The 57671-nt window shown below is 59.5% G+C and carries 43 protein-coding genes and 11 pseudogenes (1 of these 54 running past the window's edge); 28 read left to right on the top strand and 26 right to left on the bottom strand.

What is annotated here, in order from left to right; genetic code table 11:
• Positions 1 to 438, top strand: partial view of a hypothetical protein gene (locus tag AC0ZZU_RS14200; protein ID WP_476341533.1) — the end only. 489 nt of this gene lie to the left of the window's left edge; the window shows 438 of its 927 coding nt (coding positions 490-927); its start codon lies off the left edge, out of view; its stop codon occupies positions 436 to 438.
• Complete coding sequence (gene cysC, locus AC0ZZU_RS14195) at positions 435 to 1019, top strand: adenylyl-sulfate kinase (RefSeq protein ID WP_476341532.1); 585 nt, start codon at positions 435 to 437, stop codon at positions 1017 to 1019. Before AC0ZZU_RS14200 ends, cysC begins: the two co-directional genes overlap by 4 nt.
• Before the next feature lie 82 nt (positions 1020 to 1101).
• Here the strand turns inward: cysC and AC0ZZU_RS14190 are convergent, their stop codons facing one another.
• Positions 1102 to 1200: a small membrane protein YohP gene (locus AC0ZZU_RS14190; protein WP_476341530.1), complete on the bottom strand. Its 99-nt coding sequence runs from the start codon at positions 1198 to 1200 to the stop codon at positions 1102 to 1104.
• Between the two features lie 171 nt (positions 1201 to 1371).
• Here AC0ZZU_RS14190 and AC0ZZU_RS14185 point away from each other — a divergent pair, with 171 nt between their 5' ends.
• Complete coding sequence (locus AC0ZZU_RS14185; RefSeq protein ID WP_476341529.1) at positions 1372 to 1761, top strand: hypothetical protein; 390 nt, start codon at positions 1372 to 1374, stop codon at positions 1759 to 1761.
• Complete coding sequence (locus AC0ZZU_RS14180) at positions 1745 to 1933, top strand: DUF1289 domain-containing protein (protein ID WP_476341527.1); 189 nt, start codon at positions 1745 to 1747, stop codon at positions 1931 to 1933. Before AC0ZZU_RS14185 ends, AC0ZZU_RS14180 begins: the two co-directional genes overlap by 17 nt.
• A gap of 59 nt (positions 1934 to 1992) precedes the next feature.
• On the opposite strand, the gene AC0ZZU_RS14175 is transcribed toward AC0ZZU_RS14180, so the two are convergent.
• Together AC0ZZU_RS14175 and AC0ZZU_RS14170 are read right to left on the bottom strand one after the other, a co-directional pair.
• A complete protein-coding gene (locus tag AC0ZZU_RS14175; protein ID WP_476341525.1) occupies positions 1993 to 4128 on the bottom strand; it encodes a TonB-dependent siderophore receptor in 2136 nt (711 codons plus the stop codon).
• 182 nt (positions 4129 to 4310) lie between these two features.
• Positions 4311 to 5276 carry an endonuclease gene (locus AC0ZZU_RS14170; RefSeq protein WP_476341523.1) on the bottom strand — a complete coding sequence of 322 codons (966 nt, stop codon included), beginning with the start codon at positions 5274 to 5276 and terminating at the stop codon, positions 4311 to 4313.
• A gap of 180 nt (positions 5277 to 5456) precedes the next feature.
• Here AC0ZZU_RS14170 and AC0ZZU_RS14165 point away from each other — a divergent pair, with 180 nt between their 5' ends.
• Together AC0ZZU_RS14165 and AC0ZZU_RS14160 are read left to right on the top strand one after the other, a co-directional pair.
• Positions 5457 to 5825 (top strand): histone-like nucleoid-structuring protein, MvaT/MvaU family, encoded by a 369-nt coding sequence (locus AC0ZZU_RS14165; protein ID WP_158460264.1) that lies wholly within the window; start codon positions 5457 to 5459, stop codon positions 5823 to 5825.
• A gap of 182 nt (positions 5826 to 6007) precedes the next feature.
• The gene (locus AC0ZZU_RS14160) at positions 6008 to 7429 is read left to right on the top strand and encodes a sugar porter family MFS transporter (RefSeq protein ID WP_476341520.1); all 1422 of its coding nucleotides are present in this window, start codon (positions 6008 to 6010) and stop codon (positions 7427 to 7429) included.
• A 43-nt stretch (positions 7430 to 7472) separates the two neighbouring features.
• Here the strand turns inward: AC0ZZU_RS14160 and AC0ZZU_RS14155 are convergent, their stop codons facing one another.
• From AC0ZZU_RS14155 to AC0ZZU_RS14065, 19 genes are all read right to left on the bottom strand, one after another.
• The gene (locus tag AC0ZZU_RS14155) at positions 7473 to 8468 is read right to left on the bottom strand and encodes an aldo/keto reductase (RefSeq protein ID WP_476341518.1); all 996 of its coding nucleotides are present in this window, start codon (positions 8466 to 8468) and stop codon (positions 7473 to 7475) included.
• Positions 8469 to 8559: 91 nt separating this feature from the next.
• Entirely contained in the window at positions 8560 to 9411 is an 852-nt protein-coding gene (locus tag AC0ZZU_RS14150; RefSeq protein ID WP_476341516.1) for a LysR family transcriptional regulator, read from the bottom strand.
• 86 nt (positions 9412 to 9497) lie between these two features.
• The gene (gene tssA / locus AC0ZZU_RS14145; protein WP_476341515.1) at positions 9498 to 10592 is read right to left on the bottom strand and encodes a type VI secretion system protein TssA; all 1095 of its coding nucleotides are present in this window, start codon (positions 10590 to 10592) and stop codon (positions 9498 to 9500) included.
• 93 nt (positions 10593 to 10685) lie between these two features.
• Entirely contained in the window at positions 10686 to 11204 is a 519-nt protein-coding gene (locus AC0ZZU_RS14140; protein WP_476341513.1) for an Hcp family type VI secretion system effector, read from the bottom strand.
• A 140-nt stretch (positions 11205 to 11344) separates the two neighbouring features.
• The gene (gene tssM, locus AC0ZZU_RS14135) at positions 11345 to 13840 is read right to left on the bottom strand and encodes a type VI secretion system membrane subunit TssM (RefSeq protein WP_476341511.1); all 2496 of its coding nucleotides are present in this window, start codon (positions 13838 to 13840) and stop codon (positions 11345 to 11347) included.
• A complete protein-coding gene (tagF, locus tag AC0ZZU_RS14130; RefSeq protein ID WP_476341509.1) occupies positions 13837 to 14751 on the bottom strand; it encodes a type VI secretion system-associated protein TagF in 915 nt (304 codons plus the stop codon). The genes tssM and tagF overlap by 4 nt, the downstream gene beginning before the upstream one ends.
• The gene (locus AC0ZZU_RS14125) at positions 14748 to 18533 is read right to left on the bottom strand and encodes a type VI secretion protein IcmF/TssM N-terminal domain-containing protein (RefSeq protein WP_476341507.1); all 3786 of its coding nucleotides are present in this window, start codon (positions 18531 to 18533) and stop codon (positions 14748 to 14750) included. Before AC0ZZU_RS14125 ends, tagF begins: the two co-directional genes overlap by 4 nt.
• 30 nt (positions 18534 to 18563) lie before the next feature.
• Positions 18564 to 19277 carry a type IVB secretion system protein IcmH/DotU gene (gene icmH / locus AC0ZZU_RS14120; RefSeq protein WP_476341506.1) on the bottom strand — a complete coding sequence of 238 codons (714 nt, stop codon included), beginning with the start codon at positions 19275 to 19277 and terminating at the stop codon, positions 18564 to 18566.
• Positions 19274 to 20617: a type VI secretion system baseplate subunit TssK gene (gene tssK, locus AC0ZZU_RS14115; protein ID WP_476341504.1), complete on the bottom strand. Its 1344-nt coding sequence runs from the start codon at positions 20615 to 20617 to the stop codon at positions 19274 to 19276. The genes icmH and tssK overlap by 4 nt, the downstream gene beginning before the upstream one ends.
• Positions 20614 to 21354: a type VI secretion system lipoprotein TssJ gene (tssJ, locus tag AC0ZZU_RS14110; RefSeq protein WP_476341502.1), complete on the bottom strand. Its 741-nt coding sequence runs from the start codon at positions 21352 to 21354 to the stop codon at positions 20614 to 20616. The genes tssK and tssJ overlap by 4 nt, the downstream gene beginning before the upstream one ends.
• 20 nt (positions 21355 to 21374) lie before the next feature.
• A complete protein-coding gene (tssH, locus tag AC0ZZU_RS14105; protein ID WP_476341500.1) occupies positions 21375 to 23972 on the bottom strand; it encodes a type VI secretion system ATPase TssH in 2598 nt (865 codons plus the stop codon).
• Positions 23969 to 25039 carry a type VI secretion system baseplate subunit TssG gene (tssG, locus tag AC0ZZU_RS14100; RefSeq protein WP_476341498.1) on the bottom strand — a complete coding sequence of 357 codons (1071 nt, stop codon included), beginning with the start codon at positions 25037 to 25039 and terminating at the stop codon, positions 23969 to 23971. Before tssG ends, tssH begins: the two co-directional genes overlap by 4 nt.
• On the bottom strand, positions 25003 to 26823 hold the full coding sequence (tssF, locus tag AC0ZZU_RS14095) for a type VI secretion system baseplate subunit TssF (protein WP_476341496.1): 1821 nt from the start codon (positions 26821 to 26823) through the stop codon (positions 25003 to 25005). The genes tssG and tssF overlap by 37 nt, the downstream gene beginning before the upstream one ends.
• Complete coding sequence (gene tssE / locus AC0ZZU_RS14090) at positions 26823 to 27305, bottom strand: type VI secretion system baseplate subunit TssE (RefSeq protein ID WP_476341494.1); 483 nt, start codon at positions 27303 to 27305, stop codon at positions 26823 to 26825. Before tssE ends, tssF begins: the two co-directional genes overlap by 1 nt.
• Before the next feature lie 26 nt (positions 27306 to 27331).
• Positions 27332 to 28834: a type VI secretion system contractile sheath large subunit gene (gene tssC / locus AC0ZZU_RS14085; RefSeq protein ID WP_476341492.1), complete on the bottom strand. Its 1503-nt coding sequence runs from the start codon at positions 28832 to 28834 to the stop codon at positions 27332 to 27334.
• Between the two features lie 14 nt (positions 28835 to 28848).
• Positions 28849 to 29382: a type VI secretion system contractile sheath small subunit gene (gene tssB, locus AC0ZZU_RS14080; protein ID WP_476341490.1), complete on the bottom strand. Its 534-nt coding sequence runs from the start codon at positions 29380 to 29382 to the stop codon at positions 28849 to 28851.
• Between the two features lie 68 nt (positions 29383 to 29450).
• Positions 29451 to 30200 (bottom strand): hypothetical protein, encoded by a 750-nt coding sequence (locus AC0ZZU_RS14075; RefSeq protein WP_476341488.1) that lies wholly within the window; start codon positions 30198 to 30200, stop codon positions 29451 to 29453.
• A 612-nt stretch (positions 30201 to 30812) separates the two neighbouring features.
• A complete protein-coding gene (locus tag AC0ZZU_RS14070; protein ID WP_476341782.1) occupies positions 30813 to 31289 on the bottom strand; it encodes a hypothetical protein in 477 nt (158 codons plus the stop codon).
• An 84-nt stretch (positions 31290 to 31373) separates the two neighbouring features.
• The gene (locus tag AC0ZZU_RS14065) at positions 31374 to 32378 is read right to left on the bottom strand and encodes a hypothetical protein (RefSeq protein ID WP_476341486.1); all 1005 of its coding nucleotides are present in this window, start codon (positions 32376 to 32378) and stop codon (positions 31374 to 31376) included.
• 392 nt (positions 32379 to 32770) lie between these two features.
• On the opposite strand from AC0ZZU_RS14065, the gene AC0ZZU_RS14060 reads away from it, so the two are divergent.
• The 12 genes and pseudogenes from AC0ZZU_RS14060 to comJ all read left to right on the top strand — a co-directional run bounded on the left by AC0ZZU_RS14060 (position 32771) and on the right by comJ (position 45062).
• On the top strand, positions 32771 to 34621 hold the full coding sequence (locus AC0ZZU_RS14060; protein WP_476341484.1) for a type VI secretion system Vgr family protein: 1851 nt from the start codon (positions 32771 to 32773) through the stop codon (positions 34619 to 34621).
• 11 nt (positions 34622 to 34632) lie between these two features.
• Positions 34633 to 35220: a hypothetical protein gene (locus AC0ZZU_RS14055; protein ID WP_476341482.1), complete on the top strand. Its 588-nt coding sequence runs from the start codon at positions 34633 to 34635 to the stop codon at positions 35218 to 35220.
• Positions 35221 to 35253: 33 nt separating this feature from the next.
• On the top strand, positions 35254 to 35721 hold the full coding sequence (locus AC0ZZU_RS14050) for a DcrB-related protein (RefSeq protein ID WP_476341480.1): 468 nt from the start codon (positions 35254 to 35256) through the stop codon (positions 35719 to 35721).
• Positions 35722 to 35724: 3 nt separating this feature from the next.
• Positions 35725 to 36936, top strand: a pseudogene (locus AC0ZZU_RS14045) (DUF6531 domain-containing protein); the annotation flags it as partial.
• Positions 36936 to 37430: pseudogene (locus tag AC0ZZU_RS14040) on the top strand (bacteriophage T4 gp5 trimerisation domain-containing protein); the annotation flags it as partial. The pseudogenes AC0ZZU_RS14045 and AC0ZZU_RS14040, both read left to right, overlap by 1 nt.
• Positions 37431 to 37441: 11 nt before the next feature.
• Complete coding sequence (locus AC0ZZU_RS14035; protein WP_476341482.1) at positions 37442 to 38029, top strand: hypothetical protein; 588 nt, start codon at positions 37442 to 37444, stop codon at positions 38027 to 38029.
• A 33-nt stretch (positions 38030 to 38062) separates the two neighbouring features.
• Positions 38063 to 38530, top strand: coding sequence for a DcrB-related protein (locus AC0ZZU_RS14030; protein ID WP_476341480.1), 468 nt, complete (start codon positions 38063 to 38065; stop codon positions 38528 to 38530).
• Positions 38531 to 38533: 3 nt separating this feature from the next.
• Positions 38534 to 42766 carry an RHS repeat-associated core domain-containing protein gene (locus tag AC0ZZU_RS14025; RefSeq protein ID WP_476341479.1) on the top strand — a complete coding sequence of 1411 codons (4233 nt, stop codon included), beginning with the start codon at positions 38534 to 38536 and terminating at the stop codon, positions 42764 to 42766.
• 9 nt (positions 42767 to 42775) lie between these two features.
• Positions 42776 to 43576 carry a hypothetical protein gene (locus AC0ZZU_RS14020; RefSeq protein ID WP_476341478.1) on the top strand — a complete coding sequence of 267 codons (801 nt, stop codon included), beginning with the start codon at positions 42776 to 42778 and terminating at the stop codon, positions 43574 to 43576.
• A gap of 171 nt (positions 43577 to 43747) precedes the next feature.
• Positions 43748 to 44229, top strand: a pseudogene (locus AC0ZZU_RS14015) (RHS repeat domain-containing protein); the annotation flags it as partial.
• Positions 44230 to 44349: 120 nt separating this feature from the next.
• Positions 44350 to 44514 (top strand): annotated as a pseudogene (locus AC0ZZU_RS14010) (RHS repeat-associated core domain-containing protein); the annotation flags it as partial.
• 158 nt (positions 44515 to 44672) lie between these two features.
• On the top strand, positions 44673 to 45062 hold the full coding sequence (gene comJ, locus AC0ZZU_RS14005; RefSeq protein ID WP_476341477.1) for a competence protein ComJ: 390 nt from the start codon (positions 44673 to 44675) through the stop codon (positions 45060 to 45062).
• A 253-nt stretch (positions 45063 to 45315) separates the two neighbouring features.
• Here the strand turns inward: comJ and AC0ZZU_RS14000 are convergent.
• Positions 45316 to 45975 (bottom strand): annotated as a pseudogene (locus AC0ZZU_RS14000) (IS5 family transposase); the annotation flags it as partial.
• Between the two features lie 111 nt (positions 45976 to 46086).
• Here AC0ZZU_RS14000 and AC0ZZU_RS13995 point away from each other — a divergent pair.
• From AC0ZZU_RS13995 to AC0ZZU_RS13975, 5 genes and pseudogenes are all read left to right on the top strand, one after another.
• Positions 46087 to 46680: a hypothetical protein gene (locus AC0ZZU_RS13995; RefSeq protein ID WP_476341476.1), complete on the top strand. Its 594-nt coding sequence runs from the start codon at positions 46087 to 46089 to the stop codon at positions 46678 to 46680.
• Between the two features lie 157 nt (positions 46681 to 46837).
• Positions 46838 to 48908, top strand: a pseudogene (locus tag AC0ZZU_RS13990) (RHS repeat-associated core domain-containing protein); the annotation flags it as partial.
• Between the two features lie 9 nt (positions 48909 to 48917).
• Positions 48918 to 49298, top strand: a complete 381-nt coding sequence (locus AC0ZZU_RS13985) for an HNH/ENDO VII family nuclease (protein WP_476341781.1) — start codon at positions 48918 to 48920, stop codon at positions 49296 to 49298.
• Positions 49299 to 49314: 16 nt separating this feature from the next.
• Positions 49315 to 49749 (top strand): hypothetical protein, encoded by a 435-nt coding sequence (locus AC0ZZU_RS13980; RefSeq protein WP_476341474.1) that lies wholly within the window; start codon positions 49315 to 49317, stop codon positions 49747 to 49749.
• 137 nt (positions 49750 to 49886) lie between these two features.
• Positions 49887 to 50501: a hypothetical protein gene (locus AC0ZZU_RS13975; RefSeq protein WP_476341472.1), complete on the top strand. Its 615-nt coding sequence runs from the start codon at positions 49887 to 49889 to the stop codon at positions 50499 to 50501.
• Between the two features lie 653 nt (positions 50502 to 51154).
• Here AC0ZZU_RS13975 and AC0ZZU_RS13970 read toward each other — a convergent pair.
• Complete coding sequence (locus AC0ZZU_RS13970) at positions 51155 to 51451, bottom strand: immunity protein Tsi6 family protein (RefSeq protein ID WP_476341470.1); 297 nt, start codon at positions 51449 to 51451, stop codon at positions 51155 to 51157.
• A pseudogene (locus AC0ZZU_RS13965) lies at positions 51448 to 51809 on the bottom strand (polymorphic toxin type 46 domain-containing protein). Before AC0ZZU_RS13965 ends, AC0ZZU_RS13970 begins: the two are co-directional and overlap by 4 nt.
• 42 nt (positions 51810 to 51851) lie before the next feature.
• Between AC0ZZU_RS13965 and AC0ZZU_RS13960 the strand changes: the two are divergent.
• The 4 genes and pseudogenes from AC0ZZU_RS13960 to AC0ZZU_RS13945 form a co-directional block, all read left to right on the top strand.
• Positions 51852 to 52154 (top strand): annotated as a pseudogene (locus tag AC0ZZU_RS13960) (PAAR domain-containing protein); the annotation flags it as partial.
• Positions 52155 to 52191: 37 nt separating this feature from the next.
• Positions 52192 to 53597: pseudogene (locus tag AC0ZZU_RS13955) on the top strand (RHS repeat-associated core domain-containing protein); the annotation flags it as partial.
• On the top strand, positions 53569 to 54195 hold the full coding sequence (locus tag AC0ZZU_RS13950; RefSeq protein ID WP_476341468.1) for a hypothetical protein: 627 nt from the start codon (positions 53569 to 53571) through the stop codon (positions 54193 to 54195). The pseudogene AC0ZZU_RS13955 and the gene AC0ZZU_RS13950, both read left to right, overlap by 29 nt.
• Before the next feature lie 431 nt (positions 54196 to 54626).
• A pseudogene (locus tag AC0ZZU_RS13945) lies at positions 54627 to 55600 on the top strand (IS5 family transposase).
• Between the two features lie 190 nt (positions 55601 to 55790).
• Here AC0ZZU_RS13945 and AC0ZZU_RS13940 read toward each other — a convergent pair.
• A complete protein-coding gene (locus AC0ZZU_RS13940) occupies positions 55791 to 55946 on the bottom strand; it encodes a hypothetical protein (protein ID WP_476341467.1) in 156 nt (51 codons plus the stop codon).
• 461 nt (positions 55947 to 56407) lie between these two features.
• Here AC0ZZU_RS13940 and AC0ZZU_RS13935 point away from each other — a divergent pair.
• Positions 56408 to 57671, top strand: a pseudogene (locus AC0ZZU_RS13935) (type IV secretion protein Rhs); the annotation flags it as partial.

Below are 57671 nucleotides of genomic sequence, written 5' to 3'. Positions count from 1 at the left end.
AGGCTCAGTGCTCAAAGCTTTCTGGAGAGGGTTGAATATGAGCTCGGGTTCTACCTTTCTCGGCGGCAGTTGCCGTTTATGTCTATCTTGACGCAATCTTTTTATTACTATCCGTTGCGAACGCTTCTGGAGAAATTTCAGCCTTCGGATATTGCAGTTGTCTCGGTCAGCAAGCTTGAAAATAACGATCTGAGGCAGCGCTTCGTTGAAAGCGTTTTTGAAATGCCTGTTGTCACCTCAGAAGTACCCATCAGCTTCAGCGGCGAGAAGATCGAGATCGACGAAGCAAAACCAGACTTCAGTCACTCCTCGTTCGATCTTCTACGATCGGTCTTCCGATACGATCTGGAGCAAGCCCGTCCCCTGATCAAGACCACGTTGTTTGGCGATAGCCTGCTCGACAATAAAGAGCTCGACCGTTACGGGATAAAGCCATGAGTTCTGCGCCCGTGAGGGAAGCGCTGATGCATGCACACGCCCCTGCGGTACTCTGGTTTACAGGGCTGTCGGGCTCAGGCAAGTCGACGCTTTCCAATGCCGTCGAACTTCTCCTGCGTCAAAAGGGCTGTCAAACGGTGATCCTGGATGGTGATATCTTGCGCGGGGGGCTGTGCAGCGATCTCGGTTTTTCCAACGAGGATCGTCAGGAGAACATTCGGCGCACCGCCGAGATGTCCGCAATTCTCGTGCAGTCTGGATTGATTGTGCTGGTGGCCCTGATCTCACCTTTCGCCAGCGACCGCCAGCGAGCCAGGCAGTTGATCCCATCGGGGCACTTCTACGAGATCTATTGCGACTCCAGCGTGGATGAATGTGAACAACGAGACGTGAAAGGTTTGTATCGCCGGGCCAGAGCCGGAGAGATCAAGCAGTTCAGCGGTATAACATCGCCCTACGAACCGCCGGTGCAACCTGATCTGGTGCTGCACACGGCAAGAGACAGCATTGAGAAATGTGCTCAAGAAGTGATGCGACTCGTTGACCGCCACCAGGCGCGCAACTCAATCGTGCTCTCGTAGCGCCGCTTTGAATGCTCCCCTGTCGTACCAACGAAGGCAGTAAGCGATACGCCCGCAAACTGCCCCGTCTTCCTTCGGAACCTCAGAACACCAGCTTGAACAGCGCGATCACCACGATCAGGCCAATCAGGAAAATCACACCAACGGTACCGCCTAGAAATTTCAACATGGGATTACTCACTTCCAATGGGCTTGAACGTCTAGACACCTTTCTGCCATCAGTGGTTTCGTCGGATCCGCCTCGTTCAGGCGACGGCGATTGGCAAACGCCGCCTGATGCCTCAGGCTTGCGCGCTGCAACAGCGTGCCGACAGTGCGGCACGCGTCTGGATATCCACCGGCGGAGCGGCACATGGCCTCCTCGAAACGAAAGCACTCAGGCATCGAGCGCGAACTGGTGCGCGCGCTTACCCATGCCTGCGAAACGGCCAAAAGTGAAATCGTCGGCTTTACCTGGCTGACCCATCGGGTGGACTACGACCGGTTCCCGCAGAGCCTTGTCGTGACTTGGGTATTCGACAGCGACAACAGCATGAACGCCGCTGTCGCCAATCAGGAAGCAGGGAGGATCGAGGCGCTTACCCTGGCAGCCTTCCAGGACATCGGCATCGTCGTCGCGAACATCACATCCCACGTCGAGCTCGACTCGGAGGAGCGCTGCGCTTCCCAGCATGGCGGCGACTGGGCAGGGCGATTGGGTTCACGGCAGAAGGCAGACGGCAAGCATGGCCAAAGACATTGAAAACCCCTGCGTTTCGCTGTGCCAGCTCAACAGCGAAATGTGCGTGAGCTGCGGCCGGACCCGCGAGGAAATCCGCAAGTGGCGGGGCATGAAACGCCCCGAGAAAATGGCGACCGTGCAGAAAGCCACGGCCCGCATGAAGACCATCGACAAGAAGAAGAGCAAACGCTAGCGGCGATGGCGCCTGAGCCGTTGCAGGCCCATGCGCCACTTGGCCAATGCCCTGACGCATCAGAAGGTGTAGGCAATTCCCGCCTGCACGGTGCGTGGCGCCCCGGGATAGACGTAGGTATTGAAAGCCCCTTCGTCGTAGCCCTTGTCGAACACATTCTTCACATCCAGGTTCAGCCGCACATGCTCATTGAGCTGGTAGAAGCTCAGCAGGTCGACCACGGTGTATTGCTCCATGGTGTAGGTCTGCGCGGCGGTCTGCCCGGCACGGTCGTCCACGTACTTGATGCCGACGCCCAGGCCCAGGCCCTTGGCCGGACCGTCCTGGAACTCATAGGTGTTGAGCAGGCTGAAGCTGTTGCGCGGGATGTTGGCCAAGCGGGTGCCGGTGGGCAGGCTGCTGTCCTTGGTCACCTCGGCATCGACGTAGGCGTAGCCACCGATCATCCGCCATTCGGGGGTGAGGTTGCCGGCAATGTTGACGTCCAGGCCGCGACTGCGGACCTCGCCAGCGGCAATGCTGAAGGTGCCGGAGGGGTCGTTCGGGTCGCGGGCAAGTACGTTCTCCTTGACGATGTGGTAGATCGCGGCGTCGATACTCAGCTGGCGGTCGAGCGCCTCCCACTTGACGCCCAGCTCGTACGACTTGCCTTTCTCCGGGTCAAAGCCGCCGCCTTGCTGGCTGGCACCACTGTTGGGCTTGAATGAGCGAGCGGTGTTGGCATACACCGCGAGCGTATCGGTCAGGTCGTAGATCAGGCCGAACCGCGGAGTGACGGCATTTTCGGCCGTGGCAAAGTCACGCTGGTTGTTGAGCCTGTCGTCATAGTCATGCTCGAAACGCTCGAACCGCACCCCGGCCAGGGCCTTCAACCGGTCGGTCAGGGCCACTTGGTCCTGTACGAAGGCCGCCCAGGTCTTGAGGTTTTCCTGGTCGTGGGTTGTGGTACGCGTGAGGGCAGGGCGGGGCTGGCCAGGCACGGGGTCGAAAAGGTCGATCGGGTAGGCGCCATTGCCCGCCGCCGAGCGCTGGATGATCGACTGGTAGTCGTAGTCCTCGTATTCGATGCCGGTCAGCAGCGTATGACTGAAACCGCCGGTATCGAAGTGGCCGGTGAGGTTGAGCTGGTAGTCGCGGTCGGTCCACTCCAGCTTGCGGTAATTGAAGTTGCGCCCCAGGGTGCGTCCGTCGGCTTGGAGGCCGTTGGCTTCCACCGCGTTGCCTGCGAGCGTCCCGTCGAGCCACTGCATGCCGCCCGCCAGGGTCCAGTTGTCGTTGAGGAAATGCTCGAAGCGCAGTTGCGCCATGTCGTTGTCATTGTGCAGCAGGTTGTCGCTGCCCTTTTCCCAGATGTTGGTGTCGCGCGAGGCGCTGCCGCGCTGCGCCGGGTACCGCGTCAGGCCGCGGTCCAGGGGGTGGTTGTTGCGCATGAAATCACCCTCGAAGACGATCCGGGTATCGTCGTTCATCTGCCAGGAGAGCACCGGCGCGACGTCGTAGCGTTCGGTCTGCACGTCATCGCGAAAGCTCTCGCCGCCCTCGCCCAGCACGTTCAGCCGGTACGCCAGGCGACCGTCTTCGCTGAGCGGGCCGGTGGCGTCCAGCGTCGCGCGGTGCATGCCCTGGTCGTCCAGCTGACTGCCGAGGGTGACTCTGTTCTCGGCCAGTGGCTGCTTGCTGACCACATTGAAGGTGCCGCCAGGATCGCCCCGGCCATACAGGCTCGTAGCCGGGCCGCGCAGCACTTCCAGCCGCTCGACGGTGTTGGCGTCGGGCGCGTTCGGGTAGCCGCGGTTGATCGGGAAACCATTTCGGTAGAACTCGCCCGTGGTGAAGCCGCGCACGGTGAAGGTGGTCAGGCCCTGGCCGCCAAAGTTGTTCGCGCGTCCGACGCCGCCCGCGTAGTCCAGCGCATCCTGCAGACGGGTAGCGGCGGTGTCTTCCAGTACATCCTTGGGCACCACGCTGATCGACTGCGGCGTTTCATGCAGCGCCGTGTCGGTGCGGGTGGCGCTTGCCGAGCGGCTGGCCCGGTAGCCGATGACCGGGCCATCAGCGCGCTCGAGGTTGCCGGCGTCCGCGCTGATGTTCACAGCGTCGAGCTGGATATTCGAGCTGTCCGGGGGTGGTGTCGATGCCCAAGCGGAGAGAGGGGCGGCGTGTAGCAGGCACAGCGAAACGATCGTGCGGCGCATCGATTGACGACCTGAGCAAGGGGAAATGGGATGAATGCGCCGCGATCTTACTTGTTAATCATTCCCAGATACAGTGATGGCACGCGCTCCTTTTGATCGCTGGCGCACTGCAGTCTGTGGCGGTGGTGTTGCGCGCCCTGGCACGTCGTAATGGCACCAGGGCGGTGTTTACCGGAAGTTCTTTACTTGCAGTTGCCCGCCTTGCGATACCCCGCCGCTTGCGCCGCCGCTTCGGAGTGGAACATCACCTGGTTCTTCGCCGACACCTTGCCGTAGCTGGGGCATCCGACGGGCAGGTGATACAGGTGACTGTTGCTGTTGCCGATGATCGCGCCGCCCGCCGAGGTGCTGGCCACGGTCTGCTGCGCTGCAGGCTTCGGACTTTTCGCCGGCACGGCGCTGACCACGCCTTCGCCCGTGGGCTTGTAGCCGGATGTCCAGCTGCGCTCGCCGGTCACGAAGGGGTTGGAGTGGCCCATGATCGCGGCGATACGACGATCGCGCTCCTTCTCCCAGGTGCTTACCGGGTGCTGTTTGTCCCAGGCCATGAGCAGCTGTTGTTGCTGGCGTGACATGTTCAACTTGTACCGGTCGAACATGTAGAACGTCGTGCGGGCGACCAGTCCCTTGACCTCGTCACGGGGTTCGGCGGCGCGTTGCTGGAAGTCGACGCGGGTCTTGCACTGGCCGTACTGCGGAGCAACGCCAGAGACCATGCCGTAGTTGAAGTTGCTGCGGTCGCCGTTTACTTCGCCCACGGACGGATAGAGGTTGAAAAGATCGGCTTCCATGGCGCGGAAGACCGGGTCGTCATCGACACAGTGCTTGCGGCCACCGTTGTTCCAGCATTGTCGCTGGTGACCGAATGTCCAGGCCGGGACGATATGTTCCCACTCGGTGCGGTCGGCGCGGGTTTGCTGGCTTCTTGTCTGATAACCGCAGGACTTGGGGTCTACCCGGCCCCCGGATTTTCCGACCCAGGTCCACTTGCAACCACAGTAGAGTTCGCCCATGGCACTGTTTGCCTGGTCGAGGTAGATCTTCTGTTTGGCAACGGTCTTGGCTTCGGTGAAGGTCGACGGGGGAGTTGCGTGGGCGGGTGTGGTTATGGATAAGGCGAGAAGTAGGGCAGACAGCAGTTTGATCATGGCGACGCGGTATCTTGATGTGGGGCGGGCAGTATACCGGTGCCTGGCTAAGCTGTAGCTACTGCAGTTGAACGAAAGGGATTCAATAATCTCGAACAATTAAGCTGAGACAACCCACGACAGATCCATTACCCTGCTGCTACTGTGTATTTGTCCCTCTCGAACTAAAGGAAATTATCTATGTCGCGTTTGGCAGAATTCCGTCAACTAGAGCAGAAACTCGCGGCCCAGCTTGCTGAGCTCGAGGTGATGAAGGGCAGCTCCGAACTCAAGGCTGAAATCGAATTCGAGACCAAACTGCGCGCATTGCTGGAAAAGTATGGCTTTAGCCTGCGCGAGATCGTCAATATCCTGGATCCGCAGGCAGGCCGTCGTGCTCCGGCCGCCGCCGCCCCACAGAAGGCTACGCGCAAGGCCCGTGACGTGAAGGTTTACAAGAACCCGCACAACGGTGAACAGATCGAGACCAAGGGCGGCAATCACAAGTTGCTCAAAGCCTGGAAAGCCGAATACGGCGCAGGCGAAGTCGAGTCTTGGCTGGCCAAGTAACAAGCCAGGCGTCGACACTCCCATAGCCCCGCCGCAGCGGGGCTATTTTATTTAGAGCGCCAGCGCTCCATCTTTCTCGCCTGTTTGCAACCTTGCCAACGGAACTACCGCGCCCGACACGCCCCTAACACAGTCCTATGCGCACTGGCACAACGCTAGTTCCACGTTTCGGATTTGGCTTCATGTCTTCGAATACCGGTTATTCAACCAACGCTCTACCTCGTGAACAACACGCCTCCCCGAACCGGCTCATCTTCATCTCTGTTCTTGTCGCCACCATGGGCGCGCTTGCATTCGGCTATGACACGGGAATCATCGCAGGCGCGTTGCCGTTCATGACCTTGCCGGCCGACCAGGGCGGCCTGGGATTGAATGCCTTCACCGAGGGTTTGATCACGGCTTCATTGATCGTGGGCGCGGCGCTTGGCTCACTTGCAAGTGGCTACCTCTCCGACCGCTTCGGTCGGCGGATCACCCTACGCGTCCTGGCGGTGCTCTTCATCGTTGGCGCCTTGGCTACCGCCATTGCGCCTTCGATTCCGTTCATGGTCGCCGCGCGGTTCGTGCTGGGGGTCGCAGTGGGCGGGGGCTCGGCGACAGTGCCCGTGTTCATCGCTGAAATCGCCGGTGCTTCACGCAGGGCCAGGCTGGTCAGCCGCAATGAACTGATGATCGTCAGTGGCCAATTGCTCGCCTATACGCTGAGCGCCGTCATGGCCGCGTTGCTGCATACACCCGATATCTGGCGCTACATGCTCGCAATCGCCATGGTGCCAGGCGTGCTGCTGCTCGTCGGGACCTTCTTCGTGCCAGGCTCGCCACGCTGGCTCGCCTCCAAGGGCCGCTTCGATGAAGCGCAACAGGTGCTGGAACAGTTGCGCGACACCAAGGCCGATGCGCAGCGCGAAATCGAAGAGATGAAGGCTCAGGACGAGCAAGCCCGAAACCGTCCTTCGAAGAGGGAGCTGCTACGCCAGGGGTGGGTCATCAAGTTGCTGTTGATCGGCATCGGCCTGGGCTTCACCGCGCAATTCTCAGGCGTCAACGCCTTCATGTACTACACGCCCCTCATCCTCAAGAACACCGGCATGGGCACCAATGCCGCGCTGACCGCCACCATCGGCAATGGGGTGGTTTCGGTCGTAGCAACACTCATGGGCATATGGGCCATCGGCCGTTATGGCCGGCGGCACCTTCTCATGACAGGGCTGGTGGCGGTGATTCTCATGCAGGCCGCACTGGGTTGCGTGCTGCAGTTCATGCCCCAGAACCTCACCCAGAGCTACACCGCGCTGGCCTGCATCCTCGTGTTCCTGTTCTTCATGCAGATGTGCATTTCACCGGTCTACTGGCTGCTGATGTCCGAACTGTTCCCGATGCAGGCCCGGGGGATACTGGCGGGTACTGCTGTCTCGATGCAGTGGCTGTTCAACGCAACCGTTGCGTTCAGTTTTCCGATCGCGGTGGAGTCATTGGGCAACCCCACGTTCTTCGTGTTCGCGGTGATCAACCTGGGGTCACTGGCGTTTGTGTTCCTGTGCCTTCCGGAGACGAAGGGGAAGTCGCTGGAGCAGATCGAGAAGCATATGAAGCGGGAGTTGTGAGCCAGGCGCGAGGCAGCTTCTGGCTGCCTCGCCAACCTGCTGGTCACTTGAACCCGACAACCGCATGCGGCACGTACAGCGCTTCGAGCCGCGCGGTCTCATCCTCGGAGAGCGTAAGCTCAAGCGACGCAATGGCATCATCAAGCTGAGAGGCCTTCGATGCGCCCACGATCGGCGACGAAACCCCACGCTTGCCGAGCACCCATGCCAGCGCGACCTGCGCCATCGGCACGCCGCGCTCCTTGGCGATCTGCTCGACCACGCCAATCACTCGGCCGTCTTCGGCCTCGGTGCCCTCGTAGAACGACTGGCCGGAAACATCGCTGCGCGTACGCGCGGTCTGCTCGCCGTGCGGCCGGGTCAGGCGGCCTCGTGCCATCGGGCTCCAGGGCATCAAACCGACGCCCTGGTCGATGCACATCGGGATCATCTCGCGCTCTTCCTCACGGTAGATCAGGTTGAGGTAGTTCTGCATGGACACGAACCGGCTCCAGCCATGGGTGGCGGCGACATGCTGCGCCTTGGCGAACTGCCAGGCGTACATCGATGACGCGCCGATGTAGCGCGCCTTGCCCGCCTTGACCACGTCGTGCAGGGCTTCCATGGTTTCCTCGATAGGCGTGTTGTAGTCCCAGCGATGGATCTGGTACAGGTCGACATGGTCCACGCCCAGGCGGGTCAGGCTGGCGTCGATGCTGGAGAGGATCGCCTTGCGCGAGAGGCCTTGTTCATTCGGCCTGGTCGAACCTTCCCACATGTTGGCAGGGAAATAGACCTTGGTGGCGATGACCGTTTCGTCGCGGCGGGTGAATTCCTTGAGCAGCTTGCCCAGGATGATCTCGGAGGTGCCTGCCGAGTAGCTGTTGGCGGTATCGAAGAAGTTGATCCCCTGCTCGACGGCATGGCGGATGATCGGGCGGCTGGCGTCCTCGCCCAGCGTCCAGGGATGGGTACCGGCATCCGGCTCGCCGAAGGTCATGCAGCCCAGGCACAGTTTCGAGACATCCAGGCCTGTGGTTCCCAGCTTGACGTACTGCATCGCTATCTCCTCGCGTTGATCGTGGGAGAAGGTTAGCGCTGATTCGGGTGAGCGAAAATCCCGTATCGATGCAGGCGTGTCCTGCAAAAATTCACAACCGCAGGAGAGGGCGCACGTTGCGGTTCAAGAAGTCAGTCACGGCTTTGATGCGCGGTGTGTCCCGAACATCTTCGTGCACTGCCAGCCAGATCTCGATGGTCATCGACTCGTCCTGCTCGCCGGCTTGCTCCAGACCGTACTCCTGCGCCATGAACGCCGGGAGGCAGGCAACACCGACACCGCCCGCGGCGGCCTGGGCCTGGATCCGCAGGTCGTTGCTCTGCAGCGCGAACGGACGTCCGCCGGCCTGGGTGTTCAGCCATCGCTGCTGAGGGGATTTTGCCTGGGACTCGTCATAGCCGATGTAGACCGGCTGATCGCGGCTACGCAGGTAGGCGGCGGAGGCGTACAGCCGGTACTCCAGCAGACCCAGCAGGCTGGCCACCAGCGTAGGCTCGGTCGGCCGCGACAGGCTGATCGCGATATCGGCTTCGCGCCGTGCCAGGGACGCCCGCGACTTGCTGCCCACCAGCTTGAGGCGCAGCAGCGGGTAGCGCGCGTAGAGATCGGCCAGCCGCCGGGCGATCATGCTGCCCAGGAGGGCAGGGGGCGCCGACAGCACGACTTCGCCCTCGACGTGTTGCTGGCCTGAGCTTGCGAAGTGCTCGAGCGCGAATGACGACAGGGTCATCTGGTCGGCAAACTCCGCGACCCGCCGGCCCTGATCGGTGAGGGCGTACGCCCTTGGGCGACGGTCGACGAGCTTGAGGTTGAGGGAAGACTCCAGCGAAGAGATCCGCCGCGCGATGGTCGCGTGGTCGACACCCAGCGCTTTCGCGGCCGCCGACAGAGAGCCTGCGGCAACGAAGGCGGAGAAATAGCGTAGGTCTTCCCAGTCGAACATGTGGCGGCACCTTTTGCTCCAGAGCGCGAATTATACCGGCTTGGAGGACGGTTGCAGGGACAGGGCATCACTGCACAAGCTAGCGGCTACCGTTTTTCGCGCGTCCCGAGAACATCGCGGATGTTATCCACCACATTACTGTCCTTGATCACATCGCTCAGCCAGCCTTCCAGCGGCATGTTGCCCCACTTGATCGCTCGCTCGATCAGATATGGCACGGGGCTCTGCGGCTCGGTCTGCTTGAAGTACTGGGCCACGCCCGCGAGCAGGGTGAACGCTTCGTCACGGGTCAGCGGCGTGGTGCGCATCGGGGCCGGAGAAGCGGGTTGGACAAGGTCATTCACCGGGGCACCAGGCGCTTGGGAGGGGCTGGCATCAGCCTCGGGTTGCGCGGCTACCGGCTGGGCAGGGGCGATGTCGATCCCACGGTCCTTCAGCAGCTTTTCCGCGAGCTGACTGGCGCGCGAGAGCATGTCGGCCAAGCTTGCGAAGCTGGGCGCCTCGCGGCCGAACAACTGGTCGGCGGTCAGTTGCAACTGCCCGCACGCCTGCAGGCTGCCGGCGATCTGCGCGGCCTTCTCGCGCAGGTGCTCCGAGTCGCTGAGCACTACCGAGCGCTGGAAGATCTCGGCGTTGATCTTGCCTTCGTCCAGCGCGGTCTGCATCGCCTTGGGGTTCTGCAAGGCCAGGTTTTCCACATGGCGTGATTCGTCGTAACGCAACACGCCGAAATGCTGCCCTTGGGTAATGGGCAAGCCACCGACGATATCGGTGAGGGTACTCTTGAGCCAGGTGAGCCGTGCGGCACGTTCGTCCAGGCCTTCCTCGAGCAGCGGGTAGAGACTGTCCCAGAACGATTGCAGGATGCGTTCCGCCAGGGTCAGGCCAAAGGTGATGCCTTCGAAATGGTAACGCTGCGCCAACCCTTCGCTCAGCCAGGCCACCAGCATCAAGTCCTTGCTCTGCCGCGACAGCCCCTGGGAGGACAGCTTGATCACCTGTTCCCAGTCGGCGGACTTGAGATCGGTCTGCCAGTCGCCCTGGGTAAGGTAGTCCGGGTCGGCGCGACGTGCTTCCTTGATCTGGTCGAACAAGGGGGAGAAGCTCAGGTCCTCGCCACTCGCACCCTCGATCGGCGCAGTCAGTTCGGCCAGCGAAAGGTCAGGGAGAAATTCGGCCATAAAGCACTCGGTTCAGAAAACGAAAGCACCACGCCCCAACGGGGCGCGGTACCTGGAAACGGGCCGCATCGGCGGCCCATGTCAGACGCGGACTCAGGCAAACACTTTGTTGGCCGTGCGGTCCCAGCCACCGGTGACGTTGCCGCCGCCCTGGCCGTCGCCACGGCTCTGCTGGGTGTAGGTGGTCTTGATACGCGCGAAGTTGAAGCTGACTTCTTCGATCGGCAGGTCGCCGACCGCCTTGTCTTCGCCACCCTGGTTGCCACCGGCGACCGCCTTGATCGACGACACCACAACCTCTTCCAGGTTGATGGTCAGGTAAGTGACCTTGTCACCGCCTGCGCGGTTGACGTTCAGCTGGATCTTGGCGATGTGGGTGCCTTTGCAGCAGGCTTCGAACAGTTTGGCCGAAGCCTTGTCGACGGCCTTGCGGATGCTGAAGTCGCTCAGCGCGACGCGCTCGGACGAAGCACCGCCCGACGAACTGGCGGTCGCCGAAGTGGCCTGGGTCGCGCCGTACTCGTAACCCAGCACTTCGATCCAGTCCTTGTGCTTGTCATCCAGCACTTCACCTGGGATGCCATCGATCTGGATATATGCGTCAAATGCCATTTCAAACTCTCCTTTCCATCATGTAAGGGACGCACAACGCACCCCTTGTTTTGACCTCGCTGAAGACATCAACAGAGGTAGCTTGCCGCCGCCCTGGCCTCATCCCGTGAGGCCCGCGCGGCCGGTTTTGCAGCGCAGGCTCAGTTGAGTCCGCGCACTTCGATTTCGACCCGGCGGTTGGGCTCCAGGCACTTGATCAGCTGGGCCCTGGGCGCCTGCATGTCGCACTTGACCAACGGCATGCGGCTGCCTTCGCCCTGGGCAGCCACCAGCTCGGCGGGCACGCCTTTACCGACCAGGTAGGTACGGATGGTCTGTGCGCGTTGCCGTGAAACCTGCAGGTTGCCTTGCGGGTCGCCCAACTGGTCGGCGTGCCCGGAAATCACGATCTTGCCGATGTTCGGTGTATTGAGCAGCTTGCTTGCGATAGCGCTCAGCTGGGTCTGTCCTTCGCTCTTGAGGCTCTGGAAGTCGGCGCGGCCGAAGGCGAACAGCGTGTCCGACTCCAGCGTGATGGTCTCGATCGAGCGCAGCGACTGGGTCAGCAGGCTATTGATGTAGTTGCGCGTACTCGACGTGAGGAACGCGTTGTCGAGCAGGCGCGGCACGTCCGGCTCGTGGATCTGGTCGCTGTAGAACTCGATCTGGCGGCTGGCGTAGACGTAATCCTGGGAAGCATCGGCCTCGCCGCCCGCCGTGGCCAGGGTCTTGCCGGTCTGGCGAGCGATCGCCGGGTACCAGTAGTCCGGCATCCTTGCCTTCAGGAAGGCTGGGTCGGCTTTCTCGCGCTGGGCGGGCGAGAGCATCACGTAGGTGTCCAGGGCCGCCTTGCCAAAGTCGGCGATCGACTTCGCGCGATTGTCATGGGGCAGGGCTTCGGCCTCGACGCTGTCGACCCCTTTCACAGGCATCAGCTCGCGGGTGTTGCGCTGGTACACCTTGAGCGTCGTCAGCAGGTACAGCGTGCGGGTGAGGTTGTCGCCGGTCGGCTTGAGCATCACGCCCTGCAGTTCGCTGAAATAGCGTGCGCGCAGCAGCGGTTCGGCCTTGAACCCTTGATACAGTCCAAAGCGCAGCCGCAGCGGCACGCCCTCGCCGTGGTGATGCCGGTAATAATGGGCGGTCCAGAAACGCAGGCGGTCGAGGCTGCGCCAGTCGGCATATTGGTCCGTGGCGCGCTGGTCTTCGGCCGCGGCCTGTACCAGCTCGGAGGAGATGCGGGTGAGGGTGCGGCTGTTGTTGTAGTACGACCAGCCCCACAGGCTGCACAACAACGCTGCGGCAACGCTGGCGCCGCCGATCCATGCGGCCTTGCGGCGGCGCTCACGGTGGTTGACGGTGTACACCGCGACCAGGTGCTGGTCGGGGATGATCACCTTGCGGAACAGGCTGTTGATGAACAGGGGCGTGGGCTGGCCCCGCCCGCCGCCGGCATCCGCCGCTTTCTCCAGGGCAAAGCGTTCGGTGACCCACTGGCCATGGCTCCCCAGGTTCGCCTGGTCGGCATCCAGCGCGCTGGTGAAGTAGAAGCCACGCAGCAGCTCGGCGTTCTGGTACGGGTTGGCGCGCAGCAGGCTGTCGACGAACTGCTGCAGGCGCGGCTTGAGCGCGGTCAGCTCAAGTGGAAAACGATAGGCTGCGTTGTCCTGCCGGGTTACCTGGATGTCCTGCAGCGCCAGGTGCTGGCCTGCAACCTGTTGCCAATGGCCGGCCAGCTCGTCCATCGCCTGGCCGAAGCGCTGCCCCCAGTCGGCTTGCTCGTAGCCGTTGTGCACGAACGTCTTGCCGACCACTTCGCCGCGGGCTTTGTCGTCGAGCTGGCGAAAGAACGAGGTGAATCCCGGGATCAGGTCGCACTTGGTGAACACCAGGTAGATAGGCAGGCGTACTTCCAGCAGTGCGCAGCTTTCCTGGATACGCTCGCGCAGGCTCTTGGCCACGCGCTCGCTGTCTTCCGGCGCGGCCTGCAGGATGTCGTGGATGCTGACGCTGACGATCAAGCCATTGAGTGGCCGGCGTTGGCGATGCTGACGCAGCAACTGCAGGAACCCACGCCATTTGCCTGCTTCCTCGGGGCTGTTCATGTAGCGTCCGGCAGTGTCGAGCAACACGGCCTCGGAGCTGAAGAACCAGTCGCAGTTGCGTGTGCCGCCAAGGCCGGCCACCCGCGCGCCTTCACGCTCGGCATAGGGGAAGTTCAGGCCCGATTGCTGGATCATGGTGCTCTTGCCCGCCGCCGGCTGGCCGATGACCAGGTACCAGGGCAGGGCATACAGGACATCCTTGGCAGGCGTGCCACGCGGCGTGTTGCTGTGCAGCCGTTCGATGCTCTGCAAGAGGCGCTGGCGCAGCAGGCTGACCTCCTCGCGGTCGGCCGGAGTGGCGTTGAGCACCGCCTGGTCGGCGTCGTCCCGCAGCAACGCTTCAAGGTTGTGGTGCTGCGAGGCGCCGCGGTAAAGCAGCAGTACGTAGCCGGCCGACAACAGCACGAACAGGCCGATGCCAACCAGCAGGCTGTCCAGGGAGGCATACCCCAGGGCCCGGCCGACCGCCCAGACGACGAAGATCGACAGGAAGAAGCACACCCCCAGCAGGTAGGGTTGGTAGCGCAGGCAGTAATATTTGATCTTGTTCATACAAGCGGGGCATCCGGCGCGTCGGCGAAGTGGTCCATGACGTGATCGAGAGAGCGGTCTATATCGTGTAGTCGTGCAATCGCAGGCGATGCCTCACTGCTCAGCAGTGCCAGGCGCTGGTCGGCTTCGGCCGAGCGCGTCAGCAGGCGATAGGCGTTGCCGGCCTGGCGCGAGGCGAAGCAATAGAGCGTCGGACGCATGAAGTCGTCTACCAGCAGGCTGATGGGCGGCACGCCGTGACCACCCGCCATCCGTGTCAGCCAGGTGACCCACAGGTCAGCCGTGGGGTTTCTCAGGCCGCGCTCAGCGGGCAGTGGCAGCTCGATGCCCGTGTCGCAACCGCCGTGCAGCAGGGGCCTCACGCTGCCTAGCCTGGCCAGCGCCGTGTGGCTGTCGAACGCCGGCCAGGCGCCAGCGAGCGCCTTGGCGATATCAGCGAAGCTGAAGTCATGCAGGAACTTGGCGTGCACCCGGCGGAACAGGTCGAGGTCCTGGCCTTGCACCGCACGCAAGCCGTTGATGCGCTCGAACAGCGCCGCGCTGCAGGCGCCTTGCACCGCTTGGTGGAGCAAGGGCTTGATCTGCGCGCAAAACACTTCGCCCAAGGTGAACGGATTGACCAGCGGCTCGCCTTCCTGGCCTTTGATCAGCTGGAAGATATAGAAGGGGTAGCGCCGATCGCTGGCATCGCGCGAGCTGAGCATGCCGCCCAGCAGCCAGTTGCCAGTGCGGGCCCGGTAGCTGAAGAAGCACACCGGCAGCCGGTCGAACAGCGCCTGCCAGTCCGGCCGGTGGCGCATGGCCGCCAGCGAAGCCTGCAGCCAGGCGTCGAACTCGCAGACTTCCTCCGCCGCGCCATGCAGGCTGACGAAGTCCGCGCTCGCCGGGAGCTTGCCGAAACAACCAATCACTGAACGGACCTGCCCGCGCCATTGAGCGCGCTGAGTGCCTTGACGTTGGCGAGGTCGGTCAGCTTCACGCCGCCAAAGTTGCGCACCACCAGGCTCACACGGCCATTGGCGGTGTTCCAGCTGAAGCGCTGCTGGATACCGTCGAGATCATCGACCCGCGCGCTTTCGTTCATCCGCAGCAGGCCCCATCGGCCTGGGAAGTCGAACACGGTCACGCGTTCGCCGCTCAGGGTGATCACGTCCAGGCGCGCACCGGGCGCGGTGCTGGTGCCAGGCCACGAGAAACGGCTCCAGCTGCTGCGGCCGTTGCGGTAGTGCTGCTCCTGGCCATCAAGGGTGAAGACGATATCGGTGAAGGTCGCCGAGGGTTCGAGCATGATCTCGAAGCCGTTGTCACGGTCCGAGAGGCTGGCGATCACCTGGCCCACAGAGCTGGCCTTGTCGATGCTGTTGAGCATGCCCGCGCTCACCAGCGCTGGCGCCTTGCCGGCACTGCCCATGCCCAATCCTTCGCCGCCAGACAGATTACCGATCTCGTTGCGCTTGAAGGCCGGGAGCAGGCCGCTCTCGGGGTCGACGAATCGCTGCAAGTCCTTGACCGACGCTTCGTTGCGGCTGTCGGTGGAGATCGGGTAGCGGTGCGCCATGACCTGCTCCCACGGCTTGGCGATCTGCTGCGCCCAGGCCTTGGCGATCTGCTCGCCGGCCGGGTCGCGCAGGGTTTCCCAGGCGTACTGGATCGGCAGGCTGAACAACCCTTGCAGCGAGCGCGACAGCCCGTCCTGGCTGGTGTCGACGCTGGACTCGACATAGTTGCGCACGTTGGTCACTTCGCTCGGCTGGCCTTCGAGGGTCTCGCTGATCAGTTGCTTGCTGCCCTTGCCGACGTCCTGGGAGCGCTGGATGTTGTTCATGCGCACCTTGAGCTTGCGCAGCGCTGCCAGGTAGCGGTCCATGATGGTGCTGTCAGCGCCTTCGGCGTTGTGCTGGGCGAACACCCGCGACACCGGCTCGAAGCGCTTGGCCAGGCTGCCGTCATCGATTGCCGGCAACGGGGACGACACCTGGGTGGGCAGGGCGTCCTTGCCGTCGGACCGACCCATGACCTTGCTCCACAAGCCGTCATCCTGGCTGGCGCCCGGGCGCGGGACATCGCGGATCACCGGCAGGTCCCACTGGGTGTTGTCGTTGACCGCCGCCAGCAGATTCTTCACCGGCGAGTTCTGCACGTCGCTGAGCAGCCCAAGCTGCTCGGTGGCCGATGCCAGGTCGCTGAAGTGCCGCACGCCCACGCCACTGACCATCGCGTACCAGGCCTGGGTGTAGTCGCGCTTGTAGCGGGCCATGAACTCGCGGATGAAGTTGGCCTTCTGCACGAACGCATCGCCACCTTCGCCATCGAGCACCCAGTCCGACTCGTTGCTGAGGTTGCCGGCGACCAGCTTGACCAGCTCGGGCTTGACGAACGAATCCCAGCCCTGGCGGGTGTAGAGCGCCGGCACCGCCTTGGTGCCATACAGCAGCGCACGGCCAGGCATCGGCACCAGGTCACTCAGGGCCAGGGCCGGAAACTGACGGCTCGACTCCAGTTGCAGGCGCAGGTATTCGCGGTCCACCAGCGAGCTTGAGATCATGAACGACTTGAGGTTCTGCCGGGCTTCGCTGATCAGTTGCTCGTTACGCGGCAACGATGGCGCAAGTCCCTGGTCGAGCAGCCGCAGGTAGAGCGGCATGTTCTGCTCGATCACGCGGCTGTCGGCCGGCGAGCTTTCGCTGACGGCCAGGGTCCAGGCCTGGGGCAGGGTGGCCGTGACGAACGCGGCATCCGGATGCGAGGTGGGTTCTGTCAGCATCAGGTACAGCTTCAGGGTGTTGTAGGCCTCGATGATCGACGCGACCTGCTGCTCGTCCAGGCGTCCGAGCATTTCTTCGGAAAGCGACAGGCCGCCGGTGGTGGCGGACAGCTCGGCAGCGTCGCTGACGGTCGCCCGGTTGACGGGCGCCGCGCTCGCGCCGGAGCGGGTCCTGGCCGGAGCCTGGCGGGCCTTGCGCGGATTGGCCGCGGTGGCCGGGGCAAATTCCAGCTGCTGGTTCATGTCGCTGGCAAAGCCGTCGAAGGCGCGCATCTGCGTCTGCAGCCGCAGGGTGACCGGCTCCAGCACCTGGGTGCGCAGCTGGTCCACGTAGGCTGCCTGGGTGGCCTCATGAATGCCCTCGCCCCGGTACAGTCCTGCGCTCAGGTGCAGGGGCACGCCATTGATGCGGTGGCGTTCCACGGTTTCCATCTGTGGGCGCAGCAACTCGAGGCCCTGGCCCGCGGCCAGTTGCTGCTCGCGGTCGGGCGACTGCTCAAGCGCCGCCAACTGCCCGCGCAAGTCGGCCAGCCACTGTCGGTTGTTGGCGAACGAAACGCCCTGCCAGGCAATGAATGCCATGCCTGCCAGCGCTGCCAGGCCGATCAGCGCTGGGCTGAACGACCTCGAGCGTCCCTGGCGCGACTGGTGCAAGGCCAGGTCGCGGTCCGGGAAGATCACCCGGCGGAAGGTATCGGTGATGAAGTAGCTGCGATGGCCGGTGCGCCGCGTGTGGCCGTCGGTGAGCGGCTCCGCCTCGGCGTCCGCCTGCAGCGCGAAGGATTCTGCAATGTCATCTTCGTAGATCTGGCCCAGCTGCTGGTCGGTCTGCAGCGCGCTGGTGAAGTACAGGCCGCGCAGCAACAGCGGAGCGCCGGCCTGGTGGCCGCGGGCGAAGTGGTCGAGGAACTGCTCGAGCACGCTGGTGAGCTCGGCAAAGTACTGGGGGAAGTTCAGCAGTGTGCTGCTGGCATCCGAGCCCAGTGCAATCATCTGCGCATCGACATGCTGGCGGATGCGTTGCTGCAGGTTGCCAAGCCGCGTATTGAGCACCGCATGCAGGCCGTCCCTGCGAATCTCCGACAGGCCAAAGGTCATGCCCAGTGGCTGCTGGCGCTCTTGCAGGTCCAGGCCCTGGAAGGCCTCGTCGAAGCCAGGCAACTGGTCGGTCTTGCTCAGCATCAGGTAGATGGGCGGGCTGGTGTCCAGGCACTCGGTGTATTCCTCGACGCGCGAGACCAGCCGGGCGGCGAGGTCCTCGCGATCCTCGTGTGTCGCCGACAGCAGGTCCGGCAGGCTGACCACCAGCACCAGGCCGTTGATTGCCGCCGCGCCGCGCTGTTTGCGGAGCAGGCGCAGAAAGTCCGCAAAGTCGCTGGCGGACTGGTCGTCTCCCAGGTAACGGCCAGCCGTGTCGATCATCACGGCGTCGGGGCTGAAATACCAGTCGCAGTGCTGGGTGCCGCTTTCGCTGTCGCTGGTGGTGGCGACGCTGGCCGACAGGCCCGAATGGGTCAGCAGCGAGGTCTTGCCCGCCGCCGACATGCCCATGACCAGGTACCAGGGCAGGTCCGACAGCGCGGCCGAGCCGCCGCCGCCAGCCGAGCGGTCGGTGCGCAGCATGGTGATGGCGTGCTTCAGGCGCTCGCGCAGCACCTGCTGGTCACGGAACTCGCCGGTGGCATTCCACGAGCGGTCGACTTCGCGCTGGAGCAGGTTTTCCAGGTTGTGCTCGGAACGGATGCGCTGGTACTGGCGCAAGATGATGACCAGCATGAAGCAGGCGCTGACGATCGCCAGCGCTTCGCGCACATGGTCGCGCAGCCCCGGCACCAGTGGCGCCAGCAACCAGCAGGCGAGCAGGCTCAGCAGCCACAGCAGCGGCACCAGAAACCAGAAGTTCTTCAACAGACGCAGTAATGTTTTCATGTCTTCCTGACTCGGTTACCTGGGCGGTGCTCAGGCACTGAACAGCTTGCGGATGTGTTCGGAAAGCGCAGCGACGTCTTTGTCCAGCAGCCAGTCGAGCGTGAGGTATACCGCCAGGCAGGCCAGCGCAATCAACGCCAGGTACACCCACACCGGCACCTCGTGGCGCAGCATCTGCGACACCTGGTCTGGCAGCGCCCAGTCGGGCGACAGGGTCTTGGGCGGTTTGCGGTAGCGGGCGATGTCCTGGCCAAGGGTGTTCGCCAGGTAGCGCAGCTGGTCTGCCTGGCCCAGGCTGAACTTGCCCTCGAAACCCAGTGCCAGGCAGAGGTGATAGACCTCCAGCACGTCGAGGTTCTTTTTGACGTCGGCGCGCAGCGCGTCGATCTTGTCGAAGAAGCCCTGGCCGGCCAGGTGCACGCCAAAGTAACGGAACTGCAGCGGTTGCAGCTCGAAGTGCCGGCGCAGTGGATTGTCACCTGAGCGCAGCACACTTTCATCGAGGAAGGCGCACACGGCGTACTGGGTGTCCTTGACCTGCTCGACGCTGTAGTTGGCCGCGCGGGCGTTGCGTTCGAGGTCCTCGAAGAAGCGGTCGACGCTGCTTTCAAAAGCGCTGATGGAGGTCACCTGACGGCCCTTGCGCACGATCAGCGCCAGGCTGATGAAGTCCTGCACCAGGTCCTTCAGGCCCGGTTTGTCGCTGGCGGCCGACGTGGCGCCTTGCATTACGGCTTCGGTCATTTGAACACCGCCATCAGTTCAAGCTTGAGGTTGGTAAAGGCGCTGGGCGCGTAGAGGCAGATGGTCTGGGCAGTCATCATCCGCTCGTACACCTGGCCGTGCGGCTCGATGGCGAAGTACTGGTTGTCCAGGCGTACGGGAATGGCGTTGGGCAACCGCGTCGAATGGTTCAGCGTGACCCCGGGCATGGCACTGTTGACCACCACCTCGATGTCTTCCGGCGAGCCGACCTTGAAAGCGCGTGGCACCAGTTCCAACAGGCTGGAACCCGGCATGTCGGCCTGCACCGAGAGATAGAAGTCCGCCTCGCTCAGGCGCGGGTCCAGCAGCTGGCCCTGCCAGTACGACGGCTTGCTCTGGGACAGGTTGATGACGACGCACTGGTTGGGCACCACGTTGTCCAGCATCACCCGGATCATCTCGTCCAGCGTGACCAGCGATGCGGCGGGGTCGTGGTGCACGTACTCGGGAATATCACTGAGCTGGGTGTCCAGGCTGAAGGTCAGCAGGCCTCCCGCGAGGTCCGCCATGAACAGGTAAAGGCGCTCCGGATGCAGGCGCGGGTGCGCCAGCAGGTGGGCCAGCTGCGGGCAGGCGCGATTGACCGTGTTGAGCAGCCAGAACAGTGTCACGTCGCTGGAGCCGAATTCGGCGATCTGGTCGGCGCGCTCGCGGCGGCGGCCCGACAGTGCCTTGCTCTTGGCATGCAGCGCGCCGAGCAGGCGCTTGCCGATGCCCATCAGCGTCTCGTGGTTGCCCAGGTGCAAGGTCGGGTGGGCATAGTGCGGGTCGAGGTTGAAACCGCCCATGCTGTTGCGCGACAGCTTGGCCAGCGGGCAATGGCTGAAGCCGTCGAGATTGTCGCCGTCGACCAGCAGTACCACGTTCAGGCGCAGGCTGGTGATCTCGTTTTCCAGGTCGCCTTCGTTGAGGTCCGGCAAGGTGTCGAACTGTTTGCGAAAGCGCCTGGCGCTCTTGTGCTCCTGCCCATCCTCGACGTAGTTCAGGCCGAACGGCTCGGGCAGTTTCAGCGCGGCATACACCTTCAGGTCGTTGAGCCTGAGCAGCTCCTTGAGGTCGCGTGCGGCGGGCAGCGGGTCGTGCTGGGGCGCGTCATACAAGCTGCCGTCAGGAAACACCAGCTTCAGCCGCTTGAGCTGCAGGGAACCTGCGGCCAGGGCGTCCTCGTCCACCTGCAGCTCCTGCACGCCCCAATGGAACGGGGTGCCGCGCAGGGTCGCCTGCGCCAGCTGGTGCTGGTGGAATTCATCCTGGTACTGGAAGTGCTGGGGCAGCAGGAACATGCCTTCCGACCACATCACCCGGCTCTGCTTGCTCATCTGACGCTTTCCACTAAAGAGTTGAAGGATGAATCCACGGCGTTCTGCGCCGACTGGCCAGCGGCGTCCGTGGCTTTTTCCACCAGCGTGTCCCCGACCTTGTCCAGCAGCGCCTGACGCTTGGGATCAGCCGCTTTTTGCCCGGCCGCCGCCAGTTGCGCGGCGGTGGGTGGTTTGTTCAGCACATCGACGCCGCGCAGGGCGGTGACGTCGGTGTTGTCGACCAGCACGCGCAAACCGTTGGACGAGAACCAGATGCCGTCCTTGCGCAGCGAGTCGGCATCGAACGCGACTTTCCAGCGGCCGCTTTCGTCCTCGCGGAAAAACGCTGCCACGCCCACATAGCGTGCGCTTTTGCCCAGCGGCCACTGGTCGATCTGGCCGAGTCCTGGCAGCAGGGTGATTTCGCGGCTTTCCACCAAGGTGTCGCCCAACGCCTTGGCCGGGTCGTTCCACAACGTGTCGGCGTCGGTGGAGGCGAAGCGCTCCAGGTTGGTGAGCTGGTAGACCCGCATCACCACGGACAACGGTGCGCCGCTGGCATCCGGGTTGAGCTGGTTGCCACCGTCGGAGGTGAGGATGACCTTCTCGCTGTCGGCCAGCATGTCGGCCGCCCAGCTGTCGTCCATGCGCTTGCCGATGCGGTCGGTGACGCCGCAGCCGGCGAGCGCCAGCAGCAGCGCCGCTACCGTGAAGCGCTTGAAGGCGCGGGCCTTGCCTGTCTGTATGCAGTCCATGTCTGTTTACCTTTGCTCGTTCAGGCCAGCCGATAGGCGAAGTCGCCATCGCTGCCCAGCTCGATCGACAGACGCTCGATCGGCGTGTCCTGGGCCATGCGCTCGAGCACACGCTGGGAAAGCTCGGGCATCAAGGTCTGGGACAGGATGTTGTCGATGTTGCGCGCGCCGCTGTCGACTTCGGTGCAGCGCGCGGCAATGGCCTTGACCAGCGCGTCGTCGTAGCGCAGTTCGGCCTGGTGATTGCGTGCGAAGCGCTTGGCGATGCGCGCGAGCTTGAGCGCCACGATGCGTTCGAGGATCTCGTCCTGCACCGGGTAGAACGGCACGATGCTCAGGCGGCCCAGGAACGCCGGCTTGAAGACCTGGTTCAGTTCTTCGCGCAGACCCTCGATGATTTCGGCGGGCGAGGGCGGGGCCTGGTTGTTCAGGCAGCGCTGCATGATGTGCTCGGTGCCGGTGTTGGACGTGAGGATGATCACCGTATTGCGGAAGTTGATCTCGCGTCCCTCGCCATCGTCCAGCACGCCCTTGTCGAACACCTGGAAGAACAGTTCAAGCACATCGGGGTGGGCTTTTTCCACCTCGTCGAGCAACACCACGCTGTAGGGCTTGCGCCGCACGGCCTCGGTCAGCACGCCGCCTTCGCCGTAGCCGACGTAGCCGGGGGGCGAGCCCTTGAGGCTCGACACGGTGTGGGCCTCCTGGTACTCCGACATATTGATGGTGATCAGGTTGCGTTCGCCGCCATACAAGGTATCGGCCAGCGCCAGGGCGGTCTCGGTCTTGCCGACGCCGCTTGGGCCGAGCAGCAGGAACACGCCGATGGGCTTGTTCGGATCCTCCATGCGCGCGCGGGAGATCTTGATGCGCTTGCCGATCTCGTGCAGGGCGTGGTCCTGGCCCAGCACACGCTCGCCCAGCAAGGCGGGCAGGCGTTGCACGGTGTCGATTTCGTCGCGCAGCATCTTGCCCAGCGGGATACCGGTCCAGCCGCTGATCACCTGGGCGATCGCGCCGGCGTCGACCAGCGCGTGCACCAGCGGTTGCTCGCCTTGAACGCGGGTCAGCTCCTCACGCAGGGCAGCCAGCTCGCGGGCATCGGCATCCGCGGCACTGTCCAGCGCCTTCAGGCGCTCCACCAGCTCCAGCTCCTGCTGCCATTGCTGTGCCAGGCGCTGCTCCAGCTGCTGCGCGCTCTGCAGTGAATCCTGCAGTTCGGCCAGGCGCCGCGCATGGTCGTGGCCCTTGCCGGACTCGTGCTCCAGTACGGTGACTTCGGCTTGCAGGTTCTCGATCTGGCGGCGCGCGTCTTCCAGTGCGCCGGGTTGCGACGACTGCCCCAGGGCAATGCGCGCACAGGCGGTGTCGAGTACGCTGACGGCCTTGTCCGGCAGCTGGCGTCCGGTGATGTAGCGGTTGGACAGGCGCACGGCCTGGACCAGCGCCTCGTCCATCACCGCGACCTTGTGGTGCTCGCGCATCTTGCCCAGCAGCCCGCGCAGCATGTGGATGGCCTTGTCCTCGTCCGGCTCCTCGACCTTCACCACCTGGAAGCGGCGGGCCAGGGCGGCGTCCTTCTCGAAGTACTTCTTGTACTCGGCCCAGGTCGTGGCGGCGATGGTGCGCAGCTCGCCACGCGCCAGCGCCGGCTTGAGCAGGTTGGCCGCATCGTTCTGCCCGGCCTGGCCGCCGGAGCCGATCAGGGTATGGGCTTCATCGATGAACAGGATGATCGGGTGCAGGCTGCGCTTGACCTCCTCGATCACCGCCTTCAGACGATTCTCGAACTCACCCTTGACCCCGGCACCCGCCTGCAGCAGGCCGAGGTCGAGGGTGTGCAGCGCGACATCCTTGAGCACCGACGGCACGTCGCCCTGGGCGATGCGCAGTGCCAGGCCCTCGACCACGGCGGTCTTGCCGACCCCGGCTTCGCCGGTCAGGATCGGGTTGTTCTGGCGGCGGCGAGTGAGGATGTCGACCATCTGGCGCACCTCGAACTCGCGCCCCAGCACCGGGTCGATGCGGCCCTCGCGGGCGCTCTGGGTGAGGTTGACGGTGTACTGGTCCAGGGCCGGGGTCTTGCCATTGGCCTTGCCCGCCGAGCCCACGGGCGCGGCAGGGCTGGCCAGGGCGGTGGCGAGCCTGGATTCCACGCTGCCTTCGACCAGGGCTTCGAAGTTGAGCCGCAGGTGGTCAGCGTTGATCTTTTCAAGCTCGGGCGCCGAGGCGATCACCACGCGGCGCAGTTCGGCATCGTCGAGCAGCGCCTGCAGCAGGTGGCCGGTGCGGACCTGCCCCTGGCCGTATTCGATGGAGGCCAGCACCCAGGCCTGCTCGATCATGCGGGTGATATGCGGCGACAGCGCCGGGGTGCGCGTGTTGCCTTTCTTGAAGGTGCCAAGCGCTGTCACCAGCTGCGCCTGCAGGCGTTCGGCGACCACATCGTAGTGGCGCAGGATGCCCGGCAGGTCGTTGTCGCTGTTGTCGAGCAGCTGCAGCAACAAGTGCTCGACCTCCACATCGTAGTGGTGCTCGGAAAGACACAGGGCCGCCGCGCTTTCAGTGGCCATGCGGCTGGTTTCATTCAGCTTGGCGAACAGAGACTTCAGGTTCACAAGGCGACCCCATCGAAAGGTATATGGAAGACGGCGCAACGCGACGGTGCCGCGTTGCTGCCAGGACGTTTGAGCCAGCCCAGCCAGCCCAGGGAGACATTGCCGTCGCGGCCCAGTCGCGCCTTGGGCACGGCCTCGGGCTTGAGCAGTGGCGCGATCTGGAAGTCCAGTTCTGCGCCGATGTAGAAGCGCACCAGTTCCACCAGCTTGCGGTAATCCTGGGTGCCGGGCTGGAAGCGCTGGTAATCGGCCAGCTCCAGCGGACCCAGCTCGATGCGCACGCACGACTGGTAGTCCCAGACCCGGTTGCCAGCCACGGCGCTTTGCCCAAGGCGCGCGTTCTTGCGGCCCAGCTGGGTGCATTGGCCCGGATCGAGCTTGAGCCAGCGACCGGCGAACTGGCAGACCTTGAACGGCAGCGAGAAATAGAAGCCGAGCATCACCTCGAGGTTGAGCGCGTTGCGCGGCTTCTGGCTGAACAGGCCCGAAAAATAGCTGAACAGCTCGCGCCGCAGCGGCGAGCGGCCCTCCTCGAACTTGCGCTGCAGCGCCTGCGGCCCGAAGCCGACCAGGTTGAGCAGGTAGCGGTCGAAGCCCGAGGTGCCGTTGCGCTCATGCTCGATATGAAACTTGTACTTTTGCCACGCTTCGTAGAACAGCGTGGTCATGCGGTGCGAGAAGATATCCAGGAACGCATGGGCGGCATCGTCCCGGTACTGGACATGCCGCTCCAGCAGCAGCTCTGTGTACGGGCGCGGCAATACGCCGGACGGCCCCACCAGCCCCATGAAGGTGACCTGGACTTCCGACAGCGGCAGGCCAGTGGGCGATACCTTGCCTTCGCGCTCGAAATGCAGGTCGCTGACTTCACTGGCAGGGAAGTTCAGCGACAGCTGCGAGCGAAAGCGCAGCGGGTCTTCGTGCGGCCGGGTCGCAAGGTCCATGCGGCCGGTGCGGCTGTAGTGCAGGCGGAGCAAGCGCACCAATTGAAAGAATTCGAATCGGTACGGCTCGACTCGGGCCTGATCGATCAGACCAGGGGCTGATCGCCGGTTCGTGCGGGCCATTGGACGATTCTCTTCTCTCGTTGGAGGGTGCGCAGGGTGAGTTGGGTAAAGCTGTTCATCGAGCAGTACTGGCCAAAGAAGTGGTCCAGCACCATGCCGAACAGGAACACCCCGCTACCGGTGTACTGGCTTTCATCCAGGGTCAGGGTGATACCCACGCCGCGGACGAAGTTGGGACGCGGATGGCCGATGCGCGCCACCACCGGCTCGCTGGCGACCGCGACGATGCCGTTGATCTGTTTGCGGATCGCCGAGACGTTGCGGTAGTTGTAGAGCGACAGCAGTTCGAGCAGTACTTCGCGCCCCTGCGCCACCAGCGACATGTGGTTGAGCGACAGGTGCGAGATCAGCCGCCATATCAGCCCGTTGCCCAAGGGCACGCGCACCGATGCGGTGGGTTTGCGCAGGCAGCGGATGGTCTTGATCACCGAGTTGGAGGCAATGTTGAGGTCGCCCCGCTCACCCCCGAAGGGCAGCATCAACGGCACGTCCTGGTTGCTGCAGGTCAGGCTGATGCTGAGCGTATCGCTGCTGCCATCGATCAGTTCCAGGTCGCGGTCCACCACGCGGATCATCATGCCCGTGCCATCGCGCGTGGCGTGGCGGCGGGCGATCCAGAAGCTGCTGCCCGGGCCCTGGTCGCCACGCGGCTCGAAGAAGGGGTGGCAGGTATTGACCTCATCGATCCCGCCAAGCTTGCGGACCCGCCGCACGCGGTCGATGGACACCACCTCGGCGGCGTTGTGCAGGCGGGTATCGGGAATGACCGGGTATTCGTGCTGGGTGTGGGTCAGCTTGACCGGCTCGGCCTGCTGGCGGAACAGGTTGATGATCGGCGTACAGTTGAGCTTGAAGTTGTTGCGCCCGATATTCTGGGTCAGCCGCGCAAGGCGCTCGCTGAGGTCGTAGTCGCTGAAGTAGAAGTTGATCTCCACCTGCTCGAGCGCCTTGCCCGCCAGGATGCGCGCAAAGCCCGAGAGGTCGAAGAACATGAACTTGTCGGGGAAGGTGAAGTACTCGTGCAGCAGGCGATAGCCCAGGAACGAGCGCTCCGAGTAATCCACCAGGCCCTCGTCGCGGCCATAGCCTACGGCCTTGAGCGCATCGGCCGGCAGCGCGACTTCGCGGTTGCGGCCGGCGTCCTGGAAGCTGAGGGTGGCTTTCGCCAGATTGTTGAACAGCAACTCGTACAGTTGCAGCATCAGCGTGCTTTCGCCATCGAGGAAAAACCGCAGCCGGTCCAGTTCCAGCCTGCCGAACGGTACGTCCGAGGTCGCCCCCAGGCGAATGCGCAAGCGCGCCACCAGGTCGGCGCTGTGGCCGTTGAAGGCCGAGCGTTCGAGCTCGACGAACGAAGCCTGCTGCACCTCGACCGGCCACAGCTCAACCGGGTAGCACGTGCGGAACTTGCACGCCACGCCGTCGATGGCGTTGGCGCTCATCTCGGTATGGCGCGCCACGTGGTAGGCCTCGGTGACTTTCTCCTGCCGTCCCATGTTGAACTCGGCGATCGACATCGACGGGGTCGGGCGCAGGTAATGCGGGTAGAGCACTTCGAGAAAGGACTCGACGATTTCCGGAAACTCGTCATCGAGCTTCTTGTGCACCCGCGCCGACAGGAACGAGAAGGCTTCGATCAGGCGCTCGGTGTGCGGGTCTTCGCAATTGTCGCCCTCGAGCAGCAGCCGCGAGGCGATCTTCGGGTACTGGGCGGCAAACTCCTGCCCGAGAAAGCGCAGGTGCGAGAGTTCCTTTTCGTAGTAGGGCAGCAGGTCGTCGAGCATCAGTTCAGGTTCTGCACTTTGTATTCCTGGGTGTTGACCTGCAGCACCGCATCGAATGAGACGTGGCGGCTGATGTCTTGCAGGCGTAGTACCGCATCCACCCGGAAGGTCAGCATGCGGTGGCCGTTCTGCTGCGCGAGCAACTGCACCCGTACCCGTTGGAAACGCCGGTCGCCGGTGGTGATCGCCTTTTCCAGCTGGCGCTGGATCAGCCCGCGGTCCTGCGGGTCGAGCACGCTCTTGCTGATGAAGTCGGGCATGCCGTAGTCGAGGATGGTGCCGCCGAGCTGGGGGAAGCCCTCCAGCTCGTTGGCAACCAGCGACTGGCGGGTGTTCACCAGGATCTCCAGGTCGCGCACGATGCTGGCCTTGTACTCGGCCAGCGAGCATGAGCGCTGCGACGACGCTTCCGCGGACTGATGCGGACGGTCGTCCAGCAGTCGGTCCAGCAACGACGGCAACAGCCGGGCCTGGTTACTCATGTCTCATCCCTGGACATGCCTGCCGGTCAGCCGCGGGTCGACTGTGGCAACTCGGCGACCAGCCGCAACGAGGCGGTCAGTTCGTCGAGCTGGTAGTGCGGGCGCAGGTAGGTCACAGCCTTGTACACGCCAGGCTTGCCCGGCACCTCGAACACCTCGGCACGCGCCTCGCGCAGCGGGAACTTGGCCTTGGCCTCCTGGCTTGCGGTGTCGTCCAGCAGCACGTAGCTGGCCAGCCACTTGTTGAGGAACATCTCGACGTCCTTGCGCGAGGCAAAGCTGCCGATCTTGTCGCGCATGATCGCCTTCATGTAGTGGGCGATGCGCGAGGTGGCGAAGATGTACTGCAGCTGCGCCGAGAGCCGCGCGTTGGCATTGGCGATATCAGTGTTGTACTGCTTCTGCTTCTGGGTCGACTGGGTGCCGAAGAACGCCGCGTAGTCGGTGCCCTTGCAGTGCACCAGCGGAATGAACCCGAGGTCGGACAGCTCTTTCTCGCGGCGGTCGGTGATGGCGATTTCGGTCGGGCATTTCAGCGCGATTTCGCCGTCATCGGTATTGAAGGTGTGGGTTGGCAAGCCTTCCACCAAGCCACCGCCTTCGACGCCGCGGATCGCCACGCACCAGCCGTAGCGCGAGAAGGCATCGGTCACGCGAGTGCCCAGGGCATAGGCGGCGTTCATCCACAGGTACTTGTCGTGGTCGCGGCCATCGACGTTCTCGACGAAGTTGAATTCCTCGACCGGCGTGGTATCCGGGCCATACGGCAGGCGGCCCAGCACGTGCGGCAGGGTCAGGCCGACATAGCGCGAGTCTTCGGAGGCGCGGAACGACTTCCACTTGGCATATTCGACAGTGTCGAAGATCTTTGCCAGGTCGCGTGGGCCGGACATGTCGGTGAACGAGTCCCAGCCAAACAGCTCGGGCGAGGCCGCCGAGATGAACGGCGCATGTGCCGCGGCGGCCACGTGCGAGATCTCTTCGAGCAGGTACATGTCTTCAGGGCTGCGGTTGAACTCGTAGTCGCCCAGCAACATGCCGAACGGCGCGCCACCGAAGGTGCCGTATTCTTCTTCGTAGACCTTCTTGAACAGTGCGCTCTGGTCGAATTCGGAGGCGGCCTTGAGGTCGCGCACCAGGTCTTTCTTCGAGGCGTTGAGCAGGTGGATCTTCAGCGTGGTGCTGGTCTCGGTCTGGTCGACCTGGTATTTCAGGCCGCGCCAGGAGGCTTCCAGCTGCTGGAACTCGCGGGCATGCATGATCTCGTTCATCTGCTCGGAGAGCATCGAGTCGATCTCGGCGATGCGCGCGTCGAGCACGGCGATCAGGTCCTTGCTGGGCGTCATCTCGCCCTCGAGCACCTGGCTCACCAGCTCGCCGATCAGGTCACGGGTGCGGGTGCGCTCGGTCTCGGAGCGCGCCACGCGGCTCTGCGAGATGATGCTGTCGAGCAGCGAGGACTGCGGGGCGAAGTTTTCCACCTCGACCAGGTCGCTGGCCTGTTGCGGCAGGGTTTGCTTGTCGGTCATCGTCAGGCTCCGGCTCAGGCGTTGCGATCGTCGGCCGGGACTTCGGCTTCACGGCCGAACTCCTTGCCCAGGGTCTTGAGTTTCTCGGTGTTCTGCAGCACGTCCATCAGCAGCTCTTCGAGCTTGTCGTTGCCGCCCATCTTGTTGCGCAGGTCCGCCAGCTTGTTGCGCACTTCGAGCAGCTTGCGCAGCGGCTCGACCTGCTTGACCACGTTCTGCGGCTCGAAGTCTTCCAGGCTGTTGAAGTTCAGCTCGACGCCCAGCTGGGTGCCGTTCTTGGCCAGGGTGTTGTCGACCCGGTAGGCCAGGCGCGGCTTGATGCCCCGCAGCACGCCGTTGAAATTGTCACGGTCGATGAACACGAACTTGCGGTCCTTGAGCTTGGGCAAAGGCTCCAGCGGGTTACCGGAGAAATCGCCCAGCACGCCCACGACAAAGGGCAGCTCTTTCTTTTCCAGCGCATCGCCGATATCCACGTCGTAGGTGATGTGGACCCGGGGCGCGCGGACGCGGTCGAGTTTGTGCTGGGTACTTTCCTTCTTCGCCATCGTGATCTCCAGTGCGAACAGTTCGCTGCGAATCGTTTGCGGCCCGGCCTTGAAAAAGGCGCTGCGCGTTACAGTCCTTCGATCGTCAGCAACAGGCGCTGACGGATTTCATCGTTCATTTCCATGATGTTCTCACGGCTCACCAGCTCCTCGAAGCTGGCGTTGCCCGCAATCTGCGTGCTGCTGCGGATCACGCCCTCATCGGGCAGCTCCGAGCGCACCGGCGAGCTGATGACGCAGAACGGCAGGTCGCCGAAGCCCTTCAGGCGCTCGAAGCTCAGCGCAAAGCGCAAGCCCTCGAACAGCCGCCCCAGGCCGGGTGACTTGCTCAGGCAATAGAACAGCACCAGGTAGTGCACCACGAAGCGGTACAGCTCGGCGCTGCTGCGGTTGGGGTCTTTGATCACGGCGCGGAACTGCGCCAGGTCGAACGAGCCGAAGCCCACCACCCAGCGCACGGGGCTGGTGATACGGATCGTCTCGCCGCTCTGTTCGAGCACCTTGTCGTATTCGAGAGGGAACAGCTCGGGAGTGGTGCTGATCAGGTTGAGCGGAACTTCCAGCTCGCTGACCAGTTGAAAAGGGGAGGCCGAGCCGATGCGCTCGTAGAGCTCGATCAGCTCTTTGAAGTGATGCTGGGTTTCGCGACCGCTGCTGCGTTGCGCGCCTTGCAGGTACTCACCGAACAGCGTCTGGGGACGGATCAGCAGCGACAGCGTCGAGAGATAGTCCGACGCCTGCGCCTTGAGCGCATCGGAAATCGCCCGCGTCTGGCTACGCAGCCTGATCAACGCTTCGACATCGAATGTCTGTGTCATGGGTACATCGTCCTTGAGCCTGCTTGATCGTCCTGAAGCGCCGCTGGCGCGGACGTGAAATCATCTTCGGCACGGGCGGAATTTCAACCCGGAAAAGCCTGAATCACGGATGCTGGCACATGGATATTGAGTGGCCAGCAAGAGCCCCTAAGGCACTCTGTTCGAGAAGAAGTTCCCGAGAGAGGGGCGATTTTTTACTGGTTTGCGGTTGCGGCGCAATGATGTCGCGGTGCCATCTGTGGGGGTTTATAAGGGCGTTTAACAGGCGTTTGGCCCGGCGGGGCGGGGCGCAGAGCAGCCTGGAAAGGGGCTGGATGGGATCCACTTTTTTTTTGTGAAAGGTGAAGCAGGTCCCTGTTTGAGCTCTGATAAGAGGGGACGTAACAGGCGGTGGAGCGCCGGGCAGTGATGGCAATGCTTGGACAACAGTCCCATTTTCAGCGCCTGGATCTGCCCCGGAATCCACGCAATATCTCGTAGCAATAACCCATGCTGCTGACTCAATAGCGTTCATGAGGCCGGGTGCGGGCCGGCCCCACGACGGTAGCACTCACGCGTACAGAGTTGTCCACGGTCGAGACTCGACAAAGGCCAGGTGTTCCTGGTCAGGCCTTACCTTCCATCCACCTGGATGCACACATCCTTTCCGTTGATCGTCTTGCAGGGCCAGTTGTCATTGATATAGCGGTCCGGTTTGAAACAGACGCGATCGTCATTGACCCAGAACAATTGCCAGGCCGAGCCCGAGATCAGGAGTTTTGGACAAGGGGAATAGCCTCTGGCCAACAATGCCAGGGTCGTCAAAATCATCAACGCGGGAACCACATACAAGATGATCTTGATCGATGAGCCGATCATCAGGCTCTGGAATCTGAACAGTCGTGACTTGGTAGGCGGGTCGAATTTCTTGCCGTTCCAGAACGCGATGGCCCCGCCCACGACGCAAATCAATACCACGGGCGGCGCCATGAGCAGGCAGAAAGCGAGGTACGGTGTTTCCACCACGGGCGCGCTTCGCCAGAGCCTGCCGTACAACGGCAGGATATGCGTCCAAAGCCAGTAGACAGAAAATGTACCAACAAGAAGCATGAAGGGCACCGCAACCGCGGTAATCAACCTAATCTTCGTCGCTGAAATCTGGTCAGGGTATTTCACAGGTGTGGTTTTCATCATTCAGAACTTAGGCAGGTTGAAGCCCGGCAGCTTCGGCAGTCGTGGTGCATCAGGCCAGCTAGGAAGGCTGAACTCTCGAGGCTGGACCTTACGAATAACCCACGACTTCGCTTCTTTGTAGAGCTGGTCCGCGATTTCGGAGGCGATATTCGCGGCCGTTTCCTCGGCGTAACTCTGCAGATCCTTGACCGTGATCTGCGTGGCCTTTTCATGAAGATACGAAACGTTGTCTACCGCATAACGCAGGCCGGCCTTCACGGAGTTCTTGATGCCGTAATGATTGTCTAGCGCGTTGAGTCCTATTCCAATCGCGAAAACGACAACGGCGCCGACGACAACCGGTAGCGCAGCAGCAGTGAACACGGCACCAAAGGCAACGGCAGCCGCATAGCCCACCGCGGAGGCAATGCCGGCCTTGATCAGCTCCACTCCAACGCCCGCGAAAAGGTCGGTCATCACCGCTTCGTCATTGAAGAACCACTCCAGTACTTCAATGCCCACGGCCACCCAGCACGATAGCTTGAAGCCCGCTATCGACGAACCGCGTATGCCATATTTACCAATACCAAGTTCCACAACCTGCGCGTTGCGAAGGCCATAGCGAGTGCCACGAAGTTTATTACGCAGGCCAGGGTAGCCGGTCAGAATCAGGTACTGCCGTCCATTGTGTGTCGCCACGCGGGTTTTTGTACCGAACCCGCCAATGTCACGGAGCAGACGGGCAGAGTTATAGGCATCATAAACTCCAAGTGCAGTCGGCACTCCCCAATTGGTATTGACGAATTCATGAGCGGTGGCGTTGTAGAGGGACTGGGTTGTCCAGGTCCCATTAAGCAAGCCTGGTTGGGTTCGGGAACAAACCTGGGGCGCCTGTGTAGCGCTCATGTCAGGGTCGGATTCAGCTTGATGAGCGCTGAGTTGATCCATGGGGATAACAATCATCTCCCGTTGGTTCTGATCAATTTCACGATCCAGCTGACTGAGCTGGGAAGTGCTCAGGCTCATGACGAGGCTCTCCTTGTCGATATCTGTATGTGCTGGGCGGGCCAGCGTCCTTTCGGGAGGCAGCCTACACCCCGAGATTCACAAGAGCAAACCAGTCGCTGCGCGCCATACGGCGTTATTGGGGTAGTCAGATACATCTTGAAAACACAATGAATGATGCTGCAATGACAGTATTTATGGCTGTTTGACATCACTCATGGGGAGCGTGTGCACTCTTCGCAGAATTGCATGCCAGACGGGTAGCGATGCTGTGCAGCTTGTGGAGTGCGGAGCCGAATTGATGACCCAAGGATGTTCTTCATGGCGCAATGCCACCACTTCGCTCATTCTTGACATCTCCAGCCTGGAACGGTTCCATGTGCGGATTTCCAGCCTAGTGCAGGACGCATCGGATGATTATGGACGCTCTGGAGCAGATGCTTTCCCAGCATCAACGCTTGATCACATTTGATTCACCACTGCCCGACGACCAAGAGCTGCAGCTGTTGCGATTCGCCGGTCGTGAGGCACTTTCCGAACTCTTCAAGTTCAATGTCGACCTGGTGTCACAAGATGCCAGAATCGAACTCAAGAAGCTCATCGGCAAGAAAGTCACCATGGCCATCACCTTGGCCGATGGCAGCCTGAAATATATAAGCGCGCATGTCTCCGACTTCGTCCACAGTGGCGCTGACGGTGGCGTCGCCAACTATCACGCAGAACTTGTCCCATGGCTGTGGATTCTTAGCCGCCGCCGCGATTCGCGTATTTTCCAGGACAAGACGACCGAACAGATCGTCAAGGAAGTATTCGATTACTACTTGTCGCTGGCGGATCACGAGTTTCGCCTGAGCAAACCGCTGAAACCGATCAGCTATTGCACCCAGTACCAGGAATCGGACCTCAACTTCGTTCTCCGCCTGCTGGAAAACGAAGGCTTGTTCTTCACCTTCCAGCACAGCAAGGAAGGGCATCGGATGATCATTTCCGATGACAGCAGCGTCCTGCCACAGCTGCCTGCCCAGCCGGTCATTCGCTACCACCGCGCCTCCGTCACGGAAACCGAAGACTCGATCACCGCCTGGGCCGCGAGCCGCAAGTTCCAGCCCACGCGCCTTGCGCTCAAGTCCTTCGACTACAAGCAGCCCGGTAATCCCCATCTGGTTCAACTGGGATCAGTGAACCAGCAGGGCGACGTCGGTCAGTTCGAAGTGTTCGAGTACGAAGGCTTGTATGGCTATGCCACTGCCGATGACGGCATGCAGAAGGCCCGTCATCGCCTGGAAGCGATGGAAATGCAAGGCAAGTCGTTCAGCGGAGACAGCAACTGCCGTGCGATGGAGCCTGGTTATTACTTCGAGCTGGCGCAGCACTATGACCACGACAACGATCCCCAGGAAGAACGGCAGTTCCTGCTGACCTCGGTCAACCATTGGGGCCAGAACAACTACACCAATGGTGCCGAAGCCGGTTACGGGAACAAATTCGTCTGCATGCGGCGCAAGATTCCCTATCGCCCCATCCTCAGTGCCCCAAGAGGCCTCATCACCGGACCACAGACCGCGATCGTGGTCGGCCCGCCAGGTGAAGAGATCTACACCGACGAACTGGGCCGCGTGAAAGTCCAGTTCCATTGGGACCGCAATGGCGAATTCGACGACCAGAGTTCCTGCTGGGTCCGGGTCGCCCAGTCCGGTGCCAGCGGCGGGTTCGGCAGCATCATCATCCCGCGGGTGGGTGACGAAGTCGTGGTGATGTTCCTCGACGGCAACCCCGACCGCCCGTTGATCATGGGCAGCCTGTACAACAGCCAGAACACCCCGCCGTGGTCGTTGCCGGCGAACAAGACGCAGAGTGGTTTTCTGACGCGGTCGCTCAAGGGCGACGGCAATACCGCGAACTTCTTCCGCTTCGAGGACAAGCCCGGCGCCGAGCAGATCAGCCTGCATGCCGAGCGCGATATGGACTCCGAGGTCGAGCGCGACGAGACCCTGCAGGTCGGCAACAATCGCACCATCACCGTCGGCGGCACACATACCGAGCAGATCAGCAAAGACACTGTCGTCAACATCCAGGAAGGCTCCTACACCCTGCAGGTTGATAACAATTTCATCCAGATCGGCGCATCCGAGCGAATCATCTTGCAGGTAGGCACCAGCAAGATTTCGATGACGCCATCGGGCATCACGATCGAGGCCGACAAGATCGACATCCTTGGCAAGAATACCTTCGTCAAGGGTGATCGGGTCGACATCAACGAGTGAAGCCAGCACCCATGATCAGGAACCGCCCCAATCTCTACGACCGTCTTTCCGCCACCCGGATAGCGAAGGAGAAGGCTGCTCAAACCGCGCAACTGGAGGCAGCTGCCCTCGAAGCCGAACGGCAAGCCGCACCTGTGCCAGCCGTCGCATTGGAGGATGCCTCGAGCAGCTTCACTTTCGGCGGCTTTCAGTTGGCGTTTCCAGACGGTTTTCGTTTTCGTGATATCCAGACCACCCTGGAGCACGATGGGGAGCCGGTAACCTTGACCATCCGGCGACGAGATGTTCGTCAGGGCCAGACGCTCGACCACCTTTTCGAAGACTCGGTGCAAACGCTTTTGCGCATCAACCCGCAAGTTCGCTTCGTCCGCCGCAGCAATGCCAGCCTTGCTGGCAACCCGGCCAAGGCGCTGGATTTTCAGTTCACCATCGACCACGAGCAGCAGCACGGCCGTCTTATTGGGGCGCTGGTTCCGGTCGCGGGGCGCGATTATCCCCAGTGGCTGGAGATCTCCTGTGCGATCGATCCGGCCAAGGCAGGTCTGAGCCACTGGCTGTTGCAGTTTGACCGCATGCTTGACGGCCTCGCGATCCGCTGACGCCTCTATTTTGAAATCAGGAATTTACATCGCATGGATTATGAGTTGCAGGAAGGCGGCATCTCGCTGCCGCAGGGTTTTCAGGATCGTAGTGTCAACATGTTCGTGCTCGGCGCCAGCGTTCCAGCTCCGCTGAGTATCACTGTCTCCCGCGACACATTGCTGCCCGACGAACAACTGGATCCGTATGTCGAGCGCCAAGTGAAGATGCTCGCCTCCAAACTGCGCGGTTACACCGTGTTCGGCCAGAAAGCGGTGTCACTGTCGACCACTGCGCCTATCGCCGGCATTCAGATCGATGCGTACTACACCAACGACGGCCGTCCGTTCTATCAGCGCCAGGCCGCCTTCCTCATCGAGCCTGGACGCGCGCTCATCTTCTCCACCACCGCCCAGGCTGATTTCAGCCCGGAGCAAAACAAGGACTGGGAGCACCTGCTGGCGAGTTTCCGGCCCCGCACCCCAAGCGTGACCGACACCGACTCCGGCCAGCAGGAGTAACCCATGTTCGAAGCCGCCAGGTTTGGTGACGAATTCGGTCACACCAGCGCCCTGGGTGGGTTTCTGGTCGGGGCTGCCCTGGGTATCGCATTGGTCGCCACGGTAGCCATCGCCACCTTCACCTGCGGGTTCGGTGTGGCGCTGTTGGCAGGCATGGCGGCGGGGGTTGGGGGCAGCCTGCTGACCGCCGCAGGGGAGGCGATAGGGAGTAAATTCTCCTCCCCTTCAGGGACCATCGTCACCGCGTCACCCAATGTGTACATCAACAAGCGCAAGGCCGCTCATGTCGATAAAAGTACCGGCGCGTGCGACAAGCACCCTGGCCCGGTCAAGGTAGCCGACGGCTCGACCAACGTCTTCATCAACGGCGCCCCGGCCGCCCGCAAGGGCGACAAGCTGACCTGCGGCGCGACCATCTCCAGTGGCTCGGGCAACGTCTACATCGGCGGCGGCACCCAGCGCTACCTGCCGGTCGACGATGAAATTCCCGGCTGGCTGCGCACGACCGTAGACATTCTGATGGCTGTCGCCGGAGCAGCGGGTGGTATCGCCCAGCTGATCAAGGCCGGCACCCAGGCTGGCATGAAGGCGGTCATGCCGTGCGTGATGAAATTCACCGCAGGCTTCGTCGCAGGTGAAGTTGCAAGCCGCTATGTCGTCGAGCCGGTGGCCCGTCGAGCAATGGGTGGCCTCACCGGCAACCCGGTGGACATGACCACTGGCCGCAAGGTGATCCCCGACGAAGTCGATTTCAGTCTGCCTGGTCTGATGCCAATCGAGTGGTCGCGCTTCTACGCCAGCGACCTGACGGTTGACAGCGTACTTGGTCAGGGCTGGGTCCTGCCCTGGGAACAAAGCCTGCGTCGCCAAGGCGAGTTCGTTTACCTCACCGACAACCAGGGCCGCACCGTACCCTTCGTGGCGTTGCAGCCCGGCCAGCGAATTTTCAATCCGCACGAGCAGGTCTATCTGGTCTGCACCGAAGGCGGACACTACCTGCTGCAAACCCTCGACAACCTGTTCTTCTATTTCGGCGAAGTCCCGGACGACAACCGCGACGTCCCCCTGCAGCGCATCGAGAACGTCCTCGGCCACTACCTGCACTTCACCCGTGATACCCAAGGCACCCTGACCGACATCAGCGCCACCGGCGGCATCCGTGTGCACCTGCACTACGACCACCCGCTTGGCCGCCTGACCGACATCCGCCGCGTAACCCCGACCGCCCGTTGATCATGGGCAGCCTGTACAACAGCCAGAACACCCCGCCGTGGTCGTTGCCGGCGAACAAGACGCAGAGTGGTTTTCTGACGCGGTCGCTCAAGGGCGACGGCAATACCGCGAACTTCTTCCGCTTCGAGGACAAGCCCGGCGCCGAGCAGATCAGCCTGCATGCCGAGCGCGATATGGACTCCGAGGTCGAGCGCGACGAGACCCTGCAGGTCGGCAACAATCGCACCATCACCGTCGGCGGCACACATACCGAGCAGATCAGCAAAGACACTGTCGTCAACATCCAGGAAGGCTCCTACACCCTGCAGGTTGATAACAATTTCATCCAGATCGGCGCATCCGAGCGAATCATCTTGCAGGTAGGCACCAGCAAGATTTCGATGACGCCATCGGGCATCACGATCGAGGCCGACAAGATCGACATCCTTGGCAAGAATACCTTCGTCAAGGGTGATCGGGTCGACATCAACGAGTGAAGCCAGCACCCATGATCAGGAACCGCCCCAATCTCTACGACCGTCTTTCCGCCACCCGGATAGCGAAGGAGAAGGCTGCTCAAACCGCGCAACTGGAGGCAGCTGCCCTCGAAGCCGAACGGCAAGCCGCACCTGTGCCAGCCGTCGCATTGGAGGATGCCTCGAGCAGCTTCACTTTCGGCGGCTTTCAGTTGGCGTTTCCAGACGGTTTTCGTTTTCGTGATATCCAGACCACCCTGGAGCACGATGGGGAGCCGGTAACCTTGACCATCCGGCGACGAGATGTTCGTCAGGGCCAGACGCTCGACCACCTTTTCGAAGACTCGGTGCAAACGCTTTTGCGCATCAACCCGCAAGTTCGCTTCGTCCGCCGCAGCAATGCCAGCCTTGCTGGCAACCCGGCCAAGGCGCTGGATTTTCAGTTCACCATCGACCACGAGCAGCAGCACGGCCGTCTTATTGGGGCGCTGGTTCCGGTCGCGGGGCGCGATTATCCCCAGTGGCTGGAGATCTCCTGTGCGATCGATCCGGCCAAGGCAGGTCTGAGCCACTGGCTGTTGCAGTTTGACCGCATGCTTGACGGCCTCGCGATCCGCTGACGCCTCTATTTTGAAATCAGGAATTTACATCGCATGGATTATGAGTTGCAGGAAGGCGGCATCTCGCTGCCGCAGGGTTTTCAGGATCGTAGTGTCAACATGTTCGTGCTCGGCGCCAGCGTTCCAGCTCCGCTGAGTATCACTGTCTCCCGCGACACATTGCTGCCCGACGAACAACTGGATCCGTATGTCGAGCGCCAAGTGAAGATGCTCGCCTCCAAACTGCGCGGTTACACCGTGTTCGGCCAGAAAGCGGTGTCACTGTCGACCACTGCGCCTATCGCCGGCATTCAGATCGATGCGTACTACACCAACGACGGCCGTCCGTTCTATCAGCGCCAGGCCGCCTTCCTCATCGAGCCTGGACGCGCGCTCATCTTCTCCACCACCGCCCAGGCTGATTTCAGCCCGGAGCAAAACAAGGACTGGGAGCACCTGCTGGCGAGTTTCCGGCCCCGCACCCCAAGCGTGACCGACACCGACTCCGGCCAGCAGGAGTAACCCATGTTCGAAGCCGCCAGGTTTGGTGACGAATTCGGTCACACCAGCGCCCTGGGTGGGTTTCTGGTCGGGGCTGCCCTGGGTATCGCATTGGTCGCCACGGTAGCCATCGCCACCTTCACCTGCGGGTTCGGTGTGGCGCTGTTGGCAGGCATGGCGGCGGGGGTTGGGGGCAGCCTGCTGACCGCCGCAGGGGAGGCGATAGGGAGTAAATTCTCCTCCCCTTCAGGGACCATCGTCACCGCGTCACCCAATGTGTACATCAACAAGCGCAAGGCCGCTCATGTCGATAAAAGTACCGGCGCGTGCGACAAGCACCCTGGCCCGGTCAAGGTAGCCGACGGCTCGACCAACGTCTTCATCAACGGCGCCCCGGCCGCCCGCAAGGGCGACAAGCTGACCTGCGGCGCGACCATCTCCAGTGGCTCGGGCAACGTCTACATCGGCGGCGGCACCCAGCGCTACCTGCCGGTCGACGATGAAATTCCCGGCTGGCTGCGCACGACCGTAGACATTCTGATGGCTGTCGCCGGAGCAGCGGGTGGTATCGCCCAGCTGATCAAGGCCGGCACCCAGGCTGGCATGAAGGCGGTCATGCCGTGCGTGATGAAATTCACCGCAGGCTTCGTCGCAGGTGAAGTTGCAAGCCGCTATGTCGTCGAGCCGGTGGCCCGTCGAGCAATGGGTGGCCTCACCGGCAACCCGGTGGACATGACCACTGGCCGCAAGGTGATCCCCGACGAAGTCGATTTCAGTCTGCCTGGTCTGATGCCAATCGAGTGGTCGCGCTTCTACGCCAGCGACCTGACGGTTGACAGCGTACTTGGTCAGGGCTGGGTCCTGCCCTGGGAACAAAGCCTGCGTCGCCAAGGCGAGTTCGTTTACCTCACCGACAACCAGGGCCGCACCGTACCCTTCGTGGCGTTGCAGCCCGGCCAGCGAATTTTCAATCCGCACGAGCAGGTCTATCTGGTCTGCACCGAAGGCGGACACTACCTGCTGCAAACCCTCGACAACCTGTTCTTCTATTTCGGCGAAGTCCCGGACGACAACCGCGACGTCCCCCTGCAGCGCATCGAGAACGTCCTCGGCCACTACCTGCACTTCACCCGTGATACCCAAGGCACCCTGACCGACATCAGCGCCACCGGCGGCATCCGTGTGCACCTGCACTACGACCACCCGCTTGGCCGCCTGACCGACATCCGCCGCGTGGTAAACAACGAAGCAGTCGAGACCCTGACCCGCTACCGCTACGACGAAAACGGCCAGCTCAACGAAGTCATCAACCGCAACGGCACCTCGGTGCGCACGTTCGCCTACACCGACGGTGTGATGACCCAGCACAGCAACGCCCTGGGCCTCACCTGCCGATACCGCTGGGAAACCCTCAACGGCCAGCCACGGGTAGTTGAACACTCGACCAGCGACGGCGAGCGCTTCCAGTTCCGCTATGACTTCGAGGCCCGCACCAGCAGGGTGATCGATGTACTGGGGCGCGAGCTGGAGATCCACTACAACGCCGATCACCGCGTCATCGCCAGCCGCGACTATGGCGGCGAGCGCTACGCTATCGAACTCGATAACGCCGGCAACATGACCGGCCTCACGCTGCCCGACGGCAACCAGCTTCGCTTCAAGTACGATGAATACGCCCGTTTGCTTGAAGAATCCGACCCGCTCGGGCGCACCATTCGTTACCAGTACCACCACCTCACCACACTGGTGACCCAGGCTAGCTACCCCGACGGCAGCACCTGGACAGCCCGCTACGACAACAAGGGCAACCTGATCGCGGAAATCGATGCGCTCGGCCACATGACCGAGTACCTCAACAGCGATGACGGCCTGCCGCACACCATCATCGATGCGACGCGCAAGTCCAAGTACCTGTGGTGGAATCCGCTGGCCCAGGTCGAACGCTTCCAGGACTGCTCCGGCAAGAGCACCTACTACCGCTACGACGAGCGCCAGCACCTGGTGGCCGTCACTGACGCGCTCAACCAGACCACCACGCTCGAGCGCAAGCCGGACGGCGAAGTGCTGCGCATCCATCACCCGGATGGCACGACCGAGTCCTTCGCCTACAACGAGCTCGGGCAGGTGCTCACCCACACCGACGGCAAAGGCCAGGTCACCCGCCTGCTGCGCAGTGCCCGCGGCCTGCCGACCAGCCGCCAGGATGCCAAGGGCCAGCGGATCGGTTACGAGTACGACAAGGCATTTCGTCTCACCGCGCTGGTCAATGAAAACAACGCCACCTACGACTTCAGCTACGACGCCTCCGATCGCCTGATCGAAGAAAAGCGCGTCGATAATCTCACCCGGCGCTTCAGCTACGACGACGGCGGTCACCTGATCCGCCTGGATGAAATCGGCTACGGCGAGCGGGGCGAACAGCCCCAGCGCAGCACCCTGTTCGAGCGCGATCCGATTGGCCGGTTGCTGGCCAAGCTGAACAACGACGCACGCCAAGGCTACGCCTACGACGACGCCGACAGGCTGCTCAGCATCCATCGCCAGCCAACGGACAACGGCAAGCGGCTCGGCATCACCGAAGAGAAGCTGGATTTTGCCTACGACCTGCTGGGCAGGCTCACCCAGGAAACCACCCCGCAAGGCCCGCTGGCGTATGAGTACGATCCACTGAGCAACCTGACCACGCTGACACTGCCCACCGGGCAGCACCTGAACCACCTGTACTATGGCAGCGGCCACCTGCACCAGATCAACCTGGATGGCCAGGTGATCAGCGACATGGAACGCGATGACCTGCACCGCGAGGTCTACCGCACGCAGGGCAAGCTCACCAGTTGCTTCGGCTACGACGCGATGGGCCGCAAGGCCTGGCAGTTTGCCTCGAGGTTGCCGGCCGAGAAGCTGTCCCAGGTGCATAACCCCGGGGTTCACCCGGAGCTGCTGGTGGAGCATGCCTACAACCCGATCCACCGTCGCTACGAGTACGACCCGGCCGGCGAACTGAGCCGCACGCTGGACAAGCTACGGGGCGAGACCCGGTACGAATACGAAGCCAACGGCCAGCTGCATAGCCGCGAGACCGGACGCCTGGAGGACAGTGAAGCATTCCGCTACGACCCGGCCGCGAACCGGCTGAACTTCAACACCAGCCAGTTCGACAAGGTGAAAGACAACCGGATCAGGAAGTGGCGGGACCAGGAATACCGCTATGACCCCTGGGGCAACTTGATAGAGAAGCTCAGCGGGCCGGTCAAGCAGCAGATTTTTACCTACGACTGCGAAAACCGACTGGTCAAGGCGCAGACGTTGGTCAGGGGCAAGCTGGAAAGCGTCGGCCAATACCGCTATGACAGCCTGGGACGCCGAGTCGCCAAGCAAGCCGAGATCAATGGCAGCGTCGAGCAGAAACGGTTCCTCTGGCAAGGGCTGAGGATGCTGCGCGAGGAGACGCCGGGGCAGAGCACCCTCTACGTCTACGAGCCGGGTAGCTATGCGCCGCTGGCGCGGGTGGAGCAAGGGGAGGGGGAGGAGCAGAAGCTTTATTACTTCCATACGGATCAGATCGGAACGCCGTTGGAGTTGACGGACAGTGACGGGAAGATCGTCTGGCAAGCGACGTATCGTTCGTGGGGCTCGTTAGAGAATTTGGGGGCTAAGGAAGTTGAGCAGAATCTGCGGTTTCAAGGGCAGTATTTTGATCGCGAATCAGGACTGCACTACAACACATTCAGATTCTACGATGCCGAAGTTGGGCGTTTCGTCACGCAAGACCCTCTTGGGCTAGAAGGCGGTAGCAATCTTTATGGTTATGTGCCGAGTCCGATTACTTGGGTGGATCCTCTGGGGCTCGCCGCATGCCCTATGCGCGAAGTAAACGGCACAAAGATATTTGGTAAAGGGCAAAAAGATGGAACGCCAGGGCATGATCAGTTCTCAGAGGCTATCGCCAACAAATTGGCAATGAGCGGTAAGTTCAAAGAGGTTTATTTGAATAGGTCATATAACTTTGCCAATGGCAAAGGGGTGTCTGGGCGACGCCCTGATATTATGGCTATTGATAAAGCTGGACGAGTTCACTCTATAGAGCTTGCTTCTAAAACTGATATGGGGACCAAATTGCCATCGTTGACGACGCGCAATCAGGTTGCAATGGCTAACTTGCCGAGTTCAAGTCAAGGAAGTATCATTGTGTTAAAGCATCCCTATAATGGCTCTAAGATAAAGAGTGTCTTGGGTAATTTAATTGGTAATATATAGGTCAGTAATATGTATCCAGTGAATGCAGTGGCTGTTTACGGCGTCGAAAAAATCACTCCAGAGCTTGCATATGAGTTAGGGGTGAATTTTTTTCGTATTCTCGGTTTGTCTGTAACGACTTCTGGTTACTATAGATATCGGAAGGATAGGTCTGAAGAAGATGTCGATTTTGTTGAGGTCTCTTTGTCTGATTTGAAAAATGAGCTCGCATCAAAAAGCGCGACATCGTTTAGGCTTTATTGTGGTAACAAAGACGGTGTGCTTTGGGATGCATCTTTTGGATACTCAACAACTGATTTTGGTGGTTTCTATCATCTTGATGCGCAATGGCTTCCGCCTGGATTAGAGGAAGTAAAGGTTTGTGAAATCATCGAGACCTTGTGCAGTTATAAAGCGTTGGATTATGCCATTTTTTATGCTTCCGATGATATTTCTGAAGGGCTTAATTATGCCGAAGGGGAAAACCTAATAAGCGTGTATGACTATGAAAATCCAGTATTGTTCAGTCGAGAGACTGGGGGGAGATTCAAGGGCGCAGAGCGGTATAAGACTAATATGTTGAGAATGGTCTATTTGGTAAACGTTATCAATGAGGGCCATTTGAGGCTGGAAGTGGGGGGGGGCAATTTGCGAGAATGGATTCTGCAAGAGGGGCGACACGGTGTGTTGACTCCCAAGTCGAATGGAATGTGGATGTGGGAGGTTGAGGGTAATAACCTGGAATATGTTAATAATGAACTTGGTGAGGCTGGACTTTTGATTTCTTGGAAACGCTCGCGCCCTTCAAAAAAATCTAAGCTTCTTCCTTGAGGTATGTGAGCTCTTTCTTGATTTTGTCAGCGAGGGCGAGCTAGGGATTTGAATTTTATTCCATCTTCTTCGCTCCCAAGATCCGAAAGTGGAGCGAGTACATTTTGAGGTCGGCAATACTCTTCGCCTAACCGCGCTGGTCAATGAAGAGCGTGGGCGACTATTGCTACGAACAGTCTGGGACGGCGGATAGCCAAGCAGTTGGAGATCAACGGTAAGGTCGCGCACAAGTGTTTCCTGTGGCAGGGCTTACTGATGCTGCGCGAACCTGTACGTCTACGAGCCAGGCAGTTATGCGCCGCTGGCACGGTGGCCCAGACTGACGGGAGCAGCAGAAGCTCTACTACTTCCATACGGATCCGATCGGTACGCCGTTGGAAATCCCCGACAGCGAGGGTGAGGTCGTTTGGCAGGCGACGTATCGGGCCGGGGGCGCGGTGGACAGGCTGACAGTCCATGCGGTCGAGCAGAACCTCAGGTTCCAAGGGCACTACTTCGATGATGAGAGGGGGCTGCACTACAATACGTTTAGGTATTACGATCCAGAGGTGGGGCGGTTTGTCACACAAGATCCGATAGGGTTGGCGGGCGGGGTTAACTTGTACCAGTACAATCCCAACCTTGTAACATGGGTTGATGCACTTAGGCTTGCGGGGTGTACACTCCTAAAATCTAACGCGGCAGATCATGATTATAGGTTGAGCCTTAAGAGGTCGGAATACCCAGAGACATTTGGCCACATTCAGGATGCCATAAATCGAGGGCAGCCATATATGGTCACCATCCAGAGAGATACTGCGAAACTAAATAGAAAACTGAGCCTGAAAGATGTCAAAACTATGAAGGCAAAAGATCGAGATGAATGGCCGGTGGCGATGTTTAAGGAAGGTGGTGAGGGTGCAAGCGTAAGGCATATTGACCCTAGCGATAACCGGGTAGCGGGATCAAGTATAGGTAATATATTGTCCGATCTGTCAAACGGCACAAAAATTAAGGTGGAGATATTAATGGCGGTTTTAAGTCAGAAAGTGGATTTGCTCATCTCCCACAGCCAGATCCAGGTGCGTACCCGTCCCTACGATGAAATGTCCAGTCAATGGGGGGAAAAAATATTGAGCAAGGTGCGATTTTACACGATGATTATGTCGTTTTCGATCCGCTTCCCGACGATGCGTTCGGTGCAAATGTGGATTTATATCTCGTCGATAAGTTTTCACAGGATAAATTATCCCAGCGGTGTATCGTCGTGCCATTCACGGTCACTAGTTTAGATTGCGTCGAACTTTCTTCAGCCACTGAAAAAGCCAGCATTAATTTAAGTTTAGAAAAGCGTAAATACGCTCTATATTTTGAAGTTTGTGAGTTTGATGAGATATTTTATAAGCTAACTTTTGTTCCTTCTGATGTGGTAACTATTGCAGAGTATTTAATTGATGATCCTTGGGGTGGAGTTAAAGGTAGGTCGCTAGTTAATGGTTTGGCTTAGATCGTAATTTTATTTACCTTTCATCATGGATCCTCTTTAGAAAAAATAGGAAGCAGCCGTAGGTCTACGGTTAAGCCACTGCCGGTCTTTTATAAACCTACTATAAAATCTGGGCAGTTATGACGATAGCCATCACTCGGCTACCTTTACGTGAAACACCTTTACTAAGGCAGCGGCCACCTGCATCAGGAGAACCTGGATGATCAGCAGATCAGCGACATACGGGTTGGATCGACCCATGGGGATGGGAGTGCTAGGCTCTGTACGAAAAGAGATGTCGCAAACACCGCATGGAGCAAGCCAGCGAGACCATAGCGGCATAGCTTTTCGCAAGCTTGTCGAAGCGTGTCACGATCCTGCGGTTCTCTTTCAGCCGGCCAAACATGCGCTCAACGATGTTGCGCTGTCGGTACTTGGGCCGATCAAACAGTCTGGGTAAGCCAGGCTTTGGTTTGCGCTTCATTGAGCGCATCGGGATGACGGGCTGCATTCGATATTGGTCGCAGTAGCGCCGAAGCGCTTCGGCGTCGTAGCCCTTGTCGGCAAGCAACCATTTACAGCGTTACGCGGGCGGCCACGTTGACTTGATGGAATGCTGACTTCGTCCAGCAGTGGCTGGGCGTAGCTGATGTCGCTGGTTTGACCGCCAGAGAGGAGGAAGCGCAACGGTGTCCCGTTGGCGTCGCAGAGCATGTGGATTTGGTTGTAAGGCCGCCGCGACTGCGGCCTAGAGCGTGATCGGCAGGCTCGTCAGGCCCCCTTTTTTCCGAGCGCCAGATGAGGCCCGGGTTGCACATACTGCTGTTGAATCGATCATCCAGGTTTGCAGATTGATCAAGCCTTGCTCATTCATTCTCAGGTGTAAGCGTTGGAGCATCTGATCGAATGTCCCCTGGTTACGCCAGCCCCGAAACGGGCGGCGGGTCGCCAAGCAAGCCGAGATCAATGGCGGAGTCGAGCAAAGGTTGTCAGTCCTTAAAGAGCAGCTAAGTAGTGGTAAAACTTTTGCCGTTAAGAGGTGAGTATGGGGTTGGTTAATTTCAAAAGTTTGCTAAAAAATCTACGGGATAAGTTAGATGCTGCTATTTGTCCAGTCGCTGTTGATGAGGGGGTAAGCAGTAAGCATGAAGCAAAGTGGTCAAGAGGACCCGCTTTCGCGCTCATCCCGTTTGGCTTGGAGTTGGCGGGAATCAAGCCAAGTTTATTATCGAAAACGGAGCCAAAAAATAAAAAAAATTGTTACAAGTATATTTTCGGTTTAGATGGATGTTCTCAAGTTATTATCTGTGGCGCAAAAGCAACAGTAATCGAAGTTGAAGAGTACTTTGCTGAGGGGGATTCAAGGTTTTCAATCCGATTCGATATGGATGGTGAGGCAATCCGGGCGTCAGTTCTAGTTTATCAGGATGGACGACCTTGGGTTGCCTGTCGTTTAGAAGAGGATGGAGAGTATTGGTGTCATGAGTATAAATTTAAAGATGGTAGAGTGGATTCGATGATGGTGTATGCTACAAATAGCGTGCCGGGGACGGAGATATTTGTGCATTACAATGGTGATGAGGTTTCCAGTTTATATTTCTATAATGGCTCAGTGTGCGTACCTATCTACGAAGCCTAATTAATTGTTGTGCTGCTGTAGCTGAGTGCTTCAGTCGGGCTGCTCGAATGATTATATAGTTTCGCGCTCTTTAAAAAACATCGATGCGAAGTGGCTGCCAACATTGTCCCGGTCACTTCATACCTCAATAATTAGAGAAAAATACCGCAATCATATCGTGATTATTGGTCCCTTGATGCAAAAACGGCAACATCCTCTTGCAGCGTATTTAAATGTCCTCGGCCACTACCTGCACTTCAGCGTGACGCACAAGGGGGCCTGGCCGACATCAGCGCCACTGGCGGCATCCGCGTGCACCTGCACTACGACTATCTACCGACATCCGATGCGTGGTGAACAACGAAGCGTTCGAACCCTGACACGCTACTGCTATGAAACTTCGAGACCCGCACCAGCTGGGTAACCGACATACTGGGCCGCGAGCTGGAAATCCACTACAACGCCGACCACCGCGTCATCCCCAGCCGCGACTATGGCGGCGAGCACTACGCCATCGAACTCGATGACGCCGGCAACATGACCGGCCTCACGCTGACCGACGGCAACCAGCTGCGCTTCAAATACGACGAATACGCCCGCCTGCTCGAGGAAACCGACCCCCTGGGCCGCACCATCAGCTATAAGCACCATTTCGCGACGCCGCTGGTGACCGAAACCCGCTTCCCCGACGGCAGCGTGTGGCAAGCCCGCTATGACGACAAGGGCAACCTGATCACCGAAATCGACCCGCTGGGCCACAAGACCGAGTACCTCAACAGCGAGGACGGCCTGCCGCACACGATCATCGATGCCACCTACAAGTCCAAGTACCTGTGGTGGAACGCCTACGCCCAGGTCGAACGCTTCCAGGACTGTTCGGGCAAAAGCACCCACTACCGCTACGACGATCGCCAGCACCTGGTGGCCGTGACCGATGCACTGAACCAGACCACCTCGCTGGAGCGCAAGACCGATGGCGAGGTGCTGCGCATCAACATCCAGACGGCACCTCGGAAACGTTTACCTACAACACCCTCGGCCAGGTGCTGACGCACACCGATGGCAAAGGCTAGACGACCCGTTTGCAGCGTACCTCCCGCGGGTTGCCGAGCAGCCGCCAGGATGCCAAGGGACAGTGGGTTCGTTACGAGTACGACAAGGCCCTGCGACTGACAGCCTTGGTCAATGACCTGCACCGCGAGGTCTACCGCACCCAGGGCAAGCTTTCCAGTTGCTTCGGTTACGACGCGATGGGCCGCAAAGCGTGGCAGTTCGCCTCGACCTTGCCGGCGGAGAAGCTCTCGCAGGTACAGAACCCCGGCATCGAACCGGTATTGCTGATGGAGCATGCGTACTACCCGATTCACCGTCGATATCAGTACGATCCCCCCGGTGAACTGGTGCGAACGCTGGACAAACTACGCGGCGAGATCAAGTACGAGTTCGAAGCCAATGGCCAGTTGCGCAGCCGCGACACCGGCTCGTTGGTGGGGAGCGAAGAGTTTCGGTACGACGCTGCGGCGAACCGGCTGGGCTTCAATACCAGCCAGTTCGACAAGGTGAAGGACAACCGGATCAGGAAGTGGCGGGATCAGGAATACCGCTATGACCCGTGGGGCAACTTGATCGAGAAGCTTAGCGGGCCGGTCAAGCAGCAGATTTTTACCTACGACTGCGAAAACCGGCTGGTCAAGGCGCAGACGTTGGTCAATGGGAAGCTGGAGAGCGTCGGCCAGTACCGCTATGACAGCCTGGGACGCCGAGTCGCCAAGCAAGCCGAGATCAATGGCAGCGTCGAGCAGAAGCGGTTCCTCTGGCAAGGGCTGAGGATGCTGCGGGAGGATACGCCTGGGCAGAATATCTTGTACCTGTATGAGCCGGGTAGCTATGCACCGTTGGCGCGGGTTGATCAAACAGAAGGTGAAGAGCAGAAGCTTTACTACTTCCATACGTATCAGATTGGTACACCGCTGGAATTGACGGATAGCAATGGGAAAGTCGTCTGGCAGGCAACGTATCGCTCTTGGGGCGAGATTGAGCAGTTAACGGTCAATGAGATCTGGCAGGGCCTGCGGTTTCAAGGGCAGTACTTTGATGTCGAAACGGGTCTTCATTATAATACGTTCAGGTACTACGATCCAACAGTTGGGCGGTTCGTCACTCAGGACCCAATCGGATTGGCTGGAGGATTTAATCTTTATCACTACGCCCCGAACTCGATAAGTTGGATAGACCCATATGGTGTATCTGGCTTCTTTATGAGTTCAACGTTCACCGCGCCGTCAGGTAGCACTCATACTGTCTTTCAACAGAAAATCGATTGGGATCTGCCGGTTAATACGCGTGAGGGGGTAAAAACGAATATGGATTTAGCGTCGGAAGGTAGAAGTGCTTTTGTAGTGAAAAATGGTAGTTACTCACAGCTTAATTTGCACCACTCTAAACAGGATGGTCGTGGTGCGCTTTTTGAATTGTCTGCGGATACGCACCAGGCATATGGACGGACAAATGCACTACATCCTCATTTACCTGACCAGCATCCCCATAACCCAGTCAATCGTGATATCTTTAAGGTAGATAGAGAGAGTTACTGGTTGTCTAGAGCGCAAGCCGAAAAAACATTCGTTCAAATAAAGTAAGTTGCGGGTGAGGAATATGCTTTCTAATAAGGTTAAGGATTTTTGTCGTCAAAAAGGCTGGTGGTACGATGATGCAAGCTCAGTGTACGAACTTGAGCTGCAGAAGCTAGGTGTTGGGTTGAATTCTGATTGTGCGGAGTTTTATTTACATGCCGAAGATGGGCCAACATTCACTTCGGGTGGGCATGAGCTTTATCAGCTGGGTTGGTTCGCTAAAAACACAAAATTCGATCTCGCTTTGCAACGGGCGCACGATACATTGGGACTTGATGCCGTATATATACCCTTGGATAGTTTTGAGGGTGAGGGGGGATATTTTTATAACTCCAAGACAGGTGAGGTGGTTGAGGTTTCTCTTGGTCAAAGTTTAGCGGATTTCAAGGCGGGTCGCTTGGCCCCTCAGTGGGGGAGTTTCAATGAATTTATTGAATTCTATTTTGGGCTGACTTAAGTAGGTTTGTTTTTTTTCTTTGAAATATTAGCGAGTCTTGCGACTCAATATTGCGAGTGACTCATTTGAGACCGTTGGGCGGGACTCACTGCTAGAGGTACTCTATAGGCTCTAATGTTCTTATGTGTCGGTGAGATATGAGCTCTGATAATCGTTTTTTTTTCGAATCTGAATTGTTGAAAGTGCTAAAGAAGGTGGCGGAACAATTTGATGGTGTTACAGCTTCAAAAAATAAGCTAAAATTCAAGTACAAGAAGAAGTTTGTGGCTGAGCTTTTTCTAGAGCATTTGGTGCGTGTGGATTCCTATGTTCTTGGCGGATTGGTATATGGGGGGGAGTTTTTCGAATGTTCTTCCAGTTTTGCACCTCCGTATAAAAGCAATTTGTTCAATCACTGCTGTTTTTCGTTTATTTCATCAGGGGAGCAGACGAAGAGGTTTAGTGGCGATTTCGGGGGGGCTATCAAAACGCCTTCTCCGAGTTCAGTGATGAATGTATGCGCTCATATTAGGTCCGTCCTTGAAGAGTGGTATATTCCAAAAATTCTAGCATGTATTGTTCCTGCGCAGCGTACAATCAAAGATGTGCTGTCTTCTCCTGATGACTACGCTTACCCCGCAGTATTTATTCACTGTGCTGCAGTTCGGGACCCAAGCTTTGCTGATGAAGGACTATTGAGTCAGGCGCTAAGATCGCCTAAGATAGTTAAAGTTAAAGATTACGATGTTCCACTTCTCTCTTTGGTTAAGTGATTTAAATCTGTAATATACATTCACTTAGAGTGCCGCGTGCCGGTCATGTACTTAAAGAATGTTACGGTTGGAGGGGCGCTCAGGCACTCCATCGAGGGCGCTTCTAAGATCAACTCTGTTAGAGGTTGTGGGTGAACAGATTAGCGTAGTAATCGAGCTGTATTCTCCGGAATTGGATAGGGGATCTGATGTGGCGATGTGGGTGGTTTTTCATGCTGGCGAACGTGTAGTTTGGGAAAGCGCCAGCTGCCGATGACTTGATCTTGTCTACGATAGTCGATGAGTTATTAAAATGCCAGGTGGTATTCAGCCCGTCTCGAAGCAGCCGAGCGAAGAGGATAAAAATTATGCTCGATGAATCTAGTCGAGACTCACCGAGAGTTTCAAGAGCGGTGCCTCTATTTGTTCTTGGCTTGACAGTCAGTAGGCATAAACTCACCCGGCGGGATTTGATAACAAACGCGAGCGCTGCCTCTGGATTGACCGAGCGGGTCTCGCCCGCGGCCACGAACGGAGACTGTGCCATTCACCGCTATGCCTACCCCAGCAGTCACTTTATCATCACCGCTAAGCGCGCTACTATCTGATGGAATCCGTTCAAAATCAACGCTCCGCGTTTTTCATCAAGCTGACTTACTTTCTGATCGGCAGCTTTAATCTGGAAGCTGTATCTTCAGTCCACGTGCGGATTGTATGGCGACGTAGTAAGCATCTTTCAACGCTCGGGCCAGTTCCGGATCATTTTCTTCGAACTCCTTCGACGCAATCGCGCCGGTGCTAAGCTGATGTAGCCTGGATTTGTCGGTTTCGGAACCCTCAAAAACGGCTTTTACATAGTCCAGTTGTTTTAGCAGCAGATCGTAGACCGGAAGTTGTGGGCAACCGTTACGTCGGTGTACCGTCAGCTCAATGGCTTTTTGAACATAGGCGAGTGGAGTGGCTAATTTCATGGGTTACCCGGCGTGATTAGTTTGCAAAGTTCTCGTTGCCCAGAAGTCATCTGTCGGGCTCCCTCTATTGCCTCGAACGACTGTGTAGGAACAGACCAGGCGTCGAGCACTCGAGCAGACGTGCTGCGTAGTAGCGTCACTTTATCAGTGGATTGATAAACGTTGACGATCTTCGGTACGAAAGTTTCAGTATTATAGATTTGACCCAAAGGTTGATGCCCAGCTGAGAAGGCACGGTATCGGGGGTGGGAGAATACCACATGCCTTGGCGGCCTCCTGGCACCTGGAACTGCCAGAGTTTCTTGCCGCTGTTGATGGTCTCGACGCTTACAGGCTTCGTGAAGTCCGGTCCGTTCATGTAGGCTTCATAGTCGGCCGGTTTGTAGTCTTGAGACTTGAAGACAAGCACCCCGGTCCGGACAAGGTCGCCGACGGCTCGACCAATGTTTTCATCAATGGCGCCCCGGCCGCCCGCAAGGGCGACAGGCTGACGTGCGGCGCGAGCATCTCCAGTGGCTCGGGCAACGTCTACATCGACGGCGGCACCCAACGCTACCTGCCGGTAGACGATGAAATTCCCGGCTGGTTGCGCACGACCGTCGACATTCTGAAGGCTGTCGCCGGAGCAGCGGGTGGTATTGCCCAGCTGATCAAGGCCGGCACCCAGGCCGGCATGAAGGCTGTTATGCCGTGCGTGATGAAATCACCCACACCGACGGCAAGGGCCAGGTCACCCGTTTGGCAAGCTCACCAGTTGCTTTGGGTATGACGCCCGCGGGCGCAAGGCCTGGCAATTTGCCTCGAGTTTGCCGGCCGAAAAACTGTCACAGGTGCATAACCCCGGGGTTCACCCGCAGCTGCTAGTGGAGCATGCCTACAACCCGATCCACCGTCGCTACGAGTACGACCCGGCCGGCGAACTGAGCCGCACGCTGGACAAGCTACGGGGCGAGACCCGGTACGAATACGAAGCCAACGGCCAGCTCCACAGCCGCGAGACGGGACGCCTGGAAGACAGCGAAGCGTTCCGCTACGACCCCGCAGCGAACCGGCTGAACTTCAACACCAGCCAGTTCGACAAGGTGAAAGACAACCGGATCAGGAAGTGGCGGGACCAGGAATACCGCTATGACCCTGGGGCAACTTGATCGAGAAACTCAGCGGGCCGGTGAGGCAGCAGACTTTCAGCTACGACTGTGAGAATCGTCTGGTCAAGGCGCAGACGTTTGTCAGTGGGAAGCTGGAAAGCGTAGGCGAGTACCGCTACGACAGCCTGGGACGGCGAGTAGCCAAACGGTCGGAGATCAACGGCAAGGTCGAGCAGAAGCGTTTCCTGTGGCAGGGCTTGCGGATGCTGCGGGAGGAGACGCCGGGGCAGAGCACCTTGTACGTCTACGAGCCGGGCAGCTATGCGCCGCTGGCGCGGGTGGACCAGGCGGAGGGGGAGGCGCAGAGGCTTTACTACTTCCACACGGATCAGATCGGAACGCCGTTGGAGATGTCCGACAGCGAGGGTGAGATCGTTTGGCAGGCGACGTACCGGGCCTGGGGCGCGGTGGACAGGCTGGCTGTCCATGCGGTGGAGCAGAACCTGCGGTTTCAGGGGCAGTACTTCGATGATGAGACGGGGCTGCACTACAATACGTTTAGGTATTACGATCCGGAGGTGGGGCGGTTTGTTACGCAGGATCCGATTGGGTTGGCTGGTGGGAGTAACTTATATAAATATGCCCCAAATTCTATTGGATGGACAGATGAACTTGGCTTGTCATGTAGATCAGATGCTAAAGTTCTTAGGAAAAACCTCGGCGTAAGTCCTCAGGGTGGTGGGCAATACGACGCACATCACATAATAATGTCAAATTCAAAAGACGTGAGGATGGTTGGACTACGTAATAAGATGGATGATTTAGATATTGACATAAACGATAAGCGTAACGGTATTTGGTTGCCAAATACTGAGTCGGCTAGAGTTCCTAGGACAACAGCGACGCCTCATAAAGGCGCGGGAGTGCATGGTAAAGTATATAAGCAATATGTATTTGACAAAATGCATGTTGCAAGTACGCGAGAGGAATTTTTGATCGCCTTGTCGGATGTTAAGAAGTCGCTCTTTGATGGCGTTAACTTTAAAATTGTTAGGTGAAGGTATGATGCTAAGCAAGCTCGAAGATCTGAAGAATGAAGCTCTAAGTAAGTTGGGAGATGCGTCATTCTGTTCTTTATTTGTTGAGGGTGGTGCGCCCGTCAAGGTGTTGTGGTCCAAGGGACCTGCCATTTCAATAGTGCCTTATGAGTTGGAAATGGCAGGTGTGATCCCAGCCGACATGTCTATAAAGGAACCGTCTAGCAAGAAGAATGTGTACAGGTATCTGTATGATGGTAATCGCCTTCAAAGGATTGAGGTCCATAACTCGAAGGGTCAAGTCCATGAGACAGAGTTATACACTTATGTTGATGCTCGCATATATGCTATTAAGATAAATCGTCATGCAGAAAATCTATGGATAAAAATAGCGGACTTGAATAAAGGTAACGTAATACGTGCTTGCCGAGTAGACTTCGATTCCGAGTTTTGGTCTTTTGGCTATCAATGGCAGGGTGGGAATCTCCAGGAGATTTTATCATTTTCTTCAAATAGTGTTCCCGGGGTCAGGATCTACCCTGAATATAGCGAGGATAACGCGCTGGTAGGGATGTATTTTGTGAAGGATGAAATCAAAGTCTACGTATACAGGCGTTAGATCTGACGTCTGATATAAAACGCCCGATGGATTTGCTTGGATGTAACTCTGTGGTGGATATGTTGGGAACTAGCATTGAGTTCTGATGCCGATCCACTGGTAAAGCGTGCGCGTGCCAAATACGTCAGAGTTAAATGAGGTGAGTTATCTAAAAAAATCAGTTATCGGCGCAAAGTGGTGACTGTTTTGAGGATGTATAACACGATATCTATCCGGTCTGAGTTAATATTCTTGAGGCATGGTGCTTATTAACCTCTGATAACGGATCACGTGTTTTAGGTTAACGAAATGAGCGGCGGTATCTTTAGTGATGCCATTAAAGATTCGAGTGTTTGTTGTTCGCGGCCCACCTCGCGCTCCTTAAGGAAATCCTGGAAAAGACTTACTGATTTGGCAAAATCCCCGGACACTAATCGCCGAGCTTTGCGATGATGAAGCAGATGACCTTCGCTGATGCCGAGTACGCCGGTAAGCGTAAGCAGACCTGCAAGGAGCTGTTCCTGATCGAGATGGATCGGGTCGTACCCTGGGAGGGTTTGATTGCTTTGATCGAACCTCATTACCCAAAGGGCGAAGGCGTCCGTCCAGCCTATCCGCTGATGGCGATGCTGCGGATTCATCTGATGCAGAACTGGTTCGGTTACAGCGATCCGGCGAGGGAAGAGGCGCTGTACGAGACGACGATCTTGCGCCAGTTTTCCGGTCTGAGCCTGGAGCGAATCCCGGATGAAACCACCATCCTCAACTTTCGTCGCCTGCTGGAAAAGCATGAGTTGGCCACCGGTATTCTCGGCGTGATCAATGGCTATCTGGGCGACCGTGGCTTGTCATTGCGACAAGGCACCATCGTCAATGCCACGCTGATTCATGCTCCCAGTTCGACCAAGAACAAAGACGGCAAACGCGACCCAGAAATGCACCAGACGAAGAAGGGCAACCAGTATTACTTCGGCGCCAAAGCACATTGGTGACGACGATGAGTCCGGGCTGGTGCATAGGGTGGTGGTCACTGCGGTCAACGTCGCGAACGTAACCCAAGTCGACAAACTGCTGCACTGTGGTGAGAACGTGGTCTGCGCTGATGCGGGCTATACCGGTGTAGAGAAGGGTGAAGAGCATGCGGGGCGCCAAGTCATCTGGCAGATTGCAGCCCGGCGCAGCCAAAAAGCACGGTAAAGGCAGCGCGTTGTACAAAGCGATACGCAAGATCGAGAGAGCCGAGGCCCAGGTTCGCTCCAAGGTTGAGCATCCATTTCGGGTGATCAAGCGCCAGTTTGGTTACACCAAGGTGCGCTTCCGGGGCTTGGTGAAGAATACTGCACAGATGGTGACGCTGTTTGTCCTGTCGAACCTGTGGATGGCGCGTCGACATTTGCTCTCCAATGCAGGCGAGGTGCGTCCGTGAAGAGTGAAGTGGCTGCTGCGAGGTGCTTGCAGCGGCGAAAATGGTTGAAATAAACGGCAGATTTGACCGGGATTTGAACGGCTGCCGTTTTTTGAAAGCGCAGATGACCAAGTAGCGGGAAAATAGCGGGCTACTTCAGACCCTCCCTAACACGGAAAACCGGGCGAAAATTTCCTCAACACACGCTATATCACGCCTTTTTCAGCAAATAGAGCTTCGTGCCGGGGAAATTTTTGATTGCCACCGCAATACGGTAAGTTGATCGGGGCTTGTCCAGCAGCATTAAAGGCGCTGCAATGTCAGAAAACAGCCTAAGCTTTGTCACTGAGTTGTATTTGGTACTCATAACCATATCCACATTAAGCCGGCTTTCCACAAGTACTTTTTATTTGACTGATGAACGAGCCTGGAGACATCATCGCCGGTCCACTTGGATGCAAAAATTTTTCGCCGATCGTCAAAGTAGTTGCCACGTAGAGTCTGAGATGAGTAGCTTCGACCAAGGCAAGTAGTACCGTAAAAGCCCCATCAGCAAGCCGAACGCCAGCGTCTTGCCTGCATCTCACCGCACTAGCCTCAATTGGTTCAAACCAGCTCATCTGGGTTGGGATCTCCTACGTAGGAACTCTTCGACAACTGCAAGTCCTTCGTGCGCACCACCCATCATCTCTAGCGTGAAGCGTGAATAAGCAAGCTCTAGCTCACCATGCTTGGACAGGTTGCGCTCAGCAAATAGAGCTCGGGCAGGTGCTCACCCACACCGACGGCAAGGGCCAGGTCACCCGTTTGCTGCGCAGTGCCCGCGGCCTGCCGACCAGCCGCCAGGATGCCAAGGGCCAGCGGATCGGGTACGAGTACGACAAGGCATTTCGTCTCACCGCGCTGGTCAATGAAAACAACGCCACCTACGACTTCCGCTACGACGCCTCCGATCGCCTGATCGAAGAAAAGCGCGTCGATAATCTCACCCGGCGCTTCAGCTACGACGACGGCGGTCACCTGATCCGCCTGGATGAAATCGGCTACGGCGACCGGGGCGAACAGCCCCAGCGCAGCACCCTGTTCGAGCGCGATCCAATTGGCCGGTTGCTGGCCAAGCTGAACAACGACGCACGCCAAGGCTATGCCTACGACGACGCCGACCGGCTGCTCAGCATCCATCGCCAGCCAACGGACAACGGCAAGCGGCTCGGCATCACCGAAGAGAAGCTGGAGTTTGCCTACGACCTGCTGGGCAGGCTCACCCAGGAAACCACCCCGCAAGGCCCGCTGGCGTATGAGTACGATCCACTGAGCAACCTGACCACGCTGGCACTGCCCACCGGCCAGCACCTGAATCACCTGTACTACGGCAGCGGCCATCTGCACCAGATCAACCTCGATGGCCAAGTCATCAGCGACATGGAGCGCGACGACCTGCATCGCGAGGTCTACCGCACCCAGGGCAAGCTCACCAGTTGCTTCGGCTACGACGCCCGCGGGCGCAAGGCCTGGCAATTTGCCTCGAGTTTGCCGGCCGAAAAACTGTCACAGGTGCATAACCCCGGGGTTCACCCGCAGCTGCTAGTGGAGCATGCCTACAACCCGATCCACCGTCGCTACGAGTACGACCCGGCCGGCGAACTGAGCCGCACGCTGGACAAGCTACGGGGCGAGACCCGGTACGAATACGAAGCCAACGGCCAGCTCCACAGCCGCGAGACGGGACGCCTGGAAGACAGCGAAGCGTTCCGCTACGACCCCGCAGCGAACCGGCTGAACTTCAACACCAGCCAGTTCGACAAGGTGAAAGACAACCGGATCAGGAAGTGGCGGGACCAGGAATACCGCTATGACCCTGGGGCAACTTGATCGAGAAACTCAGCGGGCCGGTGAGGCAGCAGACTTTCAGCTACGACTGTGAGAATCGTCTGGTCAAGGCGCAGACGTTTGTCAGTGGGAAGCTGGAAAGCGTAGGCGAGTACCGCTACGACAGCCTGGGACGGCGAGTAGCCAAACGGTCGGAGATCAACGGCAAGGTCGAGCAGAAGCGTTTCCTGTGGCAGGGCTTGCGGATGCTGCGGGAGGAGAC

It is taken from the genome of Pseudomonas sp. JE3303 (assembly GCF_056312565.1).
This window is presented reverse-complemented; position numbering and strand designations above follow the sequence as displayed.

Bases quoted from the DNA above. Each gene is read 5' to 3' on its own strand.
- cysC (WP_476341532.1), top strand. From the start codon at position 435: ATGAGTTCTGCGCCCGTGAGGGAAGCGCTGATGCATGCACACGCCCCT.
- AC0ZZU_RS14185 (WP_476341529.1), top strand. From the start codon at position 1,372: ATGGCCTCCTCGAAACGAAAGCACTCAGGCATCGAGCGCGAACTGGTG.
- AC0ZZU_RS14180 (WP_476341527.1), top strand. From the start codon at position 1,745: ATGGCCAAAGACATTGAAAACCCCTGCGTTTCGCTGTGCCAGCTCAAC.
- AC0ZZU_RS14175 (WP_476341525.1), bottom strand. From the start codon at position 4,128: ATGCGCCGCACGATCGTTTCGCTGTGCCTGCTACACGCCGCCCCTCTC.
- AC0ZZU_RS14170 (WP_476341523.1), bottom strand. From the start codon at position 5,276: ATGATCAAACTGCTGTCTGCCCTACTTCTCGCCTTATCCATAACCACA.
- AC0ZZU_RS14165 (WP_158460264.1), top strand. From the start codon at position 5,457: ATGTCGCGTTTGGCAGAATTCCGTCAACTAGAGCAGAAACTCGCGGCC.
- AC0ZZU_RS14160 (WP_476341520.1), top strand. From the start codon at position 6,008: ATGTCTTCGAATACCGGTTATTCAACCAACGCTCTACCTCGTGAACAA.
- AC0ZZU_RS14155 (WP_476341518.1), bottom strand. From the start codon at position 8,468: ATGCAGTACGTCAAGCTGGGAACCACAGGCCTGGATGTCTCGAAACTG.
- AC0ZZU_RS14150 (WP_476341516.1), bottom strand. From the start codon at position 9,411: ATGTTCGACTGGGAAGACCTACGCTATTTCTCCGCCTTCGTTGCCGCA.
- tssA (WP_476341515.1), bottom strand. From the start codon at position 10,592: ATGGCCGAATTTCTCCCTGACCTTTCGCTGGCCGAACTGACTGCGCCG.
- AC0ZZU_RS14140 (WP_476341513.1), bottom strand. From the start codon at position 11,204: ATGGCATTTGACGCATATATCCAGATCGATGGCATCCCAGGTGAAGTG.
- tssM (WP_476341511.1), bottom strand. From the start codon at position 13,840: ATGAACAAGATCAAATATTACTGCCTGCGCTACCAACCCTACCTGCTG.
- AC0ZZU_RS14125 (WP_476341507.1), bottom strand. From the start codon at position 18,533: ATGAAAACATTACTGCGTCTGTTGAAGAACTTCTGGTTTCTGGTGCCG.
- icmH (WP_476341506.1), bottom strand. From the start codon at position 19,277: ATGACCGAAGCCGTAATGCAAGGCGCCACGTCGGCCGCCAGCGACAAA.
- tssK (WP_476341504.1), bottom strand. From the start codon at position 20,617: ATGAGCAAGCAGAGCCGGGTGATGTGGTCGGAAGGCATGTTCCTGCTG.
- tssJ (WP_476341502.1), bottom strand. From the start codon at position 21,354: ATGGACTGCATACAGACAGGCAAGGCCCGCGCCTTCAAGCGCTTCACG.
- tssG (WP_476341498.1), bottom strand. From the start codon at position 25,039: ATGGCCCGCACGAACCGGCGATCAGCCCCTGGTCTGATCGATCAGGCC.
- tssF (WP_476341496.1), bottom strand. From the start codon at position 26,823: ATGCTCGACGACCTGCTGCCCTACTACGAAAAGGAACTCTCGCACCTG.
- tssE (WP_476341494.1), bottom strand. From the start codon at position 27,305: ATGAGTAACCAGGCCCGGCTGTTGCCGTCGTTGCTGGACCGACTGCTG.
- tssC (WP_476341492.1), bottom strand. From the start codon at position 28,834: ATGACCGACAAGCAAACCCTGCCGCAACAGGCCAGCGACCTGGTCGAG.
- tssB (WP_476341490.1), bottom strand. From the start codon at position 29,382: ATGGCGAAGAAGGAAAGTACCCAGCACAAACTCGACCGCGTCCGCGCG.
- AC0ZZU_RS14075 (WP_476341488.1), bottom strand. From the start codon at position 30,200: ATGACACAGACATTCGATGTCGAAGCGTTGATCAGGCTGCGTAGCCAG.
- AC0ZZU_RS14070 (WP_476341782.1), bottom strand. From the start codon at position 31,289: ATGCTTCTTGTTGGTACATTTTCTGTCTACTGGCTTTGGACGCATATC.
- AC0ZZU_RS14065 (WP_476341486.1), bottom strand. From the start codon at position 32,378: ATGAGCCTGAGCACTTCCCAGCTCAGTCAGCTGGATCGTGAAATTGAT.
- AC0ZZU_RS14060 (WP_476341484.1), top strand. From the start codon at position 32,771: ATGATTATGGACGCTCTGGAGCAGATGCTTTCCCAGCATCAACGCTTG.
- AC0ZZU_RS14055 (WP_476341482.1), top strand. From the start codon at position 34,633: ATGATCAGGAACCGCCCCAATCTCTACGACCGTCTTTCCGCCACCCGG.
- AC0ZZU_RS14050 (WP_476341480.1), top strand. From the start codon at position 35,254: ATGGATTATGAGTTGCAGGAAGGCGGCATCTCGCTGCCGCAGGGTTTT.
- AC0ZZU_RS14035 (WP_476341482.1), top strand. From the start codon at position 37,442: ATGATCAGGAACCGCCCCAATCTCTACGACCGTCTTTCCGCCACCCGG.
- AC0ZZU_RS14030 (WP_476341480.1), top strand. From the start codon at position 38,063: ATGGATTATGAGTTGCAGGAAGGCGGCATCTCGCTGCCGCAGGGTTTT.
- AC0ZZU_RS14025 (WP_476341479.1), top strand. From the start codon at position 38,534: ATGTTCGAAGCCGCCAGGTTTGGTGACGAATTCGGTCACACCAGCGCC.
- AC0ZZU_RS14020 (WP_476341478.1), top strand. From the start codon at position 42,776: ATGTATCCAGTGAATGCAGTGGCTGTTTACGGCGTCGAAAAAATCACT.
- comJ (WP_476341477.1), top strand. From the start codon at position 44,673: ATGGGGGGAAAAAATATTGAGCAAGGTGCGATTTTACACGATGATTAT.
- AC0ZZU_RS13995 (WP_476341476.1), top strand. From the start codon at position 46,087: ATGGGGTTGGTTAATTTCAAAAGTTTGCTAAAAAATCTACGGGATAAG.
- AC0ZZU_RS13985 (WP_476341781.1), top strand. From the start codon at position 48,918: ATGAGTTCAACGTTCACCGCGCCGTCAGGTAGCACTCATACTGTCTTT.
- AC0ZZU_RS13980 (WP_476341474.1), top strand. From the start codon at position 49,315: ATGCTTTCTAATAAGGTTAAGGATTTTTGTCGTCAAAAAGGCTGGTGG.
- AC0ZZU_RS13975 (WP_476341472.1), top strand. From the start codon at position 49,887: ATGAGCTCTGATAATCGTTTTTTTTTCGAATCTGAATTGTTGAAAGTG.
- AC0ZZU_RS13970 (WP_476341470.1), bottom strand. From the start codon at position 51,451: ATGAAATTAGCCACTCCACTCGCCTATGTTCAAAAAGCCATTGAGCTG.
- AC0ZZU_RS13950 (WP_476341468.1), top strand. From the start codon at position 53,569: ATGGCGTTAACTTTAAAATTGTTAGGTGAAGGTATGATGCTAAGCAAG.
- AC0ZZU_RS13940 (WP_476341467.1), bottom strand. From the start codon at position 55,946: ATGAGTACCAAATACAACTCAGTGACAAAGCTTAGGCTGTTTTCTGAC.